At 69.1% G+C, this 57,164-nt stretch carries 48 protein-coding genes (2 of these 48 running past the window's edge); 27 read left to right on the top strand and 21 right to left on the bottom strand.

Translation table 11 applies throughout. The annotated features are described in order from the left end of the window. Positions 1 to 456, top strand: the 3' portion of a protein-coding gene (locus D9598_RS17365; RefSeq protein WP_198367803.1) for a helix-turn-helix domain-containing protein. 420 nt of this gene lie to the left of the window's left edge; 456 of the gene's 876 nt are visible here — the last part of the coding sequence; the start codon falls outside the window, past its left edge; its stop codon occupies positions 454 to 456. Here the strand turns inward: D9598_RS17365 and D9598_RS17360 are convergent. After that, entirely contained in the window at positions 453 to 3,092 is a 2,640-nt protein-coding gene (locus D9598_RS17360) for a bifunctional acetate--CoA ligase family protein/GNAT family N-acetyltransferase (protein WP_370592070.1), read from the bottom strand. The two genes, D9598_RS17365 and D9598_RS17360, sit on opposite strands and share 4 nt — an antisense overlap. 233 nt (positions 3,093 to 3,325) lie before the next feature. Between D9598_RS17360 and tkt the strand changes: the two genes are divergently transcribed. The 4 genes from tkt to D9598_RS17340 all read left to right on the top strand — a co-directional run bounded on the left by tkt (position 3,326) and on the right by D9598_RS17340 (position 9,228). After that, entirely contained in the window at positions 3,326 to 5,389 is a 2,064-nt protein-coding gene (tkt, locus tag D9598_RS17355) for a transketolase (RefSeq protein WP_198367802.1), read from the top strand. 47 nt (positions 5,390 to 5,436) lie between these two features. Next, positions 5,437 to 6,456 carry a type I glyceraldehyde-3-phosphate dehydrogenase gene (gene gap / locus D9598_RS17350; RefSeq protein WP_198367801.1) on the top strand — a complete coding sequence of 340 codons (1,020 nt, stop codon included), beginning with the start codon at positions 5,437 to 5,439 and terminating at the stop codon, positions 6,454 to 6,456. A gap of 14 nt (positions 6,457 to 6,470) precedes the next feature. Next, positions 6,471 to 7,667 carry a phosphoglycerate kinase gene (locus tag D9598_RS17345; protein ID WP_198367800.1) on the top strand — a complete coding sequence of 399 codons (1,197 nt, stop codon included), beginning with the start codon at positions 6,471 to 6,473 and terminating at the stop codon, positions 7,665 to 7,667. A 127-nt stretch (positions 7,668 to 7,794) separates the two neighbouring features. Then, complete coding sequence (locus D9598_RS17340; RefSeq protein ID WP_198367799.1) at positions 7,795 to 9,228, top strand: NAD-dependent succinate-semialdehyde dehydrogenase; 1,434 nt, start codon at positions 7,795 to 7,797, stop codon at positions 9,226 to 9,228. A 150-nt stretch (positions 9,229 to 9,378) separates the two neighbouring features. Here D9598_RS17340 and D9598_RS17335 read toward each other — a convergent pair whose 3' ends face one another. Beyond that, a complete protein-coding gene (locus D9598_RS17335; protein WP_198367798.1) occupies positions 9,379 to 10,680 on the bottom strand; it encodes a hemolysin family protein in 1,302 nt (433 codons plus the stop codon). Positions 10,681 to 10,833: 153 nt separating this feature from the next. Between D9598_RS17335 and D9598_RS17330 the strand changes: the two genes are divergently transcribed. Continuing rightward, a complete protein-coding gene (locus tag D9598_RS17330) occupies positions 10,834 to 12,171 on the top strand; it encodes a hypothetical protein (RefSeq protein ID WP_198367797.1) in 1,338 nt (445 codons plus the stop codon). Here D9598_RS17330 and D9598_RS17325 read toward each other — a convergent pair. Next, positions 12,168 to 13,448: an Hsp70 family protein gene (locus D9598_RS17325; protein WP_198367796.1), complete on the bottom strand. Its 1,281-nt coding sequence runs from the start codon at positions 13,446 to 13,448 to the stop codon at positions 12,168 to 12,170. The two genes, D9598_RS17330 and D9598_RS17325, sit on opposite strands and share 4 nt — an antisense overlap. Before the next feature lie 171 nt (positions 13,449 to 13,619). Between D9598_RS17325 and D9598_RS17320 the strand changes: the two genes are divergently transcribed. The 3 genes from D9598_RS17320 (at position 13,620) to D9598_RS17310 (ending at position 15,601) form a co-directional block, all read left to right on the top strand. Beyond that, positions 13,620 to 13,898 carry a hypothetical protein gene (locus tag D9598_RS17320; RefSeq protein ID WP_198367795.1) on the top strand — a complete coding sequence of 93 codons (279 nt, stop codon included), beginning with the start codon at positions 13,620 to 13,622 and terminating at the stop codon, positions 13,896 to 13,898. 141 nt (positions 13,899 to 14,039) lie between these two features. Continuing rightward, on the top strand, positions 14,040 to 14,672 hold the full coding sequence (locus tag D9598_RS17315) for a bifunctional 4-hydroxy-2-oxoglutarate aldolase/2-dehydro-3-deoxy-phosphogluconate aldolase (RefSeq protein WP_198367794.1): 633 nt from the start codon (positions 14,040 to 14,042) through the stop codon (positions 14,670 to 14,672). Beyond that, a complete protein-coding gene (locus D9598_RS17310; RefSeq protein WP_198367793.1) occupies positions 14,669 to 15,601 on the top strand; it encodes a sugar kinase in 933 nt (310 codons plus the stop codon). Before D9598_RS17315 ends, D9598_RS17310 begins: the two co-directional genes overlap by 4 nt. A gap of 32 nt (positions 15,602 to 15,633) precedes the next feature. On the opposite strand, the gene D9598_RS17305 is transcribed toward D9598_RS17310, so the two are convergent. From D9598_RS17305 to D9598_RS17275, 7 genes are read right to left on the bottom strand one after another with little or no spacing between them, the layout of a single operon-like run. Then, complete coding sequence (locus D9598_RS17305) at positions 15,634 to 17,124, bottom strand: M81 family metallopeptidase (RefSeq protein WP_198367792.1); 1,491 nt, start codon at positions 17,122 to 17,124, stop codon at positions 15,634 to 15,636. A 5-nt stretch (positions 17,125 to 17,129) separates the two neighbouring features. After that, on the bottom strand, positions 17,130 to 18,380 hold the full coding sequence (locus D9598_RS17300; RefSeq protein WP_198367791.1) for a Zn-dependent hydrolase: 1,251 nt from the start codon (positions 18,378 to 18,380) through the stop codon (positions 17,130 to 17,132). Beyond that, positions 18,377 to 19,666 carry an ArgE/DapE family deacylase gene (locus tag D9598_RS17295; RefSeq protein WP_198367790.1) on the bottom strand — a complete coding sequence of 430 codons (1,290 nt, stop codon included), beginning with the start codon at positions 19,664 to 19,666 and terminating at the stop codon, positions 18,377 to 18,379. Before D9598_RS17295 ends, D9598_RS17300 begins: the two co-directional genes overlap by 4 nt. Positions 19,667 to 19,676: 10 nt before the next feature. Then, positions 19,677 to 21,290, bottom strand: a complete 1,614-nt coding sequence (locus tag D9598_RS17290; protein ID WP_198367789.1) for an ABC transporter ATP-binding protein — start codon at positions 21,288 to 21,290, stop codon at positions 19,677 to 19,679. Then, the gene (locus tag D9598_RS17285; protein ID WP_198367788.1) at positions 21,287 to 22,132 is read right to left on the bottom strand and encodes an ABC transporter permease; all 846 of its coding nucleotides are present in this window, start codon (positions 22,130 to 22,132) and stop codon (positions 21,287 to 21,289) included. The genes D9598_RS17290 and D9598_RS17285 overlap by 4 nt, the downstream gene beginning before the upstream one ends. After that, positions 22,129 to 23,115, bottom strand: a complete 987-nt coding sequence (locus D9598_RS17280; protein WP_198367787.1) for an ABC transporter permease — start codon at positions 23,113 to 23,115, stop codon at positions 22,129 to 22,131. Before D9598_RS17280 ends, D9598_RS17285 begins: the two co-directional genes overlap by 4 nt. Before the next feature lie 2 nt (positions 23,116 to 23,117). Then, positions 23,118 to 24,704: an ABC transporter substrate-binding protein gene (locus D9598_RS17275; protein WP_232477385.1), complete on the bottom strand. Its 1,587-nt coding sequence runs from the start codon at positions 24,702 to 24,704 to the stop codon at positions 23,118 to 23,120. Between the two features lie 90 nt (positions 24,705 to 24,794). Here D9598_RS17275 and D9598_RS17270 point away from each other — a divergent pair, with 90 nt between their 5' ends. Continuing rightward, entirely contained in the window at positions 24,795 to 25,832 is a 1,038-nt protein-coding gene (locus D9598_RS17270) for a histone deacetylase family protein (RefSeq protein WP_198367786.1), read from the top strand. Positions 25,833 to 25,876: 44 nt separating this feature from the next. Beyond that, a complete protein-coding gene (locus D9598_RS17265) occupies positions 25,877 to 27,379 on the top strand; it encodes a YifB family Mg chelatase-like AAA ATPase (RefSeq protein WP_198367785.1) in 1,503 nt (500 codons plus the stop codon). Positions 27,380 to 27,395: 16 nt separating this feature from the next. On the opposite strand, the gene D9598_RS17260 is transcribed toward D9598_RS17265, so the two are convergent. From D9598_RS17260 to msrA, 8 genes are all read right to left on the bottom strand, one after another. Beyond that, on the bottom strand, positions 27,396 to 27,713 hold the full coding sequence (locus D9598_RS17260) for a hypothetical protein (protein WP_232477384.1): 318 nt from the start codon (positions 27,711 to 27,713) through the stop codon (positions 27,396 to 27,398). Between the two features lie 141 nt (positions 27,714 to 27,854). Next, a complete protein-coding gene (fusA, locus tag D9598_RS17255) occupies positions 27,855 to 29,936 on the bottom strand; it encodes an elongation factor G (RefSeq protein ID WP_198367784.1) in 2,082 nt (693 codons plus the stop codon). Positions 29,937 to 30,307: 371 nt separating this feature from the next. Continuing rightward, positions 30,308 to 30,721: an RNA polymerase-binding protein DksA gene (gene dksA / locus D9598_RS17250; protein ID WP_198367832.1), complete on the bottom strand. Its 414-nt coding sequence runs from the start codon at positions 30,719 to 30,721 to the stop codon at positions 30,308 to 30,310. A 322-nt stretch (positions 30,722 to 31,043) separates the two neighbouring features. After that, positions 31,044 to 31,997: a beta-ketoacyl-ACP synthase III gene (locus D9598_RS17245; protein WP_198367783.1), complete on the bottom strand. Its 954-nt coding sequence runs from the start codon at positions 31,995 to 31,997 to the stop codon at positions 31,044 to 31,046. Between the two features lie 23 nt (positions 31,998 to 32,020). Then, a complete protein-coding gene (gene plsX / locus D9598_RS17240; RefSeq protein WP_370592072.1) occupies positions 32,021 to 33,043 on the bottom strand; it encodes a phosphate acyltransferase PlsX in 1,023 nt (340 codons plus the stop codon). Between the two features lie 109 nt (positions 33,044 to 33,152). After that, entirely contained in the window at positions 33,153 to 33,356 is a 204-nt protein-coding gene (gene rpmF / locus D9598_RS17235; RefSeq protein WP_198367782.1) for a 50S ribosomal protein L32, read from the bottom strand. Between the two features lie 121 nt (positions 33,357 to 33,477). Beyond that, positions 33,478 to 34,221 carry a GntR family transcriptional regulator gene (locus D9598_RS17230; protein WP_198367781.1) on the bottom strand — a complete coding sequence of 248 codons (744 nt, stop codon included), beginning with the start codon at positions 34,219 to 34,221 and terminating at the stop codon, positions 33,478 to 33,480. Between the two features lie 261 nt (positions 34,222 to 34,482). Further along, positions 34,483 to 35,046 (bottom strand): peptide-methionine (S)-S-oxide reductase MsrA, encoded by a 564-nt coding sequence (gene msrA / locus D9598_RS17225; protein WP_232477382.1) that lies wholly within the window; start codon positions 35,044 to 35,046, stop codon positions 34,483 to 34,485. An 87-nt stretch (positions 35,047 to 35,133) separates the two neighbouring features. Between msrA and D9598_RS17220 the strand changes: the two genes are divergently transcribed. Both D9598_RS17220 and D9598_RS17215 read left to right on the top strand, forming a co-directional pair. Beyond that, complete coding sequence (locus D9598_RS17220) at positions 35,134 to 36,231, top strand: serine hydrolase (RefSeq protein ID WP_198367780.1); 1,098 nt, start codon at positions 35,134 to 35,136, stop codon at positions 36,229 to 36,231. A gap of 55 nt (positions 36,232 to 36,286) precedes the next feature. Further along, entirely contained in the window at positions 36,287 to 37,309 is a 1,023-nt protein-coding gene (locus D9598_RS17215) for a dipeptidase (protein WP_198367779.1), read from the top strand. Between the two features lie 37 nt (positions 37,310 to 37,346). Here D9598_RS17215 and D9598_RS17210 read toward each other — a convergent pair whose 3' ends face one another. Beyond that, complete coding sequence (locus tag D9598_RS17210) at positions 37,347 to 38,726, bottom strand: formimidoylglutamate deiminase (protein ID WP_198367778.1); 1,380 nt, start codon at positions 38,724 to 38,726, stop codon at positions 37,347 to 37,349. Between the two features lie 76 nt (positions 38,727 to 38,802). Between D9598_RS17210 and hutC the strand changes: the two genes are divergently transcribed. The 12 genes from hutC to D9598_RS17150 all read left to right on the top strand — a co-directional run bounded on the left by hutC (position 38,803) and on the right by D9598_RS17150 (position 52,814). Beyond that, positions 38,803 to 39,537 (top strand): histidine utilization repressor, encoded by a 735-nt coding sequence (hutC, locus tag D9598_RS17205; RefSeq protein WP_198367777.1) that lies wholly within the window; start codon positions 38,803 to 38,805, stop codon positions 39,535 to 39,537. A gap of 52 nt (positions 39,538 to 39,589) precedes the next feature. Further along, positions 39,590 to 41,281 (top strand): urocanate hydratase, encoded by a 1,692-nt coding sequence (gene hutU, locus D9598_RS17200; protein ID WP_198367776.1) that lies wholly within the window; start codon positions 39,590 to 39,592, stop codon positions 41,279 to 41,281. After that, complete coding sequence (gene hutH, locus D9598_RS17195) at positions 41,278 to 42,780, top strand: histidine ammonia-lyase (RefSeq protein WP_198367775.1); 1,503 nt, start codon at positions 41,278 to 41,280, stop codon at positions 42,778 to 42,780. Before hutU ends, hutH begins: the two co-directional genes overlap by 4 nt. A 1-nt stretch (position 42,781) precedes the next feature. Further along, entirely contained in the window at positions 42,782 to 44,005 is a 1,224-nt protein-coding gene (gene hutI, locus D9598_RS17190) for an imidazolonepropionase (protein WP_198367774.1), read from the top strand. Between the two features lie 245 nt (positions 44,006 to 44,250). Next, a complete protein-coding gene (pdhA, locus tag D9598_RS17185) occupies positions 44,251 to 45,285 on the top strand; it encodes a pyruvate dehydrogenase (acetyl-transferring) E1 component subunit alpha (protein ID WP_255528788.1) in 1,035 nt (344 codons plus the stop codon). A 3-nt stretch (positions 45,286 to 45,288) separates the two neighbouring features. Next, on the top strand, positions 45,289 to 46,704 hold the full coding sequence (locus tag D9598_RS17180; protein ID WP_198367772.1) for a pyruvate dehydrogenase complex E1 component subunit beta: 1,416 nt from the start codon (positions 45,289 to 45,291) through the stop codon (positions 46,702 to 46,704). Positions 46,705 to 46,719: 15 nt separating this feature from the next. Beyond that, a complete protein-coding gene (locus tag D9598_RS17175) occupies positions 46,720 to 48,111 on the top strand; it encodes a pyruvate dehydrogenase complex dihydrolipoamide acetyltransferase (RefSeq protein WP_198367771.1) in 1,392 nt (463 codons plus the stop codon). Continuing rightward, positions 48,108 to 48,590 carry an N-acetyltransferase family protein gene (locus D9598_RS17170; protein ID WP_370592068.1) on the top strand — a complete coding sequence of 161 codons (483 nt, stop codon included), beginning with the start codon at positions 48,108 to 48,110 and terminating at the stop codon, positions 48,588 to 48,590. Before D9598_RS17175 ends, D9598_RS17170 begins: the two co-directional genes overlap by 4 nt. Before the next feature lie 24 nt (positions 48,591 to 48,614). Then, positions 48,615 to 50,009, top strand: a complete 1,395-nt coding sequence (gene lpdA / locus D9598_RS17165) for a dihydrolipoyl dehydrogenase (protein ID WP_198367829.1) — start codon at positions 48,615 to 48,617, stop codon at positions 50,007 to 50,009. Positions 50,010 to 50,114: 105 nt separating this feature from the next. Next, the gene (gene lipA, locus D9598_RS17160) at positions 50,115 to 51,128 is read left to right on the top strand and encodes a lipoyl synthase (protein ID WP_232477379.1); all 1,014 of its coding nucleotides are present in this window, start codon (positions 50,115 to 50,117) and stop codon (positions 51,126 to 51,128) included. Next, positions 51,128 to 51,616, top strand: a complete 489-nt coding sequence (locus D9598_RS17155) for a type II toxin-antitoxin system RatA family toxin (RefSeq protein ID WP_198367769.1) — start codon at positions 51,128 to 51,130, stop codon at positions 51,614 to 51,616. Before lipA ends, D9598_RS17155 begins: the two co-directional genes overlap by 1 nt. Before the next feature lie 133 nt (positions 51,617 to 51,749). Next, complete coding sequence (locus tag D9598_RS17150) at positions 51,750 to 52,814, top strand: low specificity L-threonine aldolase (protein ID WP_198367768.1); 1,065 nt, start codon at positions 51,750 to 51,752, stop codon at positions 52,812 to 52,814. 42 nt (positions 52,815 to 52,856) lie between these two features. Here the strand turns inward: D9598_RS17150 and D9598_RS17145 are convergent, their stop codons facing one another. After that, a complete protein-coding gene (locus tag D9598_RS17145; RefSeq protein WP_232477378.1) occupies positions 52,857 to 54,275 on the bottom strand; it encodes a dipeptidase in 1,419 nt (472 codons plus the stop codon). Between the two features lie 72 nt (positions 54,276 to 54,347). Continuing rightward, positions 54,348 to 55,082 carry a triose-phosphate isomerase gene (gene tpiA, locus D9598_RS17140; protein WP_198367826.1) on the bottom strand — a complete coding sequence of 245 codons (735 nt, stop codon included), beginning with the start codon at positions 55,080 to 55,082 and terminating at the stop codon, positions 54,348 to 54,350. Between the two features lie 137 nt (positions 55,083 to 55,219). Here tpiA and D9598_RS17135 point away from each other — a divergent pair, with 137 nt between their 5' ends. Both D9598_RS17135 and trpE read left to right on the top strand, forming a co-directional pair. Then, on the top strand, positions 55,220 to 57,118 hold the full coding sequence (locus D9598_RS17135) for a peptidylprolyl isomerase (RefSeq protein WP_198367767.1): 1,899 nt from the start codon (positions 55,220 to 55,222) through the stop codon (positions 57,116 to 57,118). Beyond that, on the top strand, positions 57,115 to 57,164 hold the start of the coding sequence (trpE, locus tag D9598_RS17130; protein WP_198367766.1) for an anthranilate synthase component I. 1,456 nt of this gene lie beyond the right edge of the window; the window shows 50 of its 1,506 coding nt (coding positions 1-50); its start codon is at positions 57,115 to 57,117; the stop codon falls past the right edge of the window. Before D9598_RS17135 ends, trpE begins: the two co-directional genes overlap by 4 nt.

The following is a 57,164-nucleotide window of genomic DNA, read 5'->3' as shown; positions in this document are numbered from 1 at the left end:
GCGCGCAAGAAGCTGCACCAGTCGCGCCGCGCGAATATCATCTCCATGTTGTCCGAAGGGGCGATCAGGCGCTTCCTCGCCGAGGGCGTCGCGGCGGGGATGGCCGTGTCGGAACGCACGCGGACCCGCTGCCGCCTCGCCGCGCGGACCGAGGTGGAGAGCATCGCCTCCCTGATGGAAAGCGTGCCGATCGGCCTGCAGCTCGGCCTGCTGTCCATGGAACCCGCGGGTGGCTTCATGGTCCTGCGGGGCCGCGACCGGGCGCATGTCTGCACCAGCCCCTTCGCCGCGGATGTGACCTCCAGCGCGGCGATCGGTGTCGGCACCATCACGGCGGCGGATGAAGCGGTCTCGGTGCATCAGCGGGTCGCCGAGTCTGCCTGGCGCAACGCGCTGAAGGGGCCCGCGGCGGCCAGCCGCGTGCGGGACCTGATCCGGGAAAGCGGCCCGCGCTAGGACGGGCGGAGGTCAAGGATCGCATCCATGACCTCCTCATCCTCCGCGGATCGGCGCAGGGTGAAGCCGAGGGCGCGCACGAAGCCGAGCATCGGCTGATTGCCCACCAGCACCTGCCCGACGATGCGTTCCAGGGCATGGTCGCGCGCCCATTCCATCAGCCGTTCCATCAACTGCCGGCCAAGTCCCTGCCCTTTCCAGGCCGGCAGGGTGACAACCGCGAACTCGCCCTGGCGCAGACCGGGCTCGCGGATCAGGCGCGCGACGCCGACCGTACGCGGAACGCCGCCCTCAGGCGTTTCCACCGCCACGAAGGCCATTTCACGATCGTAGTCGATCTGCGTCATGCGGGCTATCTGCGCGGCGGGCAGCTCCTTCAACTGGCTGAAGAAGCGCCAGCGGACATCCTCGGGGGCGAGGTTGCGGAAGGCTTCCGCATGGGCGGCCGCGTCCTCCGGGCGGATCGGCCGGATGACCACCTGGCGCCCGTCCCGCGCGGTCCAGGGGCGTGACAGCTCGGCCGGATAGGGTGGCACGGCCAGTTGCGAGACCACGCCCGGTGCGCGCAGCCGCCCTGAGGCGTCCAGCGCCAGGATGCCCTCATCCCCGGCCAGCAGGGGGTTGATGATCAGTCCCTCGATCTCCGGGAAATCGATGGCCATCTGGGAGACCCGCACCAGCGTATCGGCCACCGCTGCCAGATCGACGGAGGCATGGTCGCGGAAGCCTTCCAGCAGGCGGACGCTCCGGGTGCGCCGGATCTGCGCCAGCGCCAGGGTCCGGTTGAGCGGCGGCAGATCGAAGGCCACGTCAGGCTCGAAATCCGAGGCGGTGCCGCCACGGCCGTAGCCGATGAAGGGGCCGAACATGGCGTCATCGCCCAGCCGGATCCGCAACTCGTGGCTGCGCCGGCGCCCGCTCATGGCCTGGCGCTGCACCAGGAAGCCATCCAGCCGCGCATCGGGCCGCTGCGCGCGGATGTTCCGCAGCATGCCGGCCGCGGCCTGCCGGAGGCTCGACACGTCCTTGATGCCAAGGACCACGCCGCCCACCTCGGTCTTGCGCGGCAGATCCGGGGAGAGCGCCTTCAGCACCACGGGAAAGCCCATGCGCATGGCCGCCTCGATGGCCTCCTCGACGCTGGCCACCGCCTTTCCAGGGATGACCGGAATGCCATAGGCGCTCAGCAGGCTCAGCGCCTGGGCCTCGTTGAAGTCCAGCCGGCCGTCGCTTCGCATCCGCTCGATCAGCGACCGTGCGGCCTGGCGGTCCGGCACCACCTCGAGGACCTCGCGCGGTGGCAGCTCGGCGGCCGCGGCGCGGTTGCGGCGGTCCGTCGCAAGATGCAGGGCGCCGCGGATCGCGGCCTCGGGCGTCGGAAAGACGGCGATACCCTGCTGCCCGAGGCGCTGCTGGGCCACATCGGCACCGGCCCGGCCGAGCCAGGACACCAGGATCGGCGCGCCCCGCGTCGCCTTGCAGGCGGCCGCCAGCAGTCCGGCGGTGATCTCGCCATCCTGCAGGGGTGCCGGGGCGTGGATGGCGACCACCGAGTCCACGCCCTGCAGCGCCGCCACCAGGCTCGCTGCCTCGCCGAGGCGGTGACTGTCCTCCGGGGGCAGCAACAGGGGATTGCCGGAACTGGCGCTGGGCAGCGCCAGGCGAAGGGCGGCGGCATCGCTCTCCGTCCATTCGGCGAGCCGGGCTCCGCCCCGGAGGGCGTCGTCCGCGGCCAGCTGCGCCGGTCCCTGGCCATTGGCCACGATGGCGATGCGGTTGCCGGGCAGCGCATCCTTGCCGCGCCGCACGACCGAGCGAAGGCGCGCCAGCGTCTCCGCCGCGGACAGCAGGTCCTCCAGCCCGGAGACGCGCAGGACGCCGGCGCGGCGCAGCGCCGCCTCCATGACGGCATCCGCCGTCCCGCTCGCATCGGACTGCCGGCCGCCGGGCCGGATGGCGACGACGGGCCGGGTCCGCGCCGTGGCGCGCGCGGCGGAGATGAACATCCTGCGGTTCTTGATGCGGCGGAGATCCAGCAGCACCGCGCCGGCCTCCGGGTCCCGAGCCAGCCAGTCGAGCGAGAGCGCGAAGCCGAGGCCCTGGTTCGTGCCGATGCCGACAATATGGGAGAAACCCAGCTCCTCCCCGTCCGCCCAGTCGATGATGGCGCGGGCCATGGCCGAGGACTGGCAGAGCAGCGCCAGGCGTCCGGGACGGGGCGGCAGGTGGGACAGGCTGGCGTTCAGCCCGATCGAGGGGAGACAGAGGCCGAAGCTATGGCCGCCCAGCGCCCGCATGCCCGTCGCCTCGCAGAGTTCGGCGAGGTCGGGCGAGGCGACCGGAATGACGGCGGCGAAGCAGCCCAGCCGGGCCAGGCTCGCCATGGCCTCCCGCTGCGCCTCGGGGGGGAGGCAGATCACGGCCAGGTCGGGAACCTCGGGCAGGGATTCGATGTCCGGCGCCGCGAGCAGGCCCGGCGCCTCGATGCCGATGGCGTGGATGCGCCCCTCGAAGCCTCCGGCGGCCAGATTGGCGGCCAGGATGGCGGCCTCCGGCAAGGCGGGGTCCGCGACCAGCACCACGCAGGCCGGCCTGAAGAGAGCGGTCTCGCGGAAGCCCGGCTTATGGCGCGTCACGGGAAAAGGCAGCTTCATGGTGGAGGAAGGTGGCAACTTCGCCGCCGGCTCGCAACGCCCGGCTCCGGGAAGTTCCGCGCGCCGGCGGCAGGCATGCGAGAGGAAGGCTGGCCGGGTGGGCCTCGCCGGGCTATGGGCAGCCGCAACCCCGACGAATCAGCCGGACTGGCGGAGCTGGGACGGGGCGGTGCCAGCGGGTTGCCGCGCCGTAATCTCAGCCTTATAGCCGTCCGATGCCAGAGAGGTTCTCCACCTTGGCCAGTATCGCTCCCCTCCCCGATCCCTCCGGCAACCCCGCTCTGGCGGCGCAGGACCGCATCCTGGCACTGCCATGCACCGAGACGCGGCGCATGGCGGACGCCATCCGGGTGCTGGCGATCGATGCCGTGGAACAGGCCAAGTCCGGCCATCCCGGCATGCCTCTGGGCATGGCGGACGCGGCGACGGTCCTGTTCAGCAAGTTCCTGAAGTATGACGCCGCCGATCCGACCTGGCCGGACCGGGACCGCTTCGTGCTGTCCGCCGGGCATGGCTCCATGCTGCTCTATGCCTGGCTGCACCTGTCCGGCCATGCCGGCATGGGCATCGAGGATCTGAAGCGGTTCCGCCAGCTGCATTCCGTGGCCGCGGGCCATCCGGAGTATGGCGAGCACCCCGCCATCGAGACCACCACCGGGCCGCTGGGCCAGGGCCTGGCCAATGCGGTGGGCATGGCGCTGGCGGAGCGGCACCTCGCCGTCCGGTTCGGCCGCAGCCTCGTGGACCACAGGACCTGGGTGATCGCGGGCGACGGATGCCTGATGGAGGGCATCAGCCACGAGGCCGCCGCCATCGCGGGCCACTTCAGGCTCTCCAAGCTGACGGTGCTCTGGGACGATAACGGCATCTGCATCGACGGCGATGTCCGCATGGCCTCCTCGGAGGATGTGCTGAAGCGCTTCCAGGCCTATGGCTGGGCGGTGCGGCGCGTCGATGGACACGACGCCGCTGCCGTCGAGAAGGCGCTCGAGGCCGCGACGCGCAGCCGCAAGCCCACCATCATCGCCTGCCGCACCATCATCGGCTTCTCCGCCCCCACCAAGGCGGGCACGGCGGGCAGTCATGGCGCCGCCCTCGGCAGCGCGGAGGCCGCCGCCGCCAAGGAGGCCCTGGGCTGGAGCAGCCCGCCCTTCGAGATCCCGGCCGATATCAAGTCCGCCTGGGAAGCCGCGGGGCGGCGCTCCGCCGGCACCCGCCGGTCCTGGCTGAAGCGGCTGGCCAACCATCAGCAGAAGGCCGAGTTCGAGCGGGCCATGGCCGGCCGGCTGCCGGAAGGCTGGCACGAGGCCAGCGCGGCCTTCCGCCAGCGCATCGCCGAGGAGAAGCCGAAGGCGGCCACCCGCGTGTCGAGCCAGAAGACCCTGGAGGTGCTGGTGCCGGCCATTCCGGAGATGATCGGCGGCTCGGCCGATCTCACCGGCTCCAACAACACCAACGTCAAGGGTGTGCCGGTCCTGTCGCCGGACAATCTGGGCGGCCGCTACATCCATTGGGGCATCCGCGAGCACGGCATGGCCGCGGCGATGAACGGCATGGCGCTGCATGGCGGGGTCATCCCCTATGGCGGAACCTTCCTGGTCTTCGCCGATTACTTGCGGCCCGCGTTGCGCCTCGCCGCCCTGATGCGCACCCGCGTCATCCACGTGCTGACGCATGACAGCATCGGCCTGGGAGAGGACGGGCCGACGCACCAGCCGGTGGAGACCCTGGCTTCTCTGCGGGCGATCCCGAACCTCTGCGTCTTCCGCCCCGCCGATGCGATGGAGACGGCGGAGTGCTGGGACCTGGCCATCCAGCGCACGGACGGACCCTCGGTGCTGGCGCTGTCGCGGCAGAACCTTCCCGCCCTGCGCGGCGAGGCGGGCGAGAACCGCTGCGCCCGCGGCGGATATGTGCTGGCCGAGGCCGAGGGGCCGCGCCGCGCCACGCTGGTGGCGACGGGGTCCGAGGTGCATCTGGCGATGGCCGCGCGCGAGACGCTGCAGGCCGAGGGGGTGCCGACCGCGGTGGTCTCCCTGCCCTGCTGGGAGCTTTTCGCGTTGCAGGATGAGGGCTACCGTGGCGCCGTGCTTGGCGAGGCGCCGCGGATCGGCGTCGAGGCCGCGCTGGACTTCGGCTGGCAGCGCTGGCTGGGCGCGGACGCAACCTTTGTGGGCATGACGGGGTTCGGCGCCTCGGCACCCGCGGACGATCTCTTCCGCCACTTCGGCATCACGGTCGAGGCGGTGGTATCGGCAGTCCGGCGCAAGCTGGCCTGAAACGCAGCGTTCAAGACCACTTTTCACAGAGACGAGGGAAACACACCATGGCTGTTAAGGTCGCGATCAACGGCTTCGGACGCATCGGGCGGCTGGTGCTGCGCGCCATCGTGGAAAGCGGTCGCAGCGATGTCGAGGTTGTCGCCATCAATGACCTCGGCAGTGTCGAGGCCAATGCCCACCTCTTCCGCTACGACAGCGTGCACGGCGTGTTCCCCGGCGAGGTCGGCGTCGAGGGCAACGCCATCACCATCAAGCACAACGGCCGCGTCTACGGCCCCATCAAGGTCAGCGCGGAACGCGATCCGACCAAGGTGCCGTACCAGGGCGTCGATGTGGCGCTGGAATGCACGGGCCTCTTCACCAAGCGGGATTCGGCGGCGCAGCTGCTGCAGGCCGGCGCCCGCAAGGTGCTGATCTCCGCCCCCGGCGACGGTGTCGATGCCACCATCGTCTATGGCGTGAACCACAAGACGCTGACCAAGGATCACGTCATCGTCTCCAACGCCTCCTGCACCACCAACTGCCTGGCTCCGGTGGCCAAGGTGCTGCATGAGAAGTTCGGCATCCTGCGCGGCTACATGGTCACCATCCACGCCTATACCGGCGACCAGCGCACCGTGGACACGCTGCACAAGGATCTACACCGCGCCCGTGCCGCGGCGGTTTCCGCCATTCCGACCTCGACCGGCGCGGCCAAGGCCGTCGGCCTGGTGCTGCCCGAGCTGAAGGGCAAGCTGGACGGCACCGCCATCCGCATCCCGACCCCGAACGTCTCCCTCGTCTCCCTGGACTTCGTCCCGGCCAAGACCGAAGGGCTGACGAAGGAGGCCGTCAACGAGGTGATGAAGGCCGCCGCCGAGGGCGAGCTGAAGGGCATCCTCGGCTACAACACGGCGCCGCTGGTCTCCATCGACTTCAACCACAACCCGCATTCCTCGACCTTCGACGCGACGCAGACGCAGGTGGTCGATGGCGGGCTGGTCCGCGTGATGTCCTGGTACGACAACGAGTGGGGCTTCTCCAACCGCATGTCGGACACCGCCGCCCTCCTCGGCAGCCTCTGAGGGATCGGCACGGCATGGCCCGCTTCCGCACCCTCGACCAGCTGGATGCCGCCGGGAAGCGGGTCCTGCTGCGTGCCGACCTGAACCTGCCGGTGCGCGACGGCAAGATCACCGACCGCACGCGCATCGAGCGCCTGGTGCCCACCATCCGCGAGCTGGCGGAGAAGGGTGCCCGGGTCATCGTCTGCAGCCACTTCGACCGCCCGAAGGCAAAGCGGGTGCCGGAGATGTCGCTGAAGCCGATGGCCGAGGCGCTGTCCGAGGCCCTCGGCAAGCCGGTCGCCTTCGCCGACGACTGCATCGGCGCCGACGCCGAGAAGGCCGTCGCGGCGCTCGGCGATGGCGAGGTTCTCGTCCTCGAGAACACGCGCTTCCATGCCGGGGAGGAGAAGAACGACCCGGCCATGGCCGAGGCCCTGGCGAAGCTGGCGGATGTCTTCGTCAACGACGCCTTCTCCGCCGCGCATCGCGCTCATGCCAGCACCGAGGGCGTCGCGCACAGGCTGCCCTCCTACGCCGGCCGCCTGATGCAGGCGGAGCTGGAGGCGCTGGATGCGGCGCTCGGCACTCCGGCGCGGCCGGTGATGGCGATCGTCGGCGGCGCCAAGGTTTCCACCAAGCTCGACCTGCTCGGCAACCTGTCGAGGAAGGTGGATGTGCTGGTGATCGGTGGCGCCATGGCGAACACCTTCCTGGCCGCGCAGGGCAAGCCCATGGGCAAGTCCCTGCAGGAGGCGGAGATGCACGAGACGGCGCTCCGCATCCTCGACGAGGCCAAGGCGGCCGGATGCGAGGTGCTGCTCCCTGTCGACCTGGTGGTGGCGGAGGCCTTCGCCGCCAACGCGCCGCATCGTACCGTATCGGTCGACGCGGTGCCGGCGGGGATGATGGCGCTGGATGTCGGGCCGGACACGGTCGCTTCCGTCGAGGCACGGCTGAAGCGCGCCTCGACCCTGGTCTGGAACGGCCCCTTCGGCGCCTTCGAGATCCCGCCCTTCGATACGGCGACCGTGCAGGTGGCGCAGGCGGCGGCCGCACTGACGACCTCCGCCGGGCTCAAGACCATCGGCGGCGGCGGGGACACGGTGTCAGCGCTGCGCCACGCCGGCGTGGCCGAGAGGATGACCTACGTCTCCTCGGCCGGGGGCGCGTTCCTCGAGTGGCTGGAGGGCAAGACCCTGCCAGGTGTTGCGGTACTCGAGGCCGCATGATGGAACGGGCCCCTCCCTGGAGGGGCCCTTCTTCGTTGTGCCGGGCAAAAAGCTGCGGCGCCGGGGTGGCACAGGTCACGGCATGGCGCCACATTCGGACCAGGTTAGACTCCGAGGAGACGCTTCGATGAATCATGACGTCCTGCTTCATATCGACGGCCAGTGGCGCCCGGCGACGGGCGGCCGCACCATTCCGGTGCTGAACCCCGCGACCGAGGAGCAGATCGGCACGGTGCCGCATGCGACGGAGACCGATCTGGACGAGGCGCTGGCCGCGGCCGAGCGCGGCTTTGCCACCTGGCGACGCGTCTCCGCCTTCGATCGCTCCAAGCTGATGCGCAAGGCCGCCGATCTGCTTCGCAGCCGCGCCGACGACATCGCCCGGCTGATGACCATGGAGCAGGGCAAGCCGCTGCCGGAAGCCCGGATGGAGGTCCTGGCCGGCGCGGACACCATCGACTGGTTCGCCGAGGAGGCGCGCCGCGCCTATGGCCGCGTCATTCCGGCACGGGCGCAGGGCGTGTACCAGTTGGTCATCAAGGAGCCGGTGGGTCCGGTCGCGGCCTTCACGCCCTGGAACTTCCCGATCAATCAGGTGGTGCGCAAGCTGTCCGCGGCGCTGGCCACCGGATGCTCGATCATCATCAAGGCGCCGGAAGAGACCCCAGCCTCGCCCGCCGAGCTGATCCGCTGCTTCCTGGATGCGGGCCTGCCGAAGGGCGTGGTCGGACTGGTCTATGGCGTGCCCGCCGAGATCTCCTCCTACCTCATCCCCCATCCGACCATCCGCAAGGTGACCTTCACCGGCTCCACGCCGGTGGGCAAGCACCTGGCCGAGATGGCGGGGAAGCACATGAAGCGCGCGACGATGGAGCTGGGCGGCCACGCGCCGGCCATCGTCTTCGACGACGCCGATGTCGATCTCGCCAGCAAGACGCTCGCCGGCAGCAAGTTCCGCAATGCCGGCCAGGTCTGTGTCTCTCCGACGCGCTTCCTGGTGCAGGAGAAGGTCTTCGATCAGTTCGTCGACAAGTTCGTCGCCCACGCCAAGGCGGTGAAGGTCGGCAACGGCCTTGAGGACGGCGTGACCATGGGCCCGCTGGCCAATGACCGGCGCATTCCCTCGATCGATGCTCTGGTGGCCGATGCCCGTCAGAAGGGTGCCGAGGTCCGCACCGGCGGCAACCGGATTAGCAACAAGGGCTATTTCTACGAACCCACCGTGGTCACCGGCCTGACGCGCGAGATGCGGGCGATGAACGAGGAGCCGTTCGGCCCGCTGGCGCTGATGGTCCCGTTCAAGGACTTCGACGAAGTGGTGGAGGAAGCCAATCGCCTCCCCTACGGTCTGGCGGCCTATGCCTTCACCCGCTCCGCGAAGACGGCGAACGCCATCGCCGCCGAGGTGGAGAGCGGCATGATGACCATCAACCACCTTGGCCTGGCGCTTCCCGAGGTGCCCTTCGGCGGCATCAAGGATAGCGGCTATGGCTCCGAGGGCGGCTCGGAGGCGATCGAGGCCTATCTGATCACCAAGTTCGTCTCGCAGGCGGGGCTCTAAGCACCCTGGTGAACGGGCGCCCGGCGCAGCGCCGCTAGGCTCCTTCCTCGGGCATTTTCCGTTCGCACTGGCTCACGGAAAACGCTCCAGCTGTTTGTTTTTGCCAGCATCTTCACCCGATCCGGTGCTTCCACCGGATCGGGATCTGCTCTAGGAGCCGGTCGCCTGCTCCCGCTGCGCCAGGACCTTGTCGATCCGGCGCCCGTCCATATCGATGATTTCGAACCGCCAGCCGGACCAGACGATGCGGTCCCCCTCGCGCGGGACTCTCTGCAGCAGGGAGAGCATCAGCCCCGCCACGGTGTGATAGCTGCCCTCGGACGGCAGCTCCGGCAGGTCGAGGCGTGCGCGCAGCTCGTCGCTGGGCATCATTCCGTCCAGCAGCAGGCTGCCATCATGCCGCTCGACGGCGCCGCCGGTCGTCGGCACGGCCTCGACGCCCAGTTCGCCGACGATGGCCTCCAGGAGATCGGAAGCCGTCACCACGCCTTCGAAGCTGCCATACTCGTCCATCACCAGGGCGATGCCGAGACGGTCGCTCCGCAGGCGGGCCAGGGCGTCCAGGGCGGAAAGATTGTCCGGCAGGATCATGGGATGGCGCAGCGCCTCGGCGGTCGAAAGCGGCTGGCCGGAGAGCAGCTGGTCCAGCAGGTCCTTGGCCGCCACCACGCCGACGACATTGTCGATCCGGCCGTCGGCCACCACCAACCGCGTCACCGAGCTGGAGCGCAGGCGGGTAGCCATCTCCTCCGCCGTCGCCGTGCGGTCGATCCAGTCCACTTCCGTCCTGGGCGTCATCAGGGCGCGCACCGGCTTGTCGGCGAGACGGAGAACGCGCTCGATCATGTGGCGTTCCTCGGTCTCCAGCGCTCCCGCCTCCGCGCCCTCGGCCACGGCGGCCTTGACCTCCTCCTCGGTGATCGTCGAGGACACCGGCCGGGAGGCGCCCAGCAGGCCCAGCACCAGCGCGGAGGATCGGGATAGCAGCCAGACCATCGGCGCGGCGATGCGTGACAGCAGCAGCATGGGCGGGGCGACCAGTGTTGCGACGGCCTCTGGATTGCGCAGGGCCAGTTGCTTGGGAACCAGTTCGCCGAGAATCAGGGACAGGTAGGTGATGCCGAGCACCACGACGCCCAGGGCGATCTGCGCGGCATAGGCCTCCAGCCCCGGGACCAGGGCGAGGACGCCGGCGAAGCGCTGGGCCAGGCCCTGACCCGCGAAGGCGCCGGCCAGGACACCCACCAGGGTGATGCCCACCTGCACCGTCGGCAGGAAGCGCTGGGGGTCCTCGGCCAGCGCGAGGGCCGCGGTCGCCCCCGCCTTTCCTCCCCGCTGCATGCCGAGCAGCCGGACCCGACGGGCGGAAACGATCGCCAGCTCGCTCATGGCGAAGATGCCGTTCAGCAGCACCAGCAGCAGAATCACGAGTATTTCTAGCGCGGCTTCCATGGCAGGCCATCCTTCGTCTCGGCACAGGGGTTTACCTGCTGGGGACAGGCGGGTCACGCGGCGCCGGCCCTATTCCGGCCATCAACTGAACCCGCCTTCGCCGCAACCGGAGGGGATAAGAGCTGAGAAGCATGCGCCTGGACCGGTTCCGCCATGAAGATCAGCCTTGTCCTGCCGATGGTCCCTTCGGGGTCTCTCACCGCCGCCGTGCCCGCCGACCGGAGCACCCGCCGTGGCCGGGGCGCCTGGATGCTGCGCGGTGCGACGCTGCTCCAGGCGCTGGCCTGGTCGGGGGTGTCGGCGGGCTGGGCGGCGGCCGCGGTCGCCACGATGGCGATCCTGCTTCCACGCTGGGTCGCGCCGCTGCCGGCGGGCCGCCGTGGCCTTGCCCTGCTCGTGTCGCTCCAGGGACTGGCCGCCGTCCTGGGATTCGCGGTGCTGCAGGCGGGAGCGGGTGCGCTGGGATCGCTGCTCCTGTTGCTGTACGCCCCGATGGTTGTGCCGCTGGCCACCGTGCTGCGGGCCCGTCTCGCGCCGGATCGGCCCGTTTCATCCGTGCCGGTGCCCTCCCCCATCCCCAGGGGCGCGAGGCTTCCCCGTATCTCCCTTCACCTGCTGATCCGGGATGCTTCCGGCCCGGAGGTCCGTTCCACGCTGAACTGGCTGGCCACCCTTCCCTCCTCGTCCTGCGAGGTGCTGGTGGTCGATTCCAGTGGCAGCCCGGCGGCCTGGGAGCCCGTGGCGGAGCACTGCGCGCGGTTAAGGCATTGCCGGTTCTTCCATCTGGGGCCGGTCGATGCGGCACAGAGCCGCGCCTTCGCCCGCGCGGAGACCCATCCCGACGCCGAATGGATCGGATTGATCCGACCCGGAGCCGCCGGCGGGGCCGAATGGTGGCCACAGGCCGTGGCTAGGCTGGCGGAGCCTGATTGCGGAGTGCTGCACACCGTCGAGAGGCGTCATCCGGATCTTCCGCGGCTCCAGGAACTGGAGGCCGCCGGCGCCCTTCCCTGGCTCGAAGGCCTCTCCCTGGTCCGGCGCGACGCGCTCGACATGGCCGCTGGCGCGGCCGCGTCCGATGATGAAGCGGCGCTACGCCCGCTGCTGTTCCGGCAGGGCTGGCGGGCCCTGCTTCTGACGCAGGATTGCCACCGGCCGCAGCCATGCCGGACGACCCTGCGGCGTGAGGCGCGGCGTCTAGCGACACTCTGGCAGCGTCATGGCGATGCGCTGTCTGATGTGTCGGATCCCGCTTTCACGCCGGAGCAGCGGAGGCAACTGCTGGGCGAGGCCTCCGCTGTCCTCCTTCAGGGCTGGGCCTGGGTGGCGGGGCTGTCGCTGCCGCTGGGGCTGATCGTCGCTCCATCCGGCTGGCGGCCGGAGGAGACATTGGTGGCGCTTGCGATCCTCGGCGGCCTGGCGGCGGCAGGGCGCCCGGCGGTCTGCCTGGCGCGAGCGCCCTGGCGCGATGATCCGGCTACGCGCCGCTAGATCGCTCCGTTCTCGGCACCGATCAGCGCCAGTCCCTCGGCCACGGAGACGAACTCCCCGCCATGGGCGATTTGGTCGGCGCCGAACCGCGCTTCGAAAATGCGGCGAATGGCGGGGACGAGCGAGGAGCCGCCGGTCAGAAAGACACGGTCGATGGCGTCCTCCTGCAGCCCGGCCCGCTCCAGCGCCTCGCTGACCGTCGCGCCGATCCGCCGCAACTCGGGCGCGATCCATGCTTCGAAGTCCGCCTGCCGGACGGTTTCGTCCAGTTCGAAGTCCTCGTGCCGGAAGCGCAGCACGGCACTGTCCTGCGCCGAGAGGCTGGCCTTCACCTCCGATACCGCACGGTAGAGGGCATAGCCGGCCTCGTCCTCCACCAGCCGCAGCAGATGCATCAGCCGCTCCGGATGATCGGCGTTGCGGGCCACCTCGGCAATCTCCCGCATGGTCTTGGGAGCCCGCATCAGCGAGAGCCGGTGCCAGTGCGCGAAGCTGCTGAAGAAACTGGGTGGCACCGGCAGGGCGGTGCCCAGGATGCGGTAATGGTCGCCCTTGCCCAGGCGGGGCGACACGACATTGTCGATGATGCGATAGTCCAGCGCATCGCCGGCGATTCCAAGCCCCGCATGGCCGAGCGCGGTCACCCGCCGCCGCTCCCCCGGCTCGAAGCGGAGGATGGAGAAGTCGCTGGTGCCGCCACCAAAATCGCCAATCAGGACATTGGCAGGCTCATCCAGCCCTGCGGCGAAGCGATAGCCCGCCGCTTCCGGCTCCAGGGCCAGGTCCACCTGGCTCCATCCCGCCGCCTGAAACGCGGACCGAAGGCGCCGCTCCGCCAGGGCGTCATCCGCCGTCTCACCCACGAAGTGGACCGGACGCCCGGCGATCACCCTCGCCCGGAGCAGATCGCGGCCGGCGGGAAGGCTGGCGAGCAACGCGCGCAGGAAGAGCGAAATCAGCGTCTCCAGCGTCAGGGCCTGCCCGAAGACCCTGGTCTCGGTGAAGTTGCGGCTGGCCAGATAGCTCTTCATGGACATGATGAGGCGGCAGCCGAGGGGGTCATCCAGATAGGCCTCGATGGCCGCCGGCCCCGCGGCATGCTCGAGCCGGCCACGGCCGGCGCCGCTCTCCTCCATCCAGAAGCAGATCAGCGAGCGGAAGGTCTCGGCCTCGCGGGATCCCATGGCGAAGCGGAGGCTCTCGACCGATCCATCCGGCCGGTGCAGGGCGATGACGCTATTGGTCGTGCCGAAGTCGATGCCGATGATGTCGGTCATGGCGGGCGCCCTGTGCCGTGAAGGGCCGGGCGTTAGAGCAGATCGGCGCGGGAATGGAAACAACCCGCATCGCGGGGCAGTTAACGATTTTCCCACAGGCTTTACTTCGTATCATCCCGCGAGACGTCTAAGCCTGCCTTGTCGTCAACAGTTGATTAAGCAGGCAACCCCATGGCGGAAAGCGGCCTCCTCGACTTCCCTCGAACGGATTCCAACCGGTTGCGGCTGGCATTGCGCCGGCTGGAAGGTGCTCTGGCGGAGCAAAAGGCGGCCGTCTCGGCGTTCCGCTCCGAGGTCGGCCGGCTGCGCGAGTCCACCCTCTCCCTCCACAGGAGCGTCTCGTCCTACCAGGATGGCCTCACCGAGGTCATGGGTCGCGTGGAGGATGCCCGGATCGCGGCGCGGCATCTGGAGCGCTCGGCGCAGGATCTGGCGGCCCAGGCAGGCTAGGTGCCGCCGTTCCGGCGGTCGTGCCTTCCGCCAGGCGGCGCTTCACCTCCGCGTCCCGGGCCGTTAGCCTGATGGAAAGGCAGCTGCCGGCGCGGTAACCCCACGGCGCCCGGTGTCGGCCGGCAAGCAGGATATGAGCCCGTGGCACCGCATCCTCTGATCGAGACCTTCCGCAAGGCCCGCATCGTGCCCGTGGTGCGGACCAGCACCGCGGCCCATGCCGCGCTGGCGGCATCCTGGCTGAAGGATGCGGGGGTCACCATCTTCGAGATCACACTGACCATTCCCGATGCGCTCTCCGTCATCCGTGACCTGGCCGCCGATCCGGGCCTGCTGGTCGGCGCCGGCACGGTGCCTGATGCCGCCTCGGCGGAGGCCTGCCTGGCGGCAGGCGCGCGTTTCCTGGTCTCGCCCTGGGTCGACCCCGCGCTGGCGGCACCGGCGCGCGCGGCGGGCGCCTGCCTCATGATGGGCGCCATGACACCGACCGAGGTCCGCGCCGCCCTGAAGGCCGGCGCGGATGTGGTCAAGATCTTTCCTGCCTCCTCGGCCGGCGGGCCGGGCCATATCCGCTCGCTCCGGGCCGTGTTCCCCGATGTGGCCTTCTGCCCCACCGGCGGTGTGGATGCCCGCAATGCCGGTGACTACATCGCGGCCGGAGCGGCCTTCGTGGGCATCGGCGGCAAGCTGGTCGATGAGGCAGCCATCGCCGCCGGAAACCGTGCCGCCGTCGAGGCCGCGGCGCGCGAGGCCCTGGGGATCAAGCAGGCATGAGCGGCGCCGATCTTCTCTGCATGGGGGAACCCATGCTGGAGTTCAATCAGAGCCGGAAGGACGCGCAGGGCCGGCCGCTCTACCTGGAAGGGCACGGCGGCGATACCTCCAACGCCGCCATCGCGGCGGCGCGGGCCGGGGCCAGCGCCGGCTACATCACGGCCATCGGGCAGGATACGCCGGGCGACAGTTTCATGGCGCTCTGGGCGTCCGAAGGCGTGGACACCGGCACGGTGGAGCGGCGCGGGGACGCCCCCACCGGGATCTACTTCGTGACTCACGGCGAGGCCGGCCATCAGTTCACCTTCTACCGCCGTGACAGCGCCGCCAGCCGCATGACCCCGGAGAGCGTGCCGGAGGATGCCATCCGACGGGCGCGGATCCTGCACCTTTCCGGCATCAGCCAGGCGATCTCGACCAGCGCCTGCGACGCCTGCTTCCGGGCCATCGAGATCGCCCGCGATGCCGGCGTCATCATATCCTACGACACCAACCTCCGCCGGGCGCTGTGGCCTCTGCCAAGGGCGCGCGCCATCATGCACGCCGCGCTCGGCATGGCCGACATCGCCCTGCCGAGCGAGGAGGACGCCGTCGCGCTGACCGGGCTGACGGAGCCGGACGCCATCGCCGACTTCTATCTGAAGCTCGCGCCCCTGGTAGTGCTGAAGCTCGGCCGGCGCGGCGTCATGGTCGCGACGTCGGAGCGCCGCGTCATCCTGCCCGGCCGTCAGGTGGAAGCGGTGGACGCAACGGGAGCCGGCGACACCTTCGCCGGCAACTTCCTGGCGCGACGCCTTCTCGGGGACACGGCGGAGGAAGCCGCGGGCTATGCCAATGCCGCCGCGGCCCTGGCGACCACCGGTTACGGCGCGGTGGCCCCCATGCCCGGTCAGGAAGCCGTCCGCGCCTTCATGAACCAGGCCGGCTGAGAAGCCGGCCCGGCTTGGTTCCCGTCACCCCGTCACTGGGCCGGACCCAGTGGCCTGCGCCGGACGCCGGGGCGGACGTGCTGGAACGGCAGGGAGGATGGATCCGCGACAACCGGGCCCGGCGCCGCGACGACGATGACCTTCTCCGCGATGGGCTGGAAGTCCGCGCGGAAGTGCACGCTGCTCTTCAACGCCAGGATCTTCTCGCGCGCCGGCTCCACGCCGAGGTGACGGAACAGGGCCTGGTCATGGGCCTGCATCTTGCGGCTGACCACCACCACCCGCACCCGCCCGATGGCGATCAGCGCGGAGGGGCCCAGATTCGCGGGATTTCCGGCGCTCATCGGACCCGTGCAGGTGAAACGACCATCCGACAGACGCAGCACCCGGGCCTGTGCCTCGAAGGGGGCGCCATCCGACTTTCCGCCCAGCCTGAGCGCGAGTTCCGCGCCCTTACCCGCCGCATGGCAGAGCGCGGCGCTTTCGGCATCGTTGATCAGGCCGAGAACCGCATCCGCATCCTGGTGCACCAGTTCCGCCAGCAGGCCCGTGGTGTCGCCATGTCCGCCGCCTCCCGGATTGTCCTGGGTGTCGGCCAGGACCACGGGCCGGCTGGCCGACACGGCCAGGGCACGGGCCTCGGCGACACCCTCCGCGGCAGGAACGGCAGCGCCGGCAAATTCCGCCTCCCGCTCCGCCAGGCAGGCCAGCAGGGCCTCGGCGGCGGCATCGGCGGCATTCTGATCCGTCGCGTAGCAGGCCAGCGCTACGCCGCAATCGCGGAAATCCGCATAGGGAAAGCCGAAGCAGAAGGCGAGTTCGACAACACCCTCACGCTGCGACAAGGCGGTCCGGCGCTCCATGACGCCCCGCATCGGCTCGACCAGCGTGCATTGCGTGGTGAGCGGCATCCAGTAGTCGAGCTGCCGGTAGGCCCGGGCAAAGGGAGCGCCATGCCCGATGCGCCGCAACAGCAGCGCGAGCGCACGTTCCCCCGCCGCCTTCATGTCGACATGGGGGTAGGTGCGGAACGGCACCAGGACATCGGCCATCTCGACCATCCGGGCCGTCAGATTGCAGTGCGGGTCGAGGCTGGCCGCGACCGGGATGTCCGGCCCGACGACGGCGCGGACCCGGCGCAGCAACTCGCCCTCGGCATCGGGATAGCCTTCCGCGACCATGGCGCCGTGCAGGTCGAGATACACCCCGTCCAGCGGCGCGGCCTCCATGGCCGAAGCCAGATCGGCGACGATGCAGGCGCTGATCCGCTCGAAAGCCTCCTCCGTCACGGGCCCGGCCGGATTGGCGAAGGCCCAGGCCAGCGGCACGATCTCGGCCCCCTCGCCCTCCGCGCGGGCGATCGCGCCGGCGGCGGGCACGGAGGTCGGGCGCAGCGCATCCGGCAGGCCCGCGCCACGCTGGAACGGGGGGAAGCCGCCCGGCTGCTGAAAGTCTGCCCAGGCGGTCGATCTCGGCGCGAAGGAATGGCTTTCATGCAGGAAGCCACCGATGGCGATGCGCATGCTCCTCACTCCTCCCGCACCGGCCGGGCGGTGGCCAGCACCGCATCCGCCAGAACCACGAGCCCGGCTTCGGCCCATTCGGGCGAGATGGCCTCAGCCTCGTTGTGACTCACGCCGCCCTCGCAGGGGACGAAGATCATGGCGGTCGGAACCCGCCGCGCCACATAGACGGCATCGTGCCCGATTCCTGTGGGCATGGTCCTGAAGGGCAGGCCACGGCCGGCCGCGGCCTGGCGCAGTCTGTCCACCAACGCCGGGTCGAACGGTATCAGCGGGGATTCCCAGAAGAGATCGACCCGCGCGGAGACCTGGCGGGCGGCCGAGATCTCCTCCGCGCGCCTCCGCACCGCCTCGCTCATGGCCGACAGCGCGGCGGGATCGCCATGCCGCAGATCCACGCTGAACCAGATGCGCGACGGCACGACATTCCGGCTGTCCGGCGAGACCAGCAGGCGGCCGACGGTGGCGCGGCCATCTCCGCCGGCCTCCAGCGCGATCTCCTCGACAGCCTGAATGAGTTGCGCCGCGGCCATCATGGCGTCCCGGCGCGGTCCCATGGCCGAGCCGGCATGCGCCTCCTCGCCCTCCACGGTGACATCGAGCCAGATCTGCCCCAGCGCCTTGTCGACCACACCGACGGGAATGCCCTCCGCCTCGAGCAGCGGACCCTGCTCGATGTGCAATTCGAAATAGGCGCCGAGGCGTTGCAGGGACCGGGGATCCTCCTCCCCCCGCCAGCCGATCCGCCGCAGTTCCTCACCGAAGATGGCGCCGGACGGGTCGCTCTTGGCCAGCACCTCCTCCTCGGAGAACAACCCCATCGCGACACCGCTGCCCATCATCGGTGGCGAGAAGCGCGCCCCTTCCTCATTCGTCCAGTTGATCAGGACGACCGGCGCCTGGGTTTCGATCCCCGCCTCGTGCAGGGCCCGTAGCACCTCGAGCCCGGCCAGCACGCCCAGCACACCGTCGAACCGGCCGCCCGTAGGCTGCGTGTCGAGATGGCTTCCCATGGCCACGGCCGGCAGGGACGGCTCGCGCCCTTCCCGCCGCACCACCATGTTCCCCACCCGGTCGAGCGTGACGCTGCAGCCGATCTCCCCGGCCCAGCGCCGCAGCAGCGCCCGCCCCTCGCCGTCCAGATCGGTCAGGGTCTGGCGGTTGCAGCCGCCCTTGGGCGTCGCGCCGATGCGTGCCATCTGCATGAGACTGTCCCACAAGCGAGAGCCGGAGACCGGCAGGTTGCCCGCGCTCATGCCTTCTCCACCCCGCACCATTCGGCCATGGTCAGCGCGATGGTGCGCGTGATGGCATGGAAGCTCTCCAGCCCGACACTTTCGTCGATGCCATGGATGGCATCCGCGTCCGGGCCGAAGCAGGCCACGGGCGTGCCCTGGTAGAGCGTGAAGAAACGCCCGTCGGTCAGGCCCGAGGCCGGATAGTCGCGCAGTTCGCGGCCCGCCACGTCGATGAAGTTGCGGCGCGCCATCTGCACGATGGGGGCCTGCTGATCGAAGATGCAGGGATCGGCCATGAAGCCGCCGAACTCCAGCGTGAGCCGCGCCCCTCTGAGCCTCTCGTCGCTCGCGGCCTCCGCCACGATCCGCTCGATCTCGGCCTTCACGCGGGCGGCCGTGTTGCCCACCATGATGCCGACCCGGAGGCCGATCCGCGCCCGCGTCGGCACGGAGCTGTTCCACTCGCCGCCCTGCACGGTTCCGAAGTTCACGTTGACCGGGTGATTGACGCCAAAGAAGGAGGAATGGACGTTCTCGGCCCGGTTGGCCTCGGCCTCGTAGTCCTTGAAGTGCTGGGCGACGACATAGGCCGCCTCGATGGCGTTCACGCCCGCCTGCATCTCGCGGACATGCGTCGGGCGGCCCGTGACGACGACCCAGGCCCAGATCACGCCGACCTCGGCGGTATAGATGCCCTCGATGCCGGGCCCCGGCTCGGGGATGATGACGGCATCGCACTTCGGCAGCGCCTGCATGCAGGCCAGGGCGCCGTTGCCCGTGCATTCCTCCTCGATGACGGAATGGAACTGGACCTCGGCGGCCGGTCGAAGCCCCGCGAGCTGCAGCGCGCGGAAGGCCATCACGTTGGAGATGTCGCCGGCCTTCATGTCTCCGGCGCCGCGGCCATACATGCGGCCGCCCCGGATGGTGGGCTCATAGGGCGGCGTGGTCCAGAGATCAGGTGCGCCTTCCGGAACGACGTCGACATGGCCCTGAAGGACCAGGCTGCGTCCCTTGCGCTCCCGCGGCCTGTGGACCGCCACGACATTGTCGCGCCCCTCATAGGAGATCAGCGGGGGCGAGAAGCCGGGATGCGCCGCCAGCTCCGCCGGCACCGTCGGCACGCGGACCGGCTCCAGGCCGAGGGTGGCGTAGTTCCGGGCCATCTCCTCCAGGGCGGAGGCCTCGTTGCCCAAGGTCGAGGGGCAGCGGACGAGGCGTTCCAGCGCGGCGATGGCCTCCCCCTCCAGGGTCTTGACGGCGTCGAGGATGGCGCGGCGGGCGCCGGGATCGAGGGTCGACATGACGTATCCTTCAGGCGAGTTCGGAGGAGACCGGTGGCGTCCAGCTGCGGCCGGGAATGCTGTCCAGCAGGGCGCGGGTGTAGCCGTGACGCGGCGCGCCGAAGACGCTGGCCGTCGGGCCCTGCTCGACGATGGCGCCGCGCTGCATGACCGCGATGCGGTCGCAGATCTGCGCGGCCACGCGAAGATCATGCGTGATGAAGAGAAGCGTGAGGCCGAGACGCTGGCGGATCTCCGCGAGGAGGTTCAGCACCTGCGCCTGGACCGAGACGTCGAGCGCGGAGACGGGCTCGTCGGCGATGAGCAGTTCGGGATCCATGGCGAGGGCGCGAGCCAGCCCGATGCGCTGGCGCTGACCGCCGCTGAACTCATGCGGATAGCGCTCGATCGCCGAGGGATCGAGCTTGACCAGCTCGAGGAGCTCGACCGCCCGGCGCCTCGCCTCCTTCGGGTCCGCGCCGTGCGCGACAGGCCCCTCGGTGATCGCATCGCCCACCTTCCGCCGCGGATTGAGCGAGGCATAAGGATCCTGGAAGACCATCTGGATCCGCTTGCGATAGGGCCGCCATCCCTGGCGCGACAGGGGGCGCAGATCCTCGCCGTGGAACAGGATCTCGCCCGCTTCCGGCTCGACCAGCCGGACCACGCAGCGCGCGAGGGTCGACTTGCCCGAACCGCTTTCCCCGACCAGGCCCAGGGTCTCGCCCTTGTTCAGGACGAAGTCGGCGTCGTGGATGGCCTTCACGGCCACCTTGGCGCCGAACCAGCCGCCCCGACGATAGGTCTTGGTGACCCCTTTCATCTCCAGCACCGGAGCCGGGCGGATGGCCTGGCCCTGGGTCGATCTGCCATGCGGCACGGCGGCGATCAGCGCCCTGGTATAGGGGTGTTGCGGGGCGTTCAGCACATCCCTCGCGGGGCCCTGCTCGACGATCCTTCCGTACTGCATCACCGCGACGCGATCGGCGATCTCGGCGACCACGCCGAAATCGTGCGTGATGAACATCACGCCCATCCCGCGCCGCTCCTGGATCTCGCGGATGAGCTTCAGGATCTGCATCTGCGTGGTGACGTCGAGCGCGGTCGTCGGCTCGTCGGCGATCAGCAGCGCCGGCTCCAGGGCCAACGCCATGGCGATCATCACGCGCTGGCGCTGTCCGCCGGACAGGCGGAAGGGATGCATCCGGGCGATCGAGGCGGGATCCGGCAGGTTCACCGCTGCCAGCAGCTCGGGCACCTTCTGCCGGGCCTCGCCACCTCGGCCATGCACGGCCAGCGCCTCGGCGATCTGGTCGCCCACGCGCATCAGCGGGTTGAGGGCGGTCATGGGTTCCTGGAACACCATGGCCATCCGCCGGCCCCGACGGGAGCGCAGCGCTTCCGCCGAAAGGCCGAGAAGCCGCTCGCCCTCGAAGAGGATGTCGCCGCCGAGGACCGGCAACTCGCGCGGCAGCAGGCCCATGATGGTGTTCGCGGTGATCGACTTCCCCGATCCGCTTTCCCCGACGATGCAGAGGATCTCGCCGGCATCGAGATGCAGCGAGATTCCGTCCACGGCGTGCGGTCTGTCGGCGCCTTGCGGCAGCCCGATCGTCAGGTCTCTGACCTCCAGGAGATGCGTCATGGCTTTGCCCCGCGATTGCGCGCCAACCTGGGATTCAGGGCGTCGGACAACCCCTCGCCCACGAGATTCAGGGAGAGAACGGTGAGGAAGATGGCAATGCCGGGAAAGACGCTCATCCACCAGGCCAGGCGGATGACGCTCCGGCCGGATCCGATGAGAAAGCCCCAGGACATTAGATTGGGATCGCCGAGCCCGAGGAAGGACAAGGCGCTTTCGAGCAGGATGGCGGAAGCCACCATGAGGGACGACAGGACGACGATCGGGGAGAGGGTGTTCGGCAGGATGTCCCCGATCACGATCGAGAAGCGCGACTTCCCGAGCACCTCGGAGGCCTGGACGAACTCGCGCGAACGCAGGGACAGGAACTCCGCCCGGACGACACGCGCGACCGGGGGCCAGGAGACGATGGCGATGGCGAAGACGATGGAGCCGATGGTCGGCGTGAAGATGGCCACCAGCAGGATGGCCAGGACGAAGCTCGGGATGGTCTGGAAAAACTCGGTGAAACGCATGACGAGATCGTCGACGATGCCGCCGAAGTAGCCGGCGACGGCGCCGAGCGTGACGCCGATGAGCAGCGCGGCTGCGGTGGAGACCGCCCCGACGAGCAGGGAGACCCGTGCGCCATGCGCGATCCCGGCAGCGACGTCGCGTCCCAGGCTGTCGGAACCGAGCAGAAGCCCCATCTCACCCGGCGGCATGAAGGGCGCGCCCACCATGTCCCACGGGCTGCCGGGAAAGATGACCGGCGCCAGGAGGGCAAGCATGGCCACCCCGACCAGGATGACCATCCCGAACACCGCGCCGCGGTTGCGGGAGAAGTTGCGCCAGAAAATTCTCATCCGGCCATCTCCACGCGCGGATCCACGATGGCGTAGAGAAGATCGGTCAGCAGATTGAAGATCACGACCATGACGCTGGTGCAGAAGAAGACGCCCATCAGGACCTGGTAGTCGCGGGCCAGCAGCGCATCGAAGGCCAGCCGGCCGATGCCGGGCCAGGCGAAGACCGTCTCGACCAGGATGGAACCACCGATGACCTGACCGGCCTGGATGCCGGCGAAGGTGATGATGGGAAGGAGGGCATTGCGGAGCACGTGCCGCCGCTGGATGCGGCCTTCAGGCACGCCCTTGGCCCGGGCCGTCCTCACGAAATCCTGGTCGGCGACCTCCAGCATGGTGGCCCGTGTCAGACGCGCATAGACGGCGACATAGAACAGCCCCAGCGTCAGCCCCGGCAGGATGAGGTGCCTGCCGACATCCAGCGCCGCCTGGAAGCCGCTCAGCTCGACGCCCACCGAGGCCATGCCGAAGGAGGGCAGCCATTCCAGCGCCACGCTGAACAGAAGGACGAGCATCAGGCCCACCCAGAAGAGCGGCGTGGCGTAGAAGACGAGGGCGAGGACGGTGATGATGCTGTCCCACCACGTGCCGACGCGCTTGGCCGCCAGCGCTCCCATGCTCACGCCCACCACGAGGGCGAAGACGAAGGCGCTGCCGGTCAGCAGGAGGGTGGCCGGCAGCCGCTCCCACAGGAGCGTGGAAACGGGCATCTGCTGCCGGTGGCTGAAGCCGAGATCGAGCGTCAGCACGCCCTTCAGATAGAGCCAGAGCTGGACGTAGAGCGGCTGATCCAGGCCGAACTGGGCCCTCAGCTGCTCCAGGAACTTGGCATCCGCCGCGCCGGACTGGCCGGCGATGATGCTGGCGGGATCGCCGGGCGCGGCGTGGATCAGGAAGAAGTTGCAGATCACGATGGCCAGGACGACGATCGCCGCCTTGACCAGCCGCGCCGCCAGATAGGCCGGTAGCTTGGAGACTTCCATGCTCAGGCCAGGAAGACATCGTCGAAGCTGGCATGCACGCCGGCGCCGCTGGTGATCACATTGTGCAGCCGCTTCTCGTGAATGGTGGGAAAAGCCATCTCCAGCAGCCAGACCAGCGGCACGTCCTCCACCAGGATCTTCTGGACGGCCGTGAAGTACTCCTGGCGTTTGGCAGGCTCGGCGGCGTCGCGCGCCTGGGTGAAGAGCTCGTCCACCTTCGGGTTGGCGTAGCCCGAGACGTTGGAGAAGAGGATCTTCTTGATGTTGGTGGAGACGTAGCTCCTCTCCACGCCCAGGGTCGGGTCACCGTACTGGTAGAGATAGTTGATGGTGGTATCGAACTCCCAGTTGGCGGTCCGCTGCGCCCAGGTTCCGACATCCACGCTTTCCAGCTGGAGGTCGACGCCGACCTGCCGCAGCGACTGACGCAGGAACTCGCCCAGCCGGGTGAAGACCTCGCCATAGGGCAGGCTCAGATGCCTGATCGTGAACCGGACCCCCTGCCCGTTCGGCTTCAGCCCCGCCTCGTCCAGCAGCTTCTTCGCCGCGTTGACATCGAAGGACGGCATCCTGGCCGTGGCATCGTGGAAGCGCGTGGAACTCGCCACGGGACCGGTGGCCGGCTTGCCGATGCCGAACCAGAGCCGCTGCGCGATGAAGTCGCGGTTCACGGCATGCGCCAGAGCCTTGCGCACGCGCACATCGTCCAGAGGCTTCACCCGGTGGTTGAGCTCCAGCCACATGAGCGGACCGAAATACTCCCAGCCCGTGGTCTGCACCTCGAGATTGGGCCGGGCGCGCATCTGCGGCACGTCGAAAGGCTCGATGTCGTTCGACTGTGTGAGCTGAACCTGCCCGCTCTCCAGGGCCAGGCGGCGCGATTGGCTGTCCGGAATCACCCGGTAGATGATGGCGTCGAGATAAGGCTGGTTGGGCTTCCAGTAGCCGTCGAAGCGCTCCAGCCGGATGAAGTTGCCACGCTGCCATTCCACGAAGCGGAAGGGGCCGGTGCCGATCGGCTTCTGGACGACGGGTGCCTGCCGATAGTCCTGTCCTTCGAAGTGATGCTTGGGGACAATCGCCGAGACCGTCACATCGAACATGAGGAGGAAGGGCTCGAACGGCGCGGACAGTACGAACTTGGCGGTGTTCCTGTCCACCGCCACGCCCTCCTTGATGCGCGAGAACACGCCGCGCGCACGGGGCGAGACTTCCATGTGGAACTTCATGATGGAGAAGACGACGTCTTCCGCCGTCATCGGCTGCCCATCATGGAACTTGACGTTCTCCTGCAGGTGGAAGGTGTATTCGAGCCCATCCGGGCTGATCTCCCAGCTCTTTGCGAGCTCAGGGAGGGGCTCCAGCTTGCTGCTGTAGCGGAGCAGGCCCTGGAAGATCTTGCCGCCGACGATCAGCGTCGGCGCCTGATTGTTGACGCCAACATGGAGAATGGGCGGCTCCGGGTTGACGATCGAGTTCAGGGTTCCGCCTCGTTTGGGCTGGATGCCCTGGGCCAGGGCGTCGTCCACGCGCATCAGCAAAGGCGCGGCGGCCGCGCCGGCCAGAAGGCCACGACGTGAAAGGCCCATCTTTGTCTCCCGTTGATGCATCCCAGACTGCGACGCTAACCCTGGGAAAGCCGCATCGACAAGGGCGTCCGTCCGGCATAGCCTGAGTTCATGCGCGCCTTTGCCCATCCCGATCAGACGCGGCATTCGCCGCATTTCTTCCTCCAGAGAGGATCGGTCCGCCGCAACTTCGAGATACCGCAGCGGGCGGAGGCGCTCCTTGCCGCGCTTCGAGGCAGCGGGACCGCCGTGGAGACGCCGCCGCTGGTCGAGCCCGCGGCGCTGCTCGACATCCACGACGCCGGCTATGTCGCCTTTCTGGCGGAGGCCGCGAAAGCCTGGGCGGCCCTTCCCGAAAAGGGGCCGGAGGTGGTGGCCAACATGCACCCCTCCCCTGAGATGCTGGCGCAGGGGGCCCGCCTGACCTCCTCGATCCTGGCGCGGACCGGCTGGTACACCGCCGATACGGCATGCCCGATCGGGCCCGGCAGCTGGGAGTCGATCCTCTCCGCCGCCTCCTGCGCCCTTGCCGCCGCCGGCTCCGTGAGCGCCGGGGGCGGCCTGGCCTATGCGCTGAGCCGGCCCCCCGGCCACCATGCCTATGCCGCGCGGGCCGGCGGGCACTGCTACGTCAACAACAGCGCCCTGGCAGCCGAACGCCTGCGCCGTGGCGGCGCGGCCAGGGTCGCCATCATCGATATCGATGCCCATCACGGCAACGGAACGCAGGGCATCTTCTGGGAGCGGGACGATGTCCTGACGGTGTCCCTGCACGGCGATCCCGCGGGCTACTATCCCTGGTATGTCGGGTATGACGAGGAGCGGGGCGGTGGCCGGGGGCTAGGGCACAACCACAACCTCCCCCTCCCGCGCGGGTCGGGCGACGAGGCGTGGCTCGCCGCGCTTTCTCATGCCATCGAACGCAGCCAGGCCTTCCGGCCGGACGCGCTCGTCATCCCCCTCGGCTTCGATGCGTCCGAGCAGGAGCCGTTGAGCTTTCTCAAGGTCACGCGGGACGGCTTCGCGCGCGCCGGGGCGCTGTTGGCAGGCCTCGGCCTTCCCACCGTGCTTGCCCAGGAGGGCGGCTACAACGTCGATCTCATAGGAAGCCTCCTGTTGAGCTTCCTCGATGGCTGGCACGGGCGATAATCCATTAAGTTGATGATCTGGTGGTGGATCTGTAATCTGCCGCCATGAGCATCGTCCGTCTGGCCAGCTTCGCCTTCTCCGGTATCGAAACCGTGCCGGTGGAGGTGCAGGTCCAGATCACCGGCGGACTGCCCGCTTTCATCCTGGTCGGCCTGCCGGACAAGGCGATCACCGAGAGCCGCGAGCGGGTGCGCGCCGCCCTGAACGGCATGGGGCTGAGCCTCCCCCCCAAGCGCATCCTGGTCAATCTCGCGCCGGCAAGCCTGCAGAAGGAAGGTTCGCATTTCGACCTGCCGATCGCCCTCGCTCTTCTCGCGGCGATGGACATCGTGCCTTCCGAGGAACTGGAGGGCTTTGCCGCCCTGGGCGAACTGGCCCTGGATGGGGCCATCGGTCCCGTGGCCGGCATCCTTCCGGCCGCTCTGGGCGCGGCGGAACGGGAACTGGGGCTGATATGCCCCCTCGCCCAGGGTGGCGAAGCGGCCTGGGCCGGCTCCGTCGAGATCCTGGCGGCCCGCGATCTCCCGCAGATCATCGCGCATCTCAACGGAAAGCAATTGCTCTCCGCGCCACAGCCGCCAGCCCTGGAGACCTCCACGGCAGGCCAAGCGTGCCTGTCCCAGGTGCGCGGCCAGGAGGCCGCCAAGCGCGCCTTGGAGATCGCCGCCGCGGGCAACCACAACCTGCTGCTCTCCGGGCCTCCAGGCGCCGGCAAGTCCATGCTGGCCTCCCGCATCGCCGGCCTTTTGCCGGATCTGACCCCCGCGCAGGCCCTGGAGGTCAGCCTGATCCGCAGCGTTGCCGGGCTTCTCGAGGGGGGACGGATATCATCGAGACCACCCTTCCGGAGTCCCCACCACTCCGCCAGCCAGGCCGCACTGGTCGGCGGGGGGCCAAAAGCGCGTCCCGGCGAGATCAGCCTTGCGCATCATGGGGTGCTGTTCCTTGACGAGCTTCCGGAGTTCGGCCGCCCTGCCCTGGAGGCGCTGCGCCAGCCTTTGGAGACCGGCTTCTGCACCATCAGCCGGGCCGCGGCCCATGTCAGTTATCCGGCCCGGTTCCAGCTGATCGCGGCGATGAATCCGTGCCGATGCGGTCACCTGGGCGAGGCGAGCCGGGAATGCGGCTCCGCGCCCCGCTGCGGCGAGACCTATCAGCAGAAGCTCTCAGGGCCCCTGCTCGATCGCATCGACATGGTGATCGGGATGGCGCCGATATCGCCGGGCGAGATCGCAAGGGTGCCGCTGGGAGAGAGCAGCACGACGGTGGCAGCAAGGGTCACTCAGGCCCGCACGCGGCAGCGTGAACGCGGCGTCAGCAACGCCGAGGAGGCGCTGGACACGCTCGTCCCGGCTCTGTCGCAGGAGGCGCTGGCTCTGGCGGACCGTGCCACCACCCAGCTCGCCTTGTCCAATCGCGGCTATGTCCGATGCCTCCGGGTCGCGCGCACCATCGCGGACCTGGAGGAAAGCGATGTGGTGAAACGCCGCCACATGGCCGAGGCCCTCACCTACCGGCACCGCAGCCGGCTCGCCGCCCTGGTCTGAGACGGCGGTAGGCCGTTCAGCGGCTCCGGTATCGCCGGGCCATGGCCTCGAAGCGCAGGCTCTCGCCGTTCCGCCGCGCTCGCCACCACAGGGTGCCGAAGGCCACGAGCCCGGCGATTAGGGCCACAGGCAGGGCAATCGCGAAGAACGCCACGGCGATCCCCGCCACCACCACGCCAAGCGCCACCAGTGCGACAAGCGCCGCCACGCCACCCAGCCTCAGCAGAAGCCTGTCCAGCCACGTCGTGGGGCGAGGCGCCGGCCCCTTGAATTCGCCGTCGGGCGTCATGTCCAGGACAGGGCGATGGTCTTGACCGGATTGCATGGCGGACATGTTGGAGATTCCACTCCCGCCTTCAAGCCTCACAGAGCTTGGAGACGATTGGTAGCATGATGCTTCCCACCGAAACGAAAAACGCGGGCCAGTCTGGCCCGCGTTCGAAAGAAGCTGATGGATCGGAACCCCGATCAGGTGTCAGGCGCTCTGCTTCATGATCTCGTCGGCGACGTTGCGCGGCACCGGATCGTAGTGGTGGAACTGCATCGAGAAGGAGGCGCGGCCCTTGGTCATGCCCCGCAGGTTGGAGATGTAGCCGAACATCTCCTTCAGCGGCACATGAGCGCGGACGATGACCGAAGTGCCGGCCATATCCTGGCTCTGGATCACGCCACGGCGACGGTTGAGGTCGCCCACCACGTCACCGACATGATCCTGCGGCGTCGTCACCTCGACGTCCATGATCGGCTCCAGGATCACCGGGCCGGCCTTCTTCATGCCCTCGCGGAAGCAGGCCTTGGCGGCGATCTCGAAGGCCAGGGCCGAGGAGTCGACGTCGTGGTACTTGCCGTCCGTCAGGGTGTACTTGAAGTCCACCGTCGGGAAGCCGGCCAGCACGCCGGTATCGGCCTGGACCTTGATGCCCTTCTCGACCGCCGGGATGTACTCCTTCGGCACCGAGCCGCCGACGACGGCATTGACGAACTCGATGCCCTCGTTCCGCTCCTTGGGCTCGAAGGTGATCTTCACCTCGGCGAACTGGCCCGAACCACCCGACTGCTTCTTGTGGGTGTAGGTCTCGGTGTGCGCCTTCGTGATCGTCTCACGATAGGCCACCTGCGGCGCGCCGATGTTGGCGTCCACGCCATACTCGCGCTTCAGGCGGTCGATGATGATCTCGAGGTGGAGCTCGCCCATGCCGGACAGGATGGTCTGGCCGGTCTCCTGGTCGGTCTTCAGACGCAGGGAGGGGTCCTCGCCGGCCAGCTTCTGCAGGCCGAGCGTCATCTTCTCCACGCCATCCTTGGTCTTGGGCTCGACGGAGATGTCGATGACCGGCACCGGGAAGGCCATGCGCTCGAGCACGACGGGGTCCGCCGGGTCGGCCAGGGTGTCACCCGTCAGGGTGTCCTTCAGGCCCACGATGGCGACGATGTCGCCGGCGAACACCTCCTTCACTTCCTCACGCTTATCGGCATGCATCTGGAACATGCGGCCGATGCGTTCCTTGTTGCCCTTGGCGGTGTTCAGGACGGTATCGCCCTGGCGCACCACGCCGGCATAGACGCGGATGAAGGTCAGGTTGCCGTACTTGTCGTTGATCATCTTGAAGGCGAGCGCGGAGAACGGCGCGGTCTCGCTCACCTCGATGATACGGCGCGGGGTGTTCTCGTCCTGGCCTTCCTCGGGGGCGACCATGATGCCCTCGACTTCCACCGGGCTCGGCAGGTAGTCGCAGACGGCATCCAGCAGCGGCTGCACACCCTTGTTCTTGAAGGAGGAGCCGCAGACGACCGGACGGAAGGCGCCGGAGATCGTGCCCTTCTTGATGCACTTCTTCAGGGTCTCGACGGAGACGTCGCCCTTGTCGAAATACTCTTCCATCGCCGCGTCATCGACGGACAGGGCGGTGTCGAGCAGGAGCTGGCGGTACTCGGCCGCCTTCTCCTTCAGGTCGTCCGGGATCGGGGCCTCGTGGTACTTGGCGCCGAGTTCGTCGCCTTCCCAGATCAGGGCCTTCATCTCGACCAGGTCGACGACGCCCTTCAGGGTATCCTCGATGCCGATCGGCAGCTGCAGGGCCACCCAGTTGATGCCGAGCTTCTCGGTCAGGGTCGCGGCGGCGCGGTAGAAGTCGGCGCCCGTGCGGTCCAGCTTGTTGATGTAGATGATGCGCGGCACGTTGTAGCGGTCGGCCAGGCGCCAGTTGGTCTCGGACTGCGGCTGCACGCCGGCCACGCCCTCGATCACGAAGACGGCGCCATCGAGCACGCGCAGCGAGCGGTTGACCTCGATGTTGAAGTCGATGTGGCCCGGGGTGTCGATGACGTTGATCCGGTGGCCCTTCCACTCGGCCGTCACGGCAGCGGAGGTGATCGTGATGCCACGCTCACGCTCCTGCTCCATGTAGTCGGTGGTGGTGTTGCCCTCGTGGACCTCACCGATCTTGTGGGACTTGCCGGTGTAGTAAAGGATCCGCTCGGTCGTCGTCGTCTTGCCGGCGTCGATATGCGCCGTAATGCCGATGTTGCGGATCTTCTCGAGCGGTGTGCGCGCCACGGGGGGCCTCCATACGCGTCGCGGCGCGAGCCGCGCGGGAAATCTTCATACGAGATCGGCGCGGCTTCCCGTACCGCGCGCTCGCTGGATTGGGTGTCAGTCCAGCCGGACCGCGAGATCATCCCCTGAGCCGGAACCGCCCCGGCCAGGCGGCCGGGACGCAAGGGAGGAAGATGATCAAACCATCCGCCAGAATCGATGGCGGCAAACCGCAGGGGTTCTGCCGCAATCACCGTCGCGGCGGCAGATGCACCGGATCGCACGGCATTGCAAGCAATAAGAAGCTGGTTCCCGCCAGGGCCGAAGGGCCGGGGAAGATCGCGGAAAAGACACCGCCTTCTCCACGTCCTGCCACTCCGCCCGCCGGCAAATCAGTCGTCGCGGTGAATGCGCTCCATCTTCTCGTGCCGCTCTTGCGCCTCGATGGAAAGGGTCGCGATCGGGCGCGCCTCGAGCCGACGCAAACCGATGGGCTCCCCGGTCTCCTCGCAATAGCCGTATGTGCCGTTCTCGATACGTTCGAGAGCCTGATCAATCTTCGAGATCAGCTTCCTGGCACGGTCGCGGGTGCGCAGTTCGAGAGCGCGATCTGTCTCCACGCTGGCGCGGTCGGTCAGATCGGCTTCGGATATCCCGCCTTCGCTGAGGCTTGCTAGGGTATCTCCCGCTTCCCGAAGGAGATCCTGCCGCCACTTCAACAACTTCTGGCGGAAATACTCCTGCTGCAAGGGAGACATGAACTCTTCGGCATCGGACGGCCGGTAGTCAGGCGGCACGGTAATCAACATCGTCATCGATCTCCGACCGAAAGGATCATCCGCAAAATTCCTGCCTCCCGGAAACGGCCGGAACATAACGGCAGTAATACCGAAAAGCCAGCCCGACCACCAAGGCGTAGGCATATGAATTTTTTACGGAACTTCGGAATTGCCGCATTCGGCGTCAAGCCTTTCGGCCATCGCACCTTTTACCGGCACTCCCTGAAACAGCGGCGGCAAGGCCTTTCTTCGGAACCGGACCCAGGCACCGGGTTCGCCATCCAGGCTATAGGTCCTTGCGGCAGGAAAGCAGTATCAAAAAACCGTTTTCTCTCGATATTCCGACAGATCAGAACCGAGCCAGCGCGGCGCCCCAGGTCAGACCTCCGCCGATCGCCTCCATCAGGATCAGATCGCCGCGCTGCACACGCCCGTCCCGCGTCGCCTCCGCCAGAGCCAGAGGAATCGAGGCCGCCGAGGTATTGGCATGGCGGTCCACCGTCATGACCACGCGCTCCGGCGGCAGTCCCAGCTTGCGCCCCATCGCGTCGATGATGCGGGCATTGGCCTGGTGCGGCACGAGCCAGGAGACCTCGGACTTGTCCAGGCCGTTCGCCGCCAGGGCCTCGTCGACCGCGGCGGCCAGCTTGCTCACGGCGTGCCGGAACACCTCGCGCCCCGTCATGCGCAGGAGCCCGACCTCCTGCTCCACATACAGAATGTCGCCATGCCGGCCATCCGCGTGCAGATGGCAGGAGAGGAGCCCCCGATCCCCCGGCGTCTCGGTGGCCTGGAGCACCACCGCGCCGGCGCCATCGCCGAAGAGGACGCAGGTCCCCCGGTCCTTCCAGTCCATAAGCCGGGAAAAGACTTCGGCCCCGATGACAAGGGCGCAGCGCGCCTGCCCGGTCCGCAGCATGGAATCCGCGATCGACAAGGCATAGACGAAGCCCGCACAGGCCGCGGAGACATCGAAAGCGAAGCCCCGGCTGATGCCGAGCTTGGCCTGAAGCCGGGCTGCCGTGGAGGGAAAGGCGGCGTCCGGTGTCGCGGTCGCGACGATGATCGCATCCACCGCCCCGACATCGAGCCCGGCCTGCTCCAGGGCCGCCCGGGCCGCCGCCGCGCCCATGTCGCTGGCGGATTCCCCCGGCGCCGCCAGATGGCGCTGGCGGATGCCAGTCCGTTCCCGGATCCAGGCATCCGACGTGTCCAGCCCGTAGCGCGCGGCCAGAGCCTCGTTGTCCAGCACCGTCTCGGGCAGGTAGCCGCCGGTACCGAGAATCAGGCTGCGAGGAGTCATGGGGATCGATCCTGAAGCCACGGTCACCGACCGGGAAGATGGGCGTCGGCCACGGCCGTCTTGGTTCGCGGCGGCAGGGCGGAGAGGCCCTCGCGAATCCGCTGGTTGAAGCCATGTGTCACCATGTCCATGGCGACATCGACGGCATGGGCGAAGCCGATGGCATCGGTGCCACCGTGGCTCTTCACCACCACGCCGTTCAGGCCGACCAGGACCGCGCCATTGTAGCGCCTGGGGTCCATCCATTCCCGAAGCCGGTCGAGCGCGCGACGGGCCAGGAGATAGCCGAGCTTGGCCGAGAGGGAGGAGGTGAAGACCTGCTTCAGCAGGGAGCCGACCAGCTTGAAGGCCCCTTCCCCGGTCTTCAGGGCTATATTCCCCGTGAAGCCGTCGGTGACGATGACGTCCACGGTTCCCGCCGTGATGTCATGCCCTTCGACGAAGCCATGGAAACTGGAAGCCAACGGGCTTTCCCGGAGAATGTCGGCGGCCTGCCGAACCCGGTCGTCGCCCTTCAGCTCCTCGCTGCCGACATTCAGCAGCCCGATGCTGGGCTTCGACAGCCCCAGGACGGCCCTGGCGAAGGCATCGCCCATCACCGCGAACTCGACCAGATTGCGCGCATCGCAGGTGACGTTCGCGCCCAGGTCGAGCAGCACGACATCGCCGCGGGCGGAAGGGCCGATGGCCGCCAGGGCGGGACGCTCGATCTCCGGGAGCGTCTTCACGACGATCTTGCCGAGCGCCATCAACGCGCCCGTATTGCCGGCCGAGACCACACCCGCGGCCTCGCCGCCGGCGACGGCGTCGATGGCGATTCGCATCGAGGAGTGGCGGACGCGAAGCGCGGCGGTCGGCTTCATATCCCCGGGAATGGCGTCCGCGGCATGGCGGATCGAGCAGAGTCGCGCCGCCTTGGGGCGGCGCGCCAGCAGAGGCGTCAGCCGGGTCTCATCGCCCACCAGGAGAAAACGGGCCTGGGGATGCCGCTCCGCGGCAAGCTCCAGGCCGTCCAGCACCGCCTCGGGTGCGTGGTCACCGCCCATGGCGTCGATGGCGAGGGAAAAGACTTCCGCAGGACGGACCTGAGAGGCTTCGCCCTGCGGCATGGTCGCCTGCGACAAGGTGTTGTTTTCTCGCTCGACGCTCAGGAAATCAGACGCGGACCGCGGCCTTCAGGGCCTTGCCGGCCTCGACGACCTCGCGGCCGTCATAGTGGCCGCAGGAGGCGCAGATATGGTGCGGGCGCTTCAGCTCGCCGCAGTTCGGGCACTCGTGATGGGCGGCACCCACCAGCGCCTCATGGCTGCGGCGCATGCCGCGGCGGGAGGGCGAAACCTTCTTCTTCGGAACGGCCATGGCGCCGGGCCTCTCTCTCGTCGTGCTGTCGTAGTCAGCGGTAAATCAGGAAGGCGCGGCCATTACCACCCTCCCCCCACCCGCGCAAGCTTTTGGGGGAGCGGCGGCGTCCCGGGCGCCGCTATTCCAGCCGGACCGCGTAGCGATGGCGCTCCGTGTCGATCATTGAGAGCCGCACCTCGACCGGGCGATGCGCGACGTCATAGGCGATTCTCTGCACCATCAGCAGCGGCGTTCCGGCGGGCTTGCCAATGGCCTGGGCCGTCTCCTCATCCGCCGCGCCCGCCGAAAGTTCCTCCTCGGCCGCCGCGATGGTCACGCCATGGGCGCGCTGGAAGTGGACATACAGCTCCGAGGCCAGCTCGCCGGGTGGAAGCCTGAAATCCGGCAGCATCGCGGCCGAGAGGGTGCAGCGCTCGAAGATGCGCGGGCTGCCATCGAGCAGGCGAATCCGCCGCAGGTGATGGACGGGGGCCCCGGCCTCGATCGCCAACGCCTGGGCCTCCCAGGGCTCCGCCGCCCCCTCGTCGCACGAGACCACGATGATCCTGGAGACGACCGCGCGCCCACTCAGGTCCCGCACCCGGAAGAAGTGCCGGCGCGCCGTCTCGCCCGTGTGCCGGGCGACCGTCGTACCACGCCCCTGCCGCCTGTTGATAAGATTGCGCTGCTCGAGCGAGGTCAGCGCCTTGCGCACCGTTCCCTGGGATACGCCCAGCTCCGTCGCCAGCTCCGGCTCCGAGGGCAGAAGATGACCGGGCGGCCAGATGCCGCCCACGATCCGCCCCAGCAGGATCTCCTCGACCTGCCTGTAGAGAGGCCGAGCATCCAGCCTGGCATTCGCAGCGGAGATGTCGGTGGCCATGGATGGATGAAACCTTTGTGCGGCGCGGAAGGACAGCGAGGGTGTTCCCTATCCCGCGACGGCAATCAAGGCGTCTGAAGGATTAGACTTGTGTCTTATACAAGACCTGCTAAACAGGGCGCCTCGGAGTTGCTCTGCAGGCCGAGTTTGGGGAGGAATGGTTCCGCAAAGGAACCCCCGCGTTGACGGCGCCCGGCCGAGAGGCCAAGGGCGCCGTCCGCTTTATTGCCCCCTTTCCCGGATTTACGGACCAGGCTTGGCCTAGGCGGCCTGCGGCCTGAGGCGCTGCGCGAAGCGCTTCCGGAACTTGGCAACCTTCGGAGCGATCACGGCCCGGCAGTAGCCGGACCACGGATTGTTCCGGAAATAGTCCTGGTGTTCCGCCTCGGCCGGCCAGAAGCGGCCGGCGGCCGCGATCTCCGTCACGAGGGGCGCGGGCCAGAGCTCCTCGCGCGTGACCTCCGCCATCACCTCCCGCGCCGTCCTCTCCTGTTCGGGGGAGAGGGTCAGGATGATGCTGCGGTATTGCGGCCCGATATCCGCGCCCTGGCGATCCTTTGTCGTGGGGTCGTGCAGGGTGAAGAAGATGCGCAGAACATCCGCATAGGAGATCTCGGACGGGTCGAAGGTGACCTTCACCACCTCCGCGTGGCCGGTCTGCTTGCCGCAGACCTGCTCATAGGTCGGATGCTCCGCATGGCCGCCCGCATAGCCCGACACAACCTCCTTCACGCCCTGCAGATCACGGTAGGCCGCGTCCAGACACCAGAAGCAGCCTCCGCCCAGGATCGCCGTCTCGCCACCTTCCATCCCGAAACCCTCCATTGACCGGATCCTGCAGATGGGGTCGGCCCCGCCGGCCGTCCATGCCTCCGCTTGCCGGGACTCGCTGTCGCGTTCAGGCTGGGCGTCATGGAAGCTTTGCCCTTTGCCGGCGCCCCGGCGCCCGCGTCGAATTTCGATCCCGCCCGGCTCGCCGGCGCCGTTGCCTTCGCCCAGTCGCGGGAGACACCGTTCCCCCGCGACCTGCTCGCGCATCTGCGAAGCGGCTATTTCGAGCCTCCCCCGGACAATGAGGTCCTGGGCAATACGGCGCCCCGCGGCGCGCCCAACGGCCTGCTGCTGCTGCACGGCCGCCCGGTGGCCCGGTGGGGGGACACACAGCAGGTCGACATGACCTTCAGCGTGGCCAAGAGCTACCTGGCCCTGCTGGCGGGCCTGGCCTGGGGCGACGGCCTCATCGCCGATCTCGACGCGCCTGTCCGGGACACTGTCCGGGATGCGGCTTTCGAGGGTGATCACAACGGCCGCATCACCTGGCGCATGCTGCTGGAGCAGACCAGCGAATGGGAAGGCACGTTGTTCGGCAAGGCGGACCGGATCGACCGGGGCCGCGACCTGAAGCGGGAGGGCAAGGCCGAGAAGGGGCTGGACCGGCCGCTGGAGGCGCCGGGCAGCTACTGGGAATACAACGACGTGCGCGTCAATGCGCTGTCCCTGGCCCTGCTGCACCGCTTCCGCGCGCCCCTGCCCGAGGTCTTCGCCGAGCGGATCCTGAAGCCCATCGGCGGCAGTGGCAGCATGCGGTGGGAGGGTTACCGCACCAGCGACGTCGAGATCGAGGGACGCCTCATCCAGTCGGTGTCCGGCGGCGGCCATTGGGGTGGCGGCGTCTTCACCCATGCCGAGGATCAGGCCCGGATCGGGCAGCTGATGCTGAATGATGGCCTCTGGGACGGCCAGCGCATCCTGCCGGAGGGATGGGTCCGGGCCTGCACCACGCCATGCCGCCTCAATCCGGACTATGGCCTGCTCTGGTGGCTCAACGGCAATGGCCGCTACCCGGGCGCCAGCCGCGAGAGCTTCCTGGCGCAGGGAGCCGGCGGCAACTACATCTGGATCGATCCGCGGCACGGGCTGGTGGGCGTGTTCCGCTGGCTGGATCCGGCGGCGCTGCCCGACATGCTGGAGCAGGTGACGGCCGCGCTGGAGGGCGCCGCCGCAGGTTGACGCCTTGCCCCCCACCGGCGAGGCTTTCCGCCCTGCCAGGTCGTCCGGACGCGATATGCAACCTCCTCCGCCTTCCGCCGCCATCCATGCCGCGACGCTCACGCTGGACACCCATGTGGACATCCCCTGGCCGGACCCGCCCGACCCGAGAGGTCCGACCCAGCGGTGCGTGGACTTCGCGAGGATGGCGGCGGGCGGCCTGAAGGCCGTGGTCTTCGCCGCCTATCTGCCCCAGGGGCCGCGCACGCCGGAGGGGCATGCGGCGGCCAGCCGGCGTTGCGAGGCCATGCTGCGCGCCATCCGGGCGACGGCCGGCGGGCAGGAGCGGCGAATCGTCGGTCGCGCCGCCGAGCTGGAGGCGTTGCGCTCCGGCGGCACCGGCATCCTGCTGGCGGTCGAGAACGGCTACGGCATGGGGGAGGATCTGTCGCGGCTGGCGTTGTGGCGCGGACTCGGCGCCTGCTACGTGACGATCACCCACAATGGCCACAACGCCCTGGCTGATGCCGCGATCCCCCGGCCCGACCTGGGGGACGGGCCGGTCCTGCACGGGGGCCTTTCAACGCTGGGCCGCGCGGCGATCGCCGAGATGAACGCCCTGGGGCTGCTCGTCGATGTGTCCCATGCGGCGAAGAGCACGATGCTGCAGGCCGTCAGCCTGTCCCGGGCCCCCGTGGTGGCCACGCATACCTGCTGCCGCGCCCTGCGCGACCATCCGCGCAATCTGGATGACGAGCAGATGGATGCCCTGCGCGCCGCGCACGGGCTGATGCAGATCACGGCGGTCCCGGGCTTCCTGCGGGGCCCGGATGCCGATGGCAGGGCCCGGGCGAGCGTCAAGGACATCGTCGATCACGTGGATTATGCCGTGCAGCGCATGGGCATCGCCCATGTCGGCCTGTCCTCGGACTTCGATGGCGGCGGCGGCGTGGACGGCTGGATGAGCGCTGCGGACAGCCCCAACCTGACGGCCGAGCTGTTGCGCCGGGGCTATGACCGGGACGCGATCGGCCTGCTCTGGTCCGGGAACTTCCTCCGCCTGATGCGGGCCGCCGAGGCGGTGTCCGCCGCCGGCTGACGCTGGCTTCCGAATCGGCGGACGACGCAGACCTCGATCATGCCGCCAGCCTCGCCATGGCCTGGCGGAAGCGGGCAAGAATGCGCTCCGCATCGACGTGCCGGCCCTGGCGCACCACCTCCCGGCCCCCGGCGATGACCTGACGCACCGGATTGCCCTGCCCGCTGAACACCCAGGCGTCGAGCAGTTCGTCTCCCTGCCGGCCGCAGAGAGCGGGGTGATCCGGGTCGAGCACAATCAGGTCGCAGCGCTGGCCGGTTGCGATGCCGCGGATCGGGCGCCCGCTGGCCTGAGCGCCGCCGGCGAGGGCCGCGTCCAGCAGCACGCGGCCGGGATGCGGGTTGGCCTCGTCCGTGGCCACGGAGCGCTGCCGCCGCGCCAGGCGCTGGCTGGTTTCCAGCTGGCGCATCTCGTCGCGGGGGGAGGTGCCGACATGGCTGTCCGTCCCGAAGCCGTATCGCCCGCCCGCGGCGCGGAAGGCGGGCAGATCGAAGATGCCGTCGCCCAGTGAGGCCTCGGTGCTGGGGCAGAGGCCGGCCACGGCGCCGCTGCGGGCCAGGCCGGCCGACTCCGCCTCGGTCATGTGCGTGCAGTGGATCAGGCACCAGCGGGCATCCACCGGAAGGTGATCAAGCAACCATTGCACGGGCCGCGCGCCGGTGGCGGCCAGGCATTCGGCCACCTCGCGCGGCTGTTCGGCGGCATGGATGTGAATCGGTCCGTCATGCCGGGCGATCTCGGCGAGCATGGCCGGCGTCACCGCCCGCAGGGAATGGGGGGCCAGACCGATCCCGGCCTGTGGATCGCCGGCGATGGCGCCCCGGATGCCCTCGACGATGCGCCAGAAGCCATCCAGGTCATTGAGGAAGCGCGCCTGGGCCGGAACCGGCGGTTGGCCGAAGATGCCGCCATGCCGGTACAGGCTCGGCAGCAGGGTGATGCCGATGCCGGTGGCGCGGGCGGCGGCATGGTGCCGCAACGCCATCTCCGCAGGTTGCGCATAGGATGTGCCGTCCGCCTGGTGATGCAGGTAGTGGAACTCGGCGACGCTGGTGAATCCCCATTCCAGGCATTCGGCATAGAGTTGCGCCGCCACGGCCTCCGCGTCCTCCGGCGTGAAGCGGCTGACGAAGCGATACATGGTCTGGCGCCACGTCCAGAAGGAGTCCGCCCCACCCTCGCTGTCACGCGCCTCCGGCGGGGAGCGGCGCTCGGCATGCCCCGCCATGGCGCGCTGGAAGGCATGCGAATGCAGATTGGCCAGGCCGGGCAGGACAAGGCCCGGAAGCCTGTCCGCCCCCTCCGGCACGGCATCGGTCGTGACCGAGGCTATGCCGCCCGCGGCCGACACCTCGATCAGCACGTCATGCGCCCAGCCTTCGGGAAGCAGTGCCTGCGGGGCGAAATAGCGGGGCATGCCGGACCTTTCTCCATGGGACGGGCGCATCGTCTTTCAGGTTGACGAAACTTGTCAAGACAACCAATCTGCCCGCATGTCCGTGACGATATCTCCTCCACCAACGCCTAGCCCCACGACACCGCGCTACCAGCAGATCAAGGCCTTCATCCTGTCCCGCGTGGCCAGTGGCGAATGGGCCGCCGAGGATCGCGTGCCGTCGGAGAACGAGCTGGTGAAGCTGACCGGGGTCTCCCGCGTCACCATCAACCGGGCCCTGCGGGAGCTGGCGGATGCCGGGCTCCTGGTGCGTGTGCAGGGCGTCGGCACCTTCGTGGCGCCGAGCAAGCCGCAGTCCAGCCTGCTGGAGCTGCGCGACATCGCGGAGGAGATGCGGGAGCGCGGCGGCACGCATTCCGTCCGGGTGCTGGCGCTGGACCGCTGCCGGCCCGGCGCGGAGCTGACGCGGAGCTTCGGCCTGCCGGACGGGGCCGAGCTGTTCCGCTGCAGGCTGACTCACCTGGAGAATGGCCTGCCGGTCCAGTTCGAGGACCGCTACGTCAATCCGGTCATCGCGCCGCGCTTCCTGGAGCAGGATTTCACCCGTGTCACCCCCTATGGCTACCTGACCTCCTGCGCGCCGCCCGAACGGATCGAACATGTGGTGGAGGCGATCCGGCCGGAGGCGGAAGCCGCCGCCGCGCTGGGCATCCCCGCCGACGAGCCCTGCCTGCTGATCCACCGCCGGACCTGGTCCTGGGGGCTGGTCGCCACGCGCGCATGGCTCACCCATCCCGGCTCGCGCTACCGCCTCGGCGGCGCGCTGGACTGACCCCCCCCCCTCACCCCCCCCTTCACCCCCCCCTTTCCCAGGGATCGGCCTCATGTCGCAAACCCGTCTCCGCAACGCCTCGGCCATCCGCGCTCCGCGAGGCAGCACCCTGCACGCCCGGCAATGGACCACCGAGGCGGCCATGCGGATGCTGATGAACAACCTGGACGACGAGGTCGCCGAGCGCCCGGGAGAGCTGGTGGTCTATGGCGGCATCGGGCGCGCCGCGCGGGACTGGCGCAGCTACGAAACCATCCTGGCCGTGCTGAAGCGCCTGAAGGACAACCAGACCCTGCTGGTGCAGTCCGGCAAGCCGGTTGGCGTCTTCGAGACGCATGCCGATGCGCCGCGGGTGCTGATCGCCAATTCCAACCTGGTGCCGCGCTGGGCCAACTGGGACACGTTCAACGAACTCGATCGTGCCGGGCTGATGATGTACGGCCAGATGACGGCGGGGTCATGGATCTACATCGGCTCGCAGGGCATCGTGCAGGGCACCTACGAGACCTTCGTGGAGGCCGGGCGCCAGCATTTCGGCGGCGACCTGGCGGGACGCTGGATCCTGACGGCCGGGCTGGGCGGCATGGGGGGCGCGCAGCCCCTGGCCGGCGTCTTCGCCGGCGCCTCCGTCCTGGCCGTCGAATGCCAGCCCTCGCGCATCGAGAAGCGGCTGGAGACCGGCTATCTGGACCGGCGCGCGGAGAGCCTGGATGAGGCCCTGGCCATGATCCGCGCCGCCTCGGCGGCGCGGGCGCCGCTCAGCATCGGCCTCCTGGGCAATGCGGCCGAGGTCTTTCCCGAACTGGTCCGCCGTGGCGTGACGCCGGATATCGTCACCGACCAGACCAGCGCGCACGACCCGTCCAACGGCTATCTTCCCGCTGGCTGGACGCTCGCCGAATGGGAGGAGAAGCGGCAGACCGATCCCAGGGCCGTGGCGGCCGCCGCGCGGCGGAGCATGGTCGGGCATGTCCAGGCGATGCTGGACTTCAAGGCCATGGGCAGCGCCGTGCTCGACTACGGCAACAACATCCGGCAGATGGCGCGGGACGAGGGGCTGGAGAATGCCTTCGGCTTCCCCGGCTTCGTGCCGGCCTATATCCGGCCGCTCTTCTGCCGGGGCATCGGCCCGTTCCGCTGGGCCGCCCTCTCCGGCGACCCGGAGGATATCCGCCGGACCGACGACAAGGTGCGGGAGCTGATCCCGGACGACCCCCATCTGCACCGTTGGCTCGACATGGCGCGCGAGCGGATCCGGTTCCAGGGACTTCCGGCCCGGATCTGCTGGGTCGGCCTCGGGCAGCGGCACCGGCTCGGCCTCGCCTTCAACGAGATGGTGGCCCGGGGTGAACTCGCGGCGCCGATCGTGATCGGCCGCGACCATCTCGATTCCGGCTCGGTGGCCTCGCCCAACCGCGAGACGGAAGCCATGCGCGACGGGTCCGACGCGGTCTCGGACTGGCCGCTGCTGAACGCCCTGCTCAACACCGCCTCCGGCGCCACCTGGGTCTCGCTGCATCACGGCGGCGGCGTCGGCATGGGGTATTCGCAGCATGCCGGCATGGTGATCGTGGCCGATGGCACGGAGGATGCGGCCCGGCGCCTGCGGCGCGTGCTGTGGAACGACCCGGCCACGGGGGTGATGCGGCATGCCGATGCCGGCTATGACATCGCGCTCGACTGCGCTCGGGAGCAGGGCCTCGATCTGCCGATGCTCGGCATCGGCCCGGAGGCCCGCCGATGATCGTCACGCCCGGCGGGATCACCCTTCCCGCGTTGCGCGCCATCATGGCGGGCGAGCCCCTCGCGCTCCCGGCCGGCTGGGAGGCGGCGGTGGAGACCTCGGTCGCCGCCCTGGCCGAGCGCATCGCGGAAGGCGAGGCGCTCTATGGCGTCAACACCGGCTTCGGGAAGATGGCCAGCACCCGCATTCCCCCCGCCGAGCTGGTCAGGCTGCAGGGCAATCTGCTGCGCAGCCACGCGGCCGGCATCGGCTCTCCCCTGCCGGCGCCCGTGGTGCGGCTGATCCTGGCGCTCAAGGCCCTGTCGCTCGCGCGCGGCGCCTCGGCCGTGCGGCCCGTCGTCATCTCCCACCTGCTGGGCCTGCTGAATGCCGGGATCCTGCCGGTCATTCCCTCGAAGGGCTCGGTCGGCGCCTCCGGCGATCTGGCGCCGCTCGCCCATCTCTCCCTGGTGCTGATCGGCGAGGGCGAGGCCATGCTGGGAGAGGCGCGCCTGCCGGGGGCCGCGGCGCTCCGTCACGCGGGGCTGGAGCCCCTGCAACTCGGACCCAAGGAGGGCCTGGCGCTGCTCAACGGCACCCAGGTCTCCACGGCCCTGGCGCTGGTGGGCCTCTTCAGGGCGCAGGCGCTGCTGGGCAGCGGGCTCGTGGCCGGCGCTCTGAGCGTCGATGCCGCGCGCGGCTCCGACACGCCCTTCGATCCGCGCATTCACGCGCTGCGGGGCCAGCCGGGACAGATCCGCGTCGCCGCCACGCTGCGCCGCCTGCTGGCCGGCAGCGCCATCCGCGAGAGCCACCGGCGCGACGACCCCCGGGTGCAGGATCCTTACTGCCTGCGCTGCCAGCCGCAGGTCATGGGCGCCTGCCTCGATCTTCTCGATCAGGCCGGCGGCGTGCTGGAGCGCGAGGCCAATGCGGTGACGGACAATCCGTTGGTGACGCCGGAGGGCGAGGTGCTCTCGGGCGGCAACTTCCATGCCGAACCGGTGGCCTTCGCGGCGGATACCATCGCCCTGGCCCTGGCCGAGATCGGCGCCCTGTCCGAGCGCCGCATCGCCCTGCTGATCGACCCCGCCCTCTCCGGCCTGCCAGCCTTCCTGGTGCGGGAGGGCGGGCTGAATTCCGGCTTCATGATCGCCCAGGTGACGGCGGCGGCCCTGGCCAGCGAGAACAAGGCCCTGTCGACACCACGGAGCATCGACAGCCTGCCGACCAGCGCCAATCAGGAGGATCATGTCAGCATGGCCACCGGCGCCGGGCTCAGGCTGGCGGAGATGGCAGACAACACCGCCGCCATCCTGGCCATCGAACTGCTGGCGGCGGCGCAGGGCGTCGGCTTCCACCGCCCCGCCGCCACCTCCGCGGCGCTCGAGGCCGTGCTGGCAGAGGTCCGCGCCGTCGCCGCGGCCTGGGATGAGGACCGTCACATGGCGCCCGACATCGTCGCGGTGAAGGCCCTGGTCGAGGCCGGAGCCTTCTCCACCCTGGCGGGGACCGTCTGACATGTTCGATCGCGTCTGGCTCAATGCCAGCCTGGCCACCATGGATGGCCCGCCGGAGGCCCCGCTGGGCATCGTCACCGACGGCGCCCTGGCGGTGCGGGATGGGATGATCGCCTGGCTGGGACACCGCCGTGACCTGCCGGGACCGGCACAGCACAGTGTCGACTGCAACGGCGCCTGGATCCTGCCGGGGCTGATCGACTGCCACACCCATCTGGTGTTCGGCGGCGACCGGGCCGCCGAGTTCGAGCAGCGCCTCGAAGGCGCGACCTATGAGGAGATCGCCCGCGCCGGCGGCGGCATCTTCTCCAGCGTGCGCGCAACACGCGGGTCGAGCGAGGAGGATCTCCTCGCCTCGGCCCGCCCCCGGCTGCGCGGCCTGATGGCCGAAGGCGTCACCACGGTGGAGATCAAGTCTGGCTACGGGCTGGACAGGGACACCGAACTCCGGATGCTGCGGGTGGCGCGCCGGCTCGGCGCCGAATGGCCGCTGAGCGTGCGCACCTCCCTCCTCGCCGCCCATGCCGTGCCGCCCGATTTTCCGGGTGGCGCCGAGGGCTACACGGAGTTCGTGGCGCGGGAGATCATTCCGGAGGCGGCGCGGCTCGGCCTCGCCGATGCCGTGGATGCCTTCTGCGAGCGCATCGCCTTCTCTCCGGCCCAGACCGGACGGATCTTTGACGCCGCCCGTGCCGCCGGCCTGCCCGTGAAGCTGCACGCGGATCAGCTTTCGGATCTTGGCGGCGCCACGCTGGCGGCGCGCCACTCCGCGCTGTCGGCCGATCACCTGGAGTACACCGGCGCCGACGGCTTCCGGGCGATGGCGGCGGCCGGGACCGTCGCGGTTCTGCTGCCGGGCGCGACCTACTTCATCCGCGAGACCCGCCATCCGGATATCGCGGCCATGCGGGAGGCGGGACTGCGCATGGCGATCGCCACGGACATGAATCCGGGCTCCTCCCCTGCCCGGTCCCTGATCCTGATGCTCAACCTGGCCTGCACCCTGTTCCGGCTCACCGTCAACGAGGCGCTCCTTGGCGTGACGCGACAGGCCGCGGCGGCGCTGGGGTTGCGGGACCGCGGACGCCTCCGCGCCGGGTTGCGCGCCGACCTCGCCTTCTACCGAATCGGCCGGCCGGCAGAGCTCTGCTACTGGATCGGGGGCAATCCGTGCTGTGGCCGCGTCGTCGCGGGCCGCGACGCCGGGGAGGAACCCACCGGTTGAGGAGGTAATGAATGAGGGCTGGCTGGACGGGATGAGCCGTCCCGCCATCAACGATCCGTGACCCCGCAGGCGCGCGCGCTCGATTCGAATTCGGAATAAGCTTGATTTCGGTTAATCTTTATATTGCAATGCAGCATCAGTGACTTAGCGTGAGCGAGGAACTTGCAGGACCGGCGCGGGACACGTATCTCGACGATGACGCCGCGATCAATTCCGAGCGGCGGCCGACAAGATGGAGCAGCCGGATGGTCCAAAGCGCCGAAGCGGGCACCAGCAAGCGTCGCGGCAGGAGGGCTCCGCCGGCATCCGAGGCCTCATTGGCACAGGAGCAGCTGCTTCAGGCCTACCAGGACATGTTGTTGATCCGCCGCTTCGAGGAGAAGGCCGGGCAGCTCTACGGCATGGGTCTGATCGGCGGCTTCTGCCACCTCTACATCGGCCAGGAGGCGGTGGTTGTGGGTATGCAGATCTGCCTGCAGCCCGGTGATCAGGTCATCACCTCCTATCGCGACCATGGACACATGCTGGCCACCGGCATGGAAGCGCGCGGCGTGATGGCGGAGCTGACGGGGCGCAGCGGCGGCTATTCGCGCGGCAAGGGCGGCTCCATGCACATGTTCAGCCGGGAAAAGGGATTCTACGGCGGGCACGGCATTGTCGGCGCCCAGGTCTCGCTCGGCGTCGGACTGGCCTTCGCCAACATGTACCGCGACAACGGCAATGTCAGCCTGACCTATTACGGCGACGGCGCGGCCAACCAGGGCCAGGTTTTCGAGAGCTATAATCTCGCGGCGCTCTTCAAGCTGCCCGTCGTCTTCATCATCGAGAACAACAAGTACGGCATGGGCACCAGCGCCGACCGCGCCTCGGCTTCCAAGAACCGTTCGAAGGACGGCGCGCCCTGGGGTATCCCCGGTGAGCAGGTGGACGGCATGGACGTCGTGGCGGTGAAGCAGGCCGGCGAGCGGGCCGTGGCGCATTGCCGCGAGGGGAAGGGTCCGTACATCCTGGAGATGCAGACCTATCGCTATCGCGGCCACTCGATGTCCGACCCCGCGAAGTACCGCACGCGGGAGGAGGTGCAGAAGATGCGGGAGCAGCATGACTGCATCGAGACGGTGCGCAAGCGGCTCCTGGATAGCGGTCTGGACGAGGCGGAACTGAAGAAGGTGGACGATGAGGTGAAACGTATCGTCGCCGATGCCGCCGAGTTCGCCCAGACCTCGCCGGAGCCCGACGAGAGCGAGCTCTGGACTGACATCCTGCTGGAGGCCCGCTGATCCATGGGTGCCACGATTCTGATGCCCGCCCTTTCCCCGACGATGACCGAGGGGAAGCTGGCGCGCTGGCTCAAGAAGGAAGGCGATACCGTCGCCGCCGGTGACGTGATCGCCGAGATCGAGACCGACAAGGCCACCATGGAGGTCGAGGCGGTTGATGAGGGTGAGCTGACCAAGATCCTGGTGCCCGAGGGGACCGAGAATGTCGCGGTCAATTCGCCCATCGCCGAGATCGATGGCGGTGACGGGCAGAAGGCCGCATCCGGCCCGCAGGAGCCGGTGTCGAACGCGACCCAGGCCGGCGGCGAAACCGCCGAGGTCGCGAAGGTGGCGGAAAACAACGCCGCCATCGCCGCCCGGGGCGCGGAGGAGCGCGAAGGCGTGCCGGCGCAACCCAAGGCGCCCGCCGTCGAGCCCGAGAAGGACTGGGGCGAGACCAGGAGCATCACGGTGCGCGAGGCGCTGCGCGACGCCATGGCGGCCGAGATGCGCGCCGACGACAAGGTCTTCCTGATCGGCGAGGAGGTCGCGCAGTACCAGGGAGCCTACAAGGTCTCCCAAGGGTTGCTGGACGAGTTCGGCCCGAAGCGCGTCGTGGACATGCCGATCACCGAGCACGGTTTCACCGGCATGGCGGTCGGCGCGGGCATGACGGGGCTGAAGCCGATCGTCGAGTTCATGACCTTCAACTTCTCGATGCAGGCCATCGACCAGATCATCAACAGCGCCGCCAAGACGCTCTACATGTCCGGCGGCCAGCTCGGCTGCCCGATCGTCTTCCGCGGACCCAATGGCGCGGCCGCCCGCGTCGCGGCGCAGCACTCGCAGTGCTATGCCTCCTGGTATGCGCATGTCCCCGGCCTGAAGGTGCTGGCGCCCTGGTCGGCCGCCGATGCCAAGGGCCTGTTGCGCGCCGCCATCCGCGACCCCAATCCGGTGATCTTCCTCGAGAACGAGATCCTCTACGGCCAGAGTTTCGAATGCCCGGTGGACGAGGACTTCGTTCTGCCCATCGGCAAGGCGAAGATCGAGCGCACTGGCAAGGACGTGACCATCGTCGCCTTCTCCATCGAGGTCGGGCTGGCGATGCAGGCGGCGGAGAAGCTGGCGGCGGACGGTATCGAGGCCGAGGTGATCAACCTGCGCAGCCTGCGCCCGCTCGACACCGACACCATCGTCGCCTCGGTGAAGAAGACCAATCGCCTGGTGACGGTGGAGGAGGGCTGGCCCTTCGCCGGTATCGGTGCGGAGGTGGCCATGCAGATCATCGAGCATGCCTTCGACCACCTGGATGCGCCGCCGGTGCGCGTGGCGGGCAAGGATGTGCCGATGCCCTATGCCGCCAATCTGGAGAAGCTGGCCCTGCCGACGATCGCGGACGTGGTCGAGGCCGCCAAGCAAGTCACCTACCGGAAGTAAAGGGGAAGCGGGACCATGGCCACCAACATCCTGATGCCCGCCCTCTCCCCGACCATGACCGAGGGGACGCTGGCGCGTTGGCTCAAGAAGGAAGGCGAGGCGGTCAAGTCCGGCGATGTGCTGGCCGAGATCGAGACCGACAAGGCGACGATGGAATTCGAGGCCGTGGATGAGGGCATCCTCGGCAAGATCCTGGTCCCCGATGGCACCGAGGGCGTGAAGGTCAACGCCCTGATCGGCATCATGGTCGAGGATGGCGAGGAGGTTCCCGCCGACGCGGCCGCCGGACCGAAGGCGGCGCCGAAGCAGGAAATCAGCCCGGACAGCAAGCCTGCCTCGGGCCCCGGTGAGCAGCAGCCCAAGGCAGCGACGGCGCCCGAGAACAAGGTGCCGGAGAATAGGATGCCCGAGAACAGGGCGCCGGAGAGCGGGGCACCCGAGAACAAGGCCGCGGCGGCCGGGAAGGAGGGCGAGCGCGTCTTCGCCTCCCCCCTCGCCCGCCGCATGGCGCAGCAGGCCGGCCTCGATCTGGCGGGCATTCAGGGTTCGGGCCCGAATGGGCGGATCGTGAAGGCGGATGTCGAGGCCGCCGCCGGCCAGCCCCGGAAGGCGGCGGCGGCCCCGGCCGCCGCGCAGCCCGCCGCGGCACCGGCACCGGCACCGGCACCTGTCCCGGCCAAGGCTCCGGCCGCCGCACCCGCCATCACGGCCCCGCACACCGCCGTGCCGAATTCCTCCATGCGCAAGGTCATCGCCAAGCGCCTGGCGGAGAGCAAGGCGACGGTGCCGCATTTCTACGTCTCGATGGACATCGAGCTGGATGCGCTGTTGAAGCTGCGGGCCGACCTGAACGCGCGCGCGCCGAAGGACGGTCCCGGCGCCTTCAAGCTCTCGGTGAACGACCTCATCATCAAGGCGGCGGCGCGCGTGCTGCGGCAGTTCCCGAATGTCAATGCGAGCTGGACCGATGACGCCATCATCCAGTACCAGGATGTGGACATTTCGGTCGCCGTCTCGATCCCGGACGGGCTGATCACGCCGATCGTCCGCAAGGCCGATCAGAAGGGCCTGGCGGCCATCAGCACCGAGATGAAGGATCTGGCGGCCCGCGCCAAATCCGGCAAGCTCAAGCTGGAGGAGTTCCAGGGCGGCGGCTTCAGCATCTCCAACATGGGCATGTACGGGGTGAAGGACTTCGCCGCGATCATCAATCCGCCGCAGGCCGGCATCCTGGCGGTCGGCGCGGGTGAGCAGCGCCCGGTGGTGAAGGACGGCGCCCTGACCATCGCGACGGTGATGACCTGTACCCTCTCCGTCGATCATCGCGTGGTCGATGGCGCTCTGGCCGCGGAATGGATCGCCGCCTTCAAGAAGGTGGTCGAGGACCCGCTGAGCCTGATGCTGTGAGCGAAGCCTCCGGCTTCACGCTGCGCGGCCTCCGTCCCCGGGACGCCGAGGCGGTCCATCGCCTGATCCTGGCCCTGGCCGCTTACGAGAAGCTGGAGCATGAGGTGACCGCCAGCGCGCAGGACTATTATGGCGCGCTGGCGACCCGCAGGATCCAGGGCCTGCTGGCGGAGGCCGAGGGCGAGGCCATCGGGATCTGCCTCTGGTATGAGACTTTCAGCACCTTCGCCGGCAGGACAGGCCTCTGGATCGAGGATGTCTATGTCGAGCCGGAGTTCCGCCGGCATGGCATCGGCCTCGCCTTCTTCCGCGCCGCGGCCCGCCATGCGCTGGAGGCGGGGCATGCCTGGATGGAATGGAATGTGCTCGACTGGAACGAGCCGGCCCTCGCCTTCTACCGGCGGATCGGCGCGATCCCGCGCAATGAATGGACCGATCAACGGCTCTCCGGCGAGGCGCTGCGCGCCCTCGCAGGCTGAGTGATCTCGAAGGAACCGGACGACATGGCCGAGCAGTTCGACCTGGTGGTGGTGGGCGGCGGCCCTGGCGGCTATGTCGCCGCCATCCGCGCCGCGCAGTTGAAGATGAAGGTCGCGCTGGTGGAACGCGAGCATCTCGGCGGCATCTGCCTGAACTGGGGTTGCATCCCGACCAAGGCTCTGTTGCGCGCCTCCGAGATCAACCACCTGCTGCACAGCCTGGATCAGTACGGCTTCGCGGCGGACAATATCCGCTACGACTTCGCCAAGGTGGTGAAGCGGTCGCGGCAGGTGGCCTCGCAGCTCTCCTCCGGTGTCAAGGGACTGCTGAAGAAGAACAAGGTCACGGTGTTCGACGGGCACGGCAAGCTCGCCGGCCCCGGCAGGCTCGCGGTCAGCAAGGACGGCAAGGCCGTGGCCGAGATCCAGGCGAAGCACATCATCCTGGCCACGGGCGCCCGCGCCCGCGTCATCCCCGGCATCGAGCCCGACGGCAGGCTGATCTGGTCCTACCGCGAGGCCCTGCAACCGGACATCATGCCGAAGAAGCTGATCGTGATCGGCTCCGGCGCCATCGGCAGCGAGTTCGCCTCCTTCTTCCTGAACATGGGCGCGGAGGTCACGCTGATCGAGGTGATGGACCGGATCCTGCCGGTCGAGGACGCCGAGGTCTCCACCTTCGTGCAGAAGTCCTTCGCCAAGCAGGGCATGAAGGTCATCACCGGCGCCCGGGTACAGGGCGTGCGCAAGTCCGGCGACGGGGTGATCGCTGTCATCGAGGCGGCCAACAAGGTCACGGAGATCCAGGCCGACCGCCTGATCTCGGCCGTCGGCATCGTCGGCAATGTCGAGAATCTGGGCCTCGAAGGCACCAAGGTGAAGGTCGAGAAGACCCACGTCATCACCGATGAATACGGCCGCACGGGCGAGGATGGCGTCTACGCCATCGGCGATCTCACGGGGGCGCCGTGGCTGGCGCACAAGGCCAGCCATGAGGGCATCGTCGTCGTCGAGGCCATCGCCGGACAGCATCCGCACCCCGTGGAGATCTCCAACATCCCCGGCTGCACCTACTGCCGCCCGCAGGTTGCCTCGGTCGGCCTGACCGAGGCCAAGGCCAGGGAGCTCGGCCACGAGGTCCGGGTCGGGCGTTTCCCCTTCATCGGCAATGGCAAGGCCATCGCCCTCGGCGAGCCGGAGGGCTTCGTCAAGACGGTCTTCGACGCCAGGACCGGGGCGTTGCTCGGGGCGCATATGGTCGGCCCCGAGGTGACCGAGATGATCCAGGGCTACACCATCGCCCGGACCCTGGAGACGACCGAGGCGGAACTGATGCACACGGTCTTCCCCCACCCCACCGTCTCGGAAGCCATGCATGAGTCGGTGCTTGATGCCTATGGCCGGGTGATCCACATCTAGGGGCAGGACAGCCGGAAGCGCCTCGCAATGGGGCGTGGCCTGGCTTTATAGAGGGCGGTTGCGGCGGCTTGGCCGCGGCCGTCGTTACACAACCGGGATTCCCGAATGGCTACGCGCATCCTGATCGATCACCGGGCCGGCGGCGCGGTCTCCAATGCCGAAAGCGCCCCGGCGCCGGTCGGAAAGCCTCTGCGGCATCCGGAGAAGGCGCACCGGCCGGACAATCCCATCAAGCGCAAGCCGGACTGGATCCGCGTCAAGGCGCCGACGCACCCCGTCTATCACGAGACGCGCAACCTGATGCGCGAGAACAAGCTCGTGACGGTCTGCGAGGAGGCGGCCTGCCCGAATATCGGGGAATGCTGGTCGCAGCGCCATGCCACCATGATGATCATGGGGGAGATCTGCACCCGCGCCTGCTCCTTCTGCAACATCACCACGGGCATGCCTAAGCATCTGGACGCCGATGAGCCGCGCCGTGTCGCCGATGCGGTGGCGCAGCTGGGCCTGCGTCATGTGGTCATCACCAGCGTGGACCGGGACGATCTGCCCGATGGCGGCGCCGCGCATTTCGCCGCGGTGATCGGCGCCATCCGCCTGGCCGCGCCGGACACCACCGTGGAGATCCTGACCCCGGACTTCCTGCGCAAGGATGGCGCGCTGGAGGTTGTCGTGGCGGCGCGCCCCGATGTCTTCAACCATAATCTCGAAACCGTCCCCAAGCTCTATCCCACCATCCGACCCGGCGCGCGCTACTATCATTCGCTGCGCCTGCTGGACCGGGTGAAGCATCTCGATGCCGGGATCTTCACCAAGTCCGGCCTCATGGTCGGGCTGGGCGAGACCCGGCTCGAGGTGCTGCAGGTGATGGACGACATGCGCAGCGCCGAGATCGACTTCCTGACCATCGGCCAGTACCTGCAGCCGACGGTCAAGCATGCCGCCGTCGACCGCTTCGTCGAGCCGGCCGAATTCGAGGACTATGCGCGGATGGCGCGCGGCAAGGGCTTCCTGCTGGTCTCCGCCACGCCCCTGACCCGGTCCTCCTATCACGCCGACCGCGACTTCGCCGCCCTGCGTGACGCACGCCATGCCAAGCTGCGGGCCAGCGCCGCCTGATGCCTACCCATGCCGAGAAGCGCATCCTGCGCTATACGCCCGAGCAGTTGTTCAACCTCGTCGCCGATGTCCGGCGCTACCCTGAATTCCTGCCGTGGTGCGTCGGGGCGAGGGTCGTGTCGCAGACCGAGACGGAGCTTCTGGCCGACCTGACCATCGGCTTCAAGCTGTTCCGCGAGACCTTTCGCTCCCGGGTGGAACTGGAGAGGCCCGGCGAGATCCGCGTCCGGTACGAGAACGGCCCCTTCCGATATCTGAACAACACCTGGAAGTTCAGGCCCGTGGAGGCAGGGACCGAAGTCGACTTCTTCGTCGACTTCGAGTTCCGCAGCGCCCTGCTGCAGGCGGTGATCGGTGTTGTCTTCAATGAGGCCGTGCGTCTCATGGTCCGGGCCTTCGAGCGGCGCGCCATGGTGCTGTATGGCCGTGACGGCCTGAACCGCGCCGCCGCCGGGCCACTGGGCGAGAAATCCCCGGCGGGGGGCTGACGCCGGGGCACCACCCTGGCAGTCTCCGACTGTCATGAGCCCTGCCCGCCTCCTCGCCCGCGAAGCCGGACGCCATGGTTCCCGGGCCTGCAGCCGGCCGGACGAACCGCATTGCTGAGCTGAAAGGCAACCCATGGTCCATGTCCCCGCCCGCCCGCCGGCCGGCGCCCCGCCGGTGCGCATCAACCTCTATTCGGACACGCAGACCCGGCCCAGCCCTGGCATGAAGGAGGCCATGATGGCCGCCGAGGTGGGTGACGAGCAGCATGGCGACGATCCCACCGTGCATGCCCTCTGCGACAGGATGGCCGCGCTCCTCGGCAAGCAGGCCGCGGTCTTCCTGCCTTCAGGGACGATGTGCAACGTCATCGCCATCCTGACCCATTGCCGCCCCGGCGATGAGATCCTGGCCCATGAAACAGCGCATATCCTGAGCAGCGAAGGCGGCACCCATGCCGCCCTGGCCGGGGCGCAGATCCACCCTCTGCAGGGCGCCAGAGGCATGTTCGACGCGGAAACCCTCCGCGCCGCCATTCGCCCCCGCACGCGCCATGCCCCGCCGCAGAGCCTTCTGGAGGTCGAGCAGACGGCCAATATTGGCGGCGGCGCGATCTGGCCGCAGGCGGAGCTGGATGCCGTGGTGGCCATTGCCCGCGAGCAGGGCTGGGCCACCCATATGGATGGCGCGCGCCTGATGAATGCCGTGGTCGCCGCGGACATCCCGGCGGCGGAGATGGTCGCCGGCTTCGATTCGGTCTGGCTCGACTTCACCAAGGGTCTGGGCGCGCCGCTCGGCGCTGTCCTGGCCGGCTCGCAGGAGTTCATCGACACGGCCTGGCGCTGGAAGCAGCGGCTGGGCGGCGCCATGCGGCAGGCCGGCATCTGCGCCGGCGCCTGCCTCTACGCGCTGGACCACAACGTCGATCGCCTGGCCGAGGATCACGCCAATGCGAAGGCCCTGTCGCGCGGGCTGCGGCAGATCCCCGGAATGGTCGTCGAGGAGCCGGACACCAACTTGGTCTTCTTCGAACCGTCCGGCGCCGGCATCGAGGCCGGGGCCCTGGTCAAGGCCCTGCGCCTGCAGGGCATCCAGCTTTCCATGCTGGGCGGCCGCATCCGCGCCTGCCTGCACCTGGACGTCTCCGCCCCGATGATCGACGAAACCCTGGCCGCCATCCGGACCGCGGTGAACCGCTGACCTGGCGTGGCCGGGCGGGCCATGGCGTCGCCCGGCCGCTCCCTACCGCGCCCCGGCCAGCGCCGCCAGAAGGCGGGCGTGGCTCCGCCCGCCGGCATGCAGGCAGGCGAGTTCGAACTTCTCGTTCGGGCTGTGGACCTGGTCGTCGTCCAGTCCGAAGCCCATCAGCAGGCTGTCCAGGCCCAGGATACCCTTGAGGCTGGAGACCACCGGAATGGATCCCCCGCCCCCGGCCAGCACGGCGGAGCGGCCGAACTCCTCTTCCAGCACCTCCCGCGCCGCTGTCATCCAGGGCGAGTCCGTGGCCATGGCGATCCCGGGCGCCAGGCCAAAGACCTGAAGACCGAAGCGCGCATCCGCCGGCAGGCGCGGCTGGACGAAGGCCCGGATCCCCTCGACGATCTTCTGCGGGTCCTGTCCCGGCACGAGGCGGCAGGAAAGCTTGGCATGACCCTCACAGGCGATGACGGTCTTGGACCCCTCGCCCATATAGCCGCCCCAGATACCGTTGATATCGGCCGTCGGGCGGGCCCAGAGGCGTTCCAGGGCGCCACGGCCCGCCTCGCCGCCGGGAACGGAGAGGCCCTGAGCGGCCAGGAAGGCGGATTCGTCGAAATCCAGCGCCGCCCAGGCGGCCCGCTGCGCCGCATCGGGCTCGGCCACGCCGTCGTAGAATCCGGGGATCTGAACGCGCCCCTCGGCGTCCTTAAGCTCCCCCAGGATCTCGGTCAGCAGGTTGAGGACATTTCCCGCCGAACCGCCGAACAGGCCGGAATGAAGATCCCGCTCGCCCCGCCGGAGGTCGATCTGCACATAGGCGAGGCCGCGCAGGCTGACCGTCAGGGCGGGCGTCCGCGGATCCCACATGTTGGTGTCGCTGATCACGGCGATGTCGGCCGAGAGAAGCTCCCGCTCCTCCCGCAGCACCCTGTCGAGGTTGGGGCTGCCGATCTCCTCCTCGCCCTCGACCAGCACGGTGACACGGACCGGAGGGCCGCCGGCGGCGCTGTTCCAGGCCCGCAGCGCCGCCAGCCAGGTCATCACCTGGCCTTTGTCGTCCACTGCCCCGCGCGCCACGATCCGCTGACCCCGGGGGCCAGGTACGATCGCCGGATCGAAGGGGGGGCTGGTCCAAAGCTCCAGCGGCTCGGGCGGCTGGACATCGTAGTGTCCGTAGATCAGGACGTGCGGCGCTTCGGGGCCCGGGCCGGGATGGGTCGCGATCAGCACCGGATGGCCCGGCGTCTCCCGCAATCCCGCCTGGAAACCCAGCGCTACGAGTTGCTCACCCAGCCATTCGGCCGCCTTTCGGCAGTCCGGCGCGTGGGCAGGCTGTGCGCTGACGCTCGGAATGCGCAGCCATTCGATGAGGCTGGCCTCCGTTTCGGCGCGGGCGGAATCGAGCGCGGTCAGAACCCGCGCGGTGAGGTCGTTTGGCATGGCGCGCCAGTCTCGCGCCATGCCTTCCCCAAGGGAAGTCCCAAGGGAGGTCCCGGAGGCGGTCCCGACCGCGGGAATCAGGGCCGCCGGACCTCAGACGGCCCCGGCAATTCCCAGGAAATCCTCCGCCTTCAGGCTGGCGCCGCCGACCAGGGCACCATCCACATGCGGCAGAGCCAGGATGGCCTGCGCGTTGCCGGGCTTCACCGAGCCGCCATAGAGAATGCGCAGCGCTGCGCCGGCCTCGCCGAAGCTCCGCTCCAGCTCGGCGCGGATGCGGGCGTGCATGGCGGCGATGTCGGCCTCTGTCGGGGTACGACCGGTACCGATGGCCCAGACCGGCTCATAGGCCACCACGCCGCCCGCCGCGGCGAAGCCGGCGGGCAGGCTGCCGGCGAGCTGGCCGGCCACGACCGCTTCCGCCTCGCCGGCGAGCCGCTGCGCCTCGCTCTCCCCGACACAGACCACCGGCACCAGCCCCTCGGCCAGCGCCGCCTCGGCCTTGGCCTTCACCACCGCGTCGCTTTCGCCATGATCGGCACGGCGCTCGGAATGGCCCAGGATGACGAAGCGGGCGCCGACATCCTTCAGCATGGGCGCGGAGACGTCGCCGGTATGCGCGCCCTTGGCGTCCGCATGACAGTCCTGGGCGCCCAGCGCGACGTGGCTGCCGCGCAGGGCCTCCGAAACCGCCGCCAGATGCGGAAAGGGTGGACAGACCAAGAGGTCGGCCCCGGCGGCAGGACCGGCGGCCACGCCACGGGCCAGGGCGGTGGCCTCGGCCAGGGTGCCGTGCATCTTCCAGTTTCCCGCGATCAGCGGCCGCACGCCTGGGGTCATGTCCTGCTTTCCTCTCCGGTCCAGCGTCGTGGAATTATGCCCTGCCGCGCTACAGGGGCCGGCGGCGTTTGGCAACCGGGCGCCTTTTGCCTATGGTCCGCCGGCCTCCACCGCTGCGGAATACGATGCTCACTGCACTGCGCCGCCTCGCCGGCACTTGGTTCGCCAAGGGTCTCTTCGTCCTTCTGATCCTCTCCTTCGCCATCTGGGGCATCGAGGACGTGGTTCGGAACTTCGGCAACGACACCGCCGTCGCGCGTGTCGATGGCGAACCCATCGAGCTTCCCGAAGCTCAGGAAACCGCCCGGCGGCAGCTCGCGCAGATGCAGCGCCAGCTCGGCAGCGGCTTCGACATCACCCCGCAGATGGCGCAGGCCGTCTCGCGCCAGGCCGTGGAAAGCCTGGTGATGCAGCGGGTGCAGTTGCGGGAGGCGGAGCGGCTGAGCATCGCCGTGCCCGAAGAGGCGGTGCGCGACTACGTCTTCGGTATTCCCGCCTTCCAGGGCACGGATGGCCGGTTCAGCCGCGCCCTGCTCGACAACTTCCTGCGCAGCAACGGCCTGACCGAGCCGGCTTTCCTCTCGTTGCTGCGCGCCGATCTGCGCCGCCAGCAGCTCGTCGGCGCCGTCCGTGCCGGCGCCGCCGGCCCCGACGCGCTGACCAGGCCCCTCCTGGCCTGGCAGCGGCAGGAACGCGTGGCGCAGGTCGTCCGGCTGCCGCTCGCCGCCGCCGCCGAGCCGGCCGAGCCGGATGAGGCGCAACTCCGCCGCTTCCATGAAACCAATCCCGAGCGCTTCTCGGCGCCGGAGTATCGCCGCGCGGTGATCGCCGTCCTGTCTCCCGATGTCCTGGCATCGGAGATCGACCCGACCGAGGAGGAACTTCAGGCGGCCTTCGAGACACGGCGCGGCCAGTACGAGAAGGCGGAGCGGCGGAGCATCGAGCAGGCGCTCCTGCCCAGCCGCGAGCAGGCTCTGGCCATTGCCGGCGTCTGGCGCGCGGGCGCGGACCTTCCGGCGATCGAGGCGGCCGCGCAGGCCGATGGCGGCCAGGCCCTGGCGCTGGGCGAGGTCGACCGGGCCGGGCTGCCGGTGCCCGAACTGGCCGAGGCCGCCTTCGCCCTGCCGGAAGGCGGCATCAGCGAGCCGGTGCAGAGCGCCTTCGGCTGGCACGTTCTCAAGGTGACCGCCATCGTGCCGGGCGAGAGCGTCACCCTGTCCCAGGTGCGCGATCAGCTTCGCCGCGAATTGCAGCACGAGCGGGCGGCGGACCTCGCCTATGACCGCGCCAACCAGGTCGAGGACGCCCTGGCCGCCGGCACCTCCCTGGCGGACGTCGCGCGCCGCTTCGGCCTCTCGGTGACCGAGGCCAGGCTGGACGCCAACGGCCGTGACCCGGACGGCACCTCCGTCGCCCTGCCGCTCGAGGGAGGCCCGAAGGACATCGTCCAGCGCGCCCTCTTCGCCGCCGAGCAGGGCCAGCAGCCCCGGCTGGCCGAGGCCGGTCAGGCCGCCCTCTTCGCCTTCGATCTCCAGGAGGTGACGCCGGCGGCGCTGCGCCCCTTCGAGACGGTGCGCGATGCGGTCCATGCCGCCTATCTCGTGGATGCCCGCCGCCGGGCGCAGGAGGAAAGGGCCTCCGCCCTGCTCGCCGCGGTCGAGGGCGGCAAGCCCCTGGCCGAGGCCGCCCGGGAGGCCGGCCTGGCCTTCCAGACCGTCGGCCCCTTCGGGCGCGATCCGCAGCGCGCGCCGCAGACCTTGCCGCCGGAGCTGTTGCAGCCGATCTTCGCCGCGGGACTGAACGGCGGCACCATGGCCGAGACCATCGACGGCTTCGCCGTGGCGCAGGTGCAGCGCATTCTGCCCTATGACCCGGACAGCGACGCCCTGGCTCTGGGTCAGGTCCGCAGCGCGGTGGAGCAGGCCATGCTGGGCGATCTGGAGGCGCAGTTCCTGGATGCTTTGCGGGCCCGGACCCCGGTGTCCTACAACGAAGCCGTGGTGGGACAGGTCAGCGCCCGATGAGCCTTTCGGCCAACCTGGATTTCGAGGAGTTCGCCGCGGCCCTGGC

This window comes from Roseomonas sp. KE0001 (genome assembly GCF_016107285.1).
Taxonomy (GTDB): domain Bacteria; phylum Pseudomonadota; class Alphaproteobacteria; order Acetobacterales; family Acetobacteraceae; genus Pseudoroseomonas.
Note: the sequence above shows the minus strand (reverse complement) of the source record. Positions and strands in the feature narration are given on the sequence as shown.

What these genes read in the sequence shown, in the direction of transcription:
- D9598_RS17290 (WP_198367789.1), bottom strand. Translation starts at nt 21,290, where the DNA reads ATGACGCATCTCCTGGAGGTCAGAGACCTGACGATCGGGCTGCCGCAA.
- D9598_RS17300 (WP_198367791.1), bottom strand. Translation starts at nt 18,380, where the DNA reads ATGAGCGCGGGCAACCTGCCGGTCTCCGGCTCTCGCTTGTGGGACAGT.
- pdhA (WP_255528788.1), top strand. Translation starts at nt 44,251, where the DNA reads ATGGTCCAAAGCGCCGAAGCGGGCACCAGCAAGCGTCGCGGCAGGAGG.
- msrA (WP_232477382.1), bottom strand. Translation starts at nt 35,046, where the DNA reads ATGGAGGGTTTCGGGATGGAAGGTGGCGAGACGGCGATCCTGGGCGGA.
- lpdA (WP_198367829.1), top strand. Translation starts at nt 48,615, where the DNA reads ATGGCCGAGCAGTTCGACCTGGTGGTGGTGGGCGGCGGCCCTGGCGGC.
- rpmF (WP_198367782.1), bottom strand. Translation starts at nt 33,356, where the DNA reads ATGGCCGTTCCGAAGAAGAAGGTTTCGCCCTCCCGCCGCGGCATGCGC.
- D9598_RS17310 (WP_198367793.1), top strand. Translation starts at nt 14,669, where the DNA reads ATGAGCGGCGCCGATCTTCTCTGCATGGGGGAACCCATGCTGGAGTTC.
- lipA (WP_232477379.1), top strand. Translation starts at nt 50,115, where the DNA reads ATGGCTACGCGCATCCTGATCGATCACCGGGCCGGCGGCGCGGTCTCC.
- D9598_RS17340 (WP_198367799.1), top strand. Translation starts at nt 7,795, where the DNA reads ATGAATCATGACGTCCTGCTTCATATCGACGGCCAGTGGCGCCCGGCG.
- plsX (WP_370592072.1), bottom strand. Translation starts at nt 33,043, where the DNA reads ATGGGCGGTGACCACGCACCCGAGGCGGTGCTGGACGGCCTGGAGCTT.
- hutU (WP_198367776.1), top strand. Translation starts at nt 39,590, where the DNA reads ATGTCGCAAACCCGTCTCCGCAACGCCTCGGCCATCCGCGCTCCGCGA.
- D9598_RS17135 (WP_198367767.1), top strand. Translation starts at nt 55,220, where the DNA reads ATGCTCACTGCACTGCGCCGCCTCGCCGGCACTTGGTTCGCCAAGGGT.
- D9598_RS17175 (WP_198367771.1), top strand. Translation starts at nt 46,720, where the DNA reads ATGGCCACCAACATCCTGATGCCCGCCCTCTCCCCGACCATGACCGAG.
- hutC (WP_198367777.1), top strand. Translation starts at nt 38,803, where the DNA reads ATGTCCGTGACGATATCTCCTCCACCAACGCCTAGCCCCACGACACCG.
- D9598_RS17285 (WP_198367788.1), bottom strand. Translation starts at nt 22,132, where the DNA reads ATGAGAATTTTCTGGCGCAACTTCTCCCGCAACCGCGGCGCGGTGTTC.
- D9598_RS17215 (WP_198367779.1), top strand. Translation starts at nt 36,287, where the DNA reads ATGCAACCTCCTCCGCCTTCCGCCGCCATCCATGCCGCGACGCTCACG.
- D9598_RS17320 (WP_198367795.1), top strand. Translation starts at nt 13,620, where the DNA reads ATGGCGGAAAGCGGCCTCCTCGACTTCCCTCGAACGGATTCCAACCGG.
- D9598_RS17145 (WP_232477378.1), bottom strand. Translation starts at nt 54,275, where the DNA reads ATGGCGCGAGACTGGCGCGCCATGCCAAACGACCTCACCGCGCGGGTT.
- D9598_RS17345 (WP_198367800.1), top strand. Translation starts at nt 6,471, where the DNA reads ATGGCCCGCTTCCGCACCCTCGACCAGCTGGATGCCGCCGGGAAGCGG.
- hutI (WP_198367774.1), top strand. Translation starts at nt 42,782, where the DNA reads ATGTTCGATCGCGTCTGGCTCAATGCCAGCCTGGCCACCATGGATGGC.
- D9598_RS17150 (WP_198367768.1), top strand. Translation starts at nt 51,750, where the DNA reads ATGGTCCATGTCCCCGCCCGCCCGCCGGCCGGCGCCCCGCCGGTGCGC.
- D9598_RS17335 (WP_198367798.1), bottom strand. Translation starts at nt 10,680, where the DNA reads ATGGAAGCCGCGCTAGAAATACTCGTGATTCTGCTGCTGGTGCTGCTG.
- D9598_RS17270 (WP_198367786.1), top strand. Translation starts at nt 24,795, where the DNA reads ATGCGCGCCTTTGCCCATCCCGATCAGACGCGGCATTCGCCGCATTTC.
- D9598_RS17245 (WP_198367783.1), bottom strand. Translation starts at nt 31,997, where the DNA reads ATGACTCCTCGCAGCCTGATTCTCGGTACCGGCGGCTACCTGCCCGAG.
- D9598_RS17295 (WP_198367790.1), bottom strand. Translation starts at nt 19,666, where the DNA reads ATGTCGACCCTCGATCCCGGCGCCCGCCGCGCCATCCTCGACGCCGTC.
- D9598_RS17155 (WP_198367769.1), top strand. Translation starts at nt 51,128, where the DNA reads ATGCCTACCCATGCCGAGAAGCGCATCCTGCGCTATACGCCCGAGCAG.
- D9598_RS17230 (WP_198367781.1), bottom strand. Translation starts at nt 34,221, where the DNA reads ATGGCCACCGACATCTCCGCTGCGAATGCCAGGCTGGATGCTCGGCCT.
- hutH (WP_198367775.1), top strand. Translation starts at nt 41,278, where the DNA reads ATGATCGTCACGCCCGGCGGGATCACCCTTCCCGCGTTGCGCGCCATC.
- D9598_RS17265 (WP_198367785.1), top strand. Translation starts at nt 25,877, where the DNA reads ATGAGCATCGTCCGTCTGGCCAGCTTCGCCTTCTCCGGTATCGAAACC.
- D9598_RS17280 (WP_198367787.1), bottom strand. Translation starts at nt 23,115, where the DNA reads ATGGAAGTCTCCAAGCTACCGGCCTATCTGGCGGCGCGGCTGGTCAAG.
- gap (WP_198367801.1), top strand. Translation starts at nt 5,437, where the DNA reads ATGGCTGTTAAGGTCGCGATCAACGGCTTCGGACGCATCGGGCGGCTG.
- D9598_RS17325 (WP_198367796.1), bottom strand. Translation starts at nt 13,448, where the DNA reads ATGACCGACATCATCGGCATCGACTTCGGCACGACCAATAGCGTCATC.
- D9598_RS17180 (WP_198367772.1), top strand. Translation starts at nt 45,289, where the DNA reads ATGGGTGCCACGATTCTGATGCCCGCCCTTTCCCCGACGATGACCGAG.
- tkt (WP_198367802.1), top strand. Translation starts at nt 3,326, where the DNA reads ATGCCAGAGAGGTTCTCCACCTTGGCCAGTATCGCTCCCCTCCCCGAT.
- D9598_RS17275 (WP_232477385.1), bottom strand. Translation starts at nt 24,704, where the DNA reads ATGGGCCTTTCACGTCGTGGCCTTCTGGCCGGCGCGGCCGCCGCGCCT.
- D9598_RS17220 (WP_198367780.1), top strand. Translation starts at nt 35,134, where the DNA reads ATGGAAGCTTTGCCCTTTGCCGGCGCCCCGGCGCCCGCGTCGAATTTC.
- D9598_RS17305 (WP_198367792.1), bottom strand. Translation starts at nt 17,124, where the DNA reads ATGCGCATCGCCATCGGTGGCTTCCTGCATGAAAGCCATTCCTTCGCG.
- D9598_RS17330 (WP_198367797.1), top strand. Translation starts at nt 10,834, where the DNA reads ATGAAGATCAGCCTTGTCCTGCCGATGGTCCCTTCGGGGTCTCTCACC.
- D9598_RS17260 (WP_232477384.1), bottom strand. Translation starts at nt 27,713, where the DNA reads ATGTCCGCCATGCAATCCGGTCAAGACCATCGCCCTGTCCTGGACATG.
- D9598_RS17210 (WP_198367778.1), bottom strand. Translation starts at nt 38,726, where the DNA reads ATGCCCCGCTATTTCGCCCCGCAGGCACTGCTTCCCGAAGGCTGGGCG.